We start from the raw sequence: 54,993 nt of genomic DNA, 5'->3' as shown, positions 1-54,993 counted from the left end.
GCCTCAAGGAGGCCGGGGTCGCGTTCGCGATCCCGACGTACCTGTTCATGTTCGCGATGGTCAGCATGCTGCAGTGGGGGCTCGTCCGGCTGGCCGACGCGTGCGGCCAGATCACCGTCTACACGCTGCTGGACGGCCGTGAGGACGCCTTCGACCGGCTCGCCACCGACCTCGTGAAGGCCGCGCTGGCCGCCGAGCCCGACACGGTGATCTTCGCTTGCCACGAGGTGGTGGGCGCCCCGACGCAGCGGATCTTCTACCAGCTCTTCCGCGACGAGCCGGCGTTCGCCGCGCACCGGCAGCAGCCGCACCTGCAGCGGTTCCTGGCGGAGTCCCGCACCCATGTGCTGGCCACCAACGTGATCGAGCTGCGGCTCGGCCCGGCCAAGGTGCCGCTGCCCGCGCCGGAGTTCCCCGGACGGTGACCGCGGTGGACGACGTCACGATCACCCTGCTCGGCAAGCCCGGCTGCCATCTGTGCGACGACGCCCGCGCGGTGATCGAACGGGTCGCCCGCGAGCTGGACGTCCCCTGGGAGGAGCGCGACATCACGAAGTCGGAACGCGACACCGAGCAGTACTGGGAGCAGATCCCCGTCACGCTGATCAACGGCGTCCAGCACGACTTCTGGCGCGTCGACGAGGACCGCCTCCGCGCGGCGATCGGCGCCCTGCGCGGCTCCTGACCCGGTCACGGGGTGTCTGGTCGGTCACATCCGGCTGGCGTCCGGGTGCGCGACCGCGCCGGAAGCCCCTGCTGGACGGCCCTTCGCGGCCGAGGCCCTCCGCGCCGCCCCCAGGGCTACGGAGGGGGTCACTTTGTGCGCGTATTCACAAAGGCATAACCTGGTGGACGGCCCCGAGGCGGTCAGGCCGCGGCCGGGAGGCCGTCTCCTGGCCGTGCGAGCCGGGGCCGGGGGGCCTCGCGGTCCCGTTCCCAGCACCGAGCCGAAGAGCAGGCCGTGACACCTCGACAGAACCGCCAACGCGACCGCGCAGGACGCGGCATCCCCGAAGCCACCGTGGCGCGGCTGCCGGTGTACCTGCGGGCCCTCACCGGGCTGCAGGAGCGCGGCGTCGCGACCGTGTCGTCGGAGGAGCTCGCCGCGGCGGCCGGCGTCAACTCGGCCAAGCTCCGCAAGGACCTCTCCCACCTGGGCTCGTATGGCACGCGCGGCGTGGGGTACGAGGTCGAATACCTCGTCTACCAGATCTCCCGGGAACTCGGGCTGACGCAAGACTGGGTCGTGGCGATCATCGGTGTGGGTAACCTGGGCCGTGCGTTGGCCGGCTACGGGGGCTTCGCGTCCCGCGGTTTCCGCGTGGCGGGCCTGCTCGACGCGGACGAGTCCATCGTCGGCCAGGAGATCGCCGGCATGACGGTGCAGCACATCGACCGGCTGGAGGACATCATCGCGGGCCACGGCGTCTCCATCGCCGTCATCGCGACCCCCGCGGGAGCGGCCCAGGGGGTGTGCGATCGCGTCGTGGCGGCCGGTGTGACGAGCGTCCTGAACTTCGCGCCGGTCGTGCTCTCGGTGCCCGACGGCGTCGACGTCCGCAAGGTCGACCTGTCCATCGAGCTGCAGATCCTCGCGTTCCACGAGCAGCGCAAGGCCGGCGGACCCGACGGCCTCGCCTCCCTGGCCGCAGGCGACGCGCCGCCGGGCGCGAAGCAGTACGTGGAGACGGTCGAAGCATGAGCGAAGCGAACCGGGGGGTGTGGGGGGTCGTCCCCCCACCGGATGAGCGCATGAGCGAAGCGAGCCGGGGGGTGTGGGGGGTCGTCCCCCCACACGATGAGCGCATGAGGCGAGCGGGAGACACGGGAGGCAGAGCGTGAGCGTTCTGGTCGTGGGGCTCAGTCACCGGAGCGCTCCAGTCGCGGTGCTGGAGCGGGCGGCGGTGGCCGGGGACGACCTGGTGAAGCTGCTGCACGCCGTGCACGGCTCCGCGAACGTGGCCGAAGCGGCGATCGTGTCGACGTGCAACCGGGTCGAGATCTACACCGTGGTCGACAAGTTCCACGGCGGCGTCACCGCGGTCTCCGAGCTCCTGGCCCAGCGGTCCGGCGTCCCGCTGGACGAGCTGTCGCGGCATCTGTACGTCCATTACGAGGAGCGGGCCGTCCAGCACGTGTTCGCGGTGGCGTGCGGGCTGGAGTCGATGGTCGTCGGCGAGGGGCAGATCCTCGGGCAGATCCGGCAGGCGTTCCGCGTCGCGCAGGACGAGGGCACGCTCGGCCGCGAGCTGCACGACGTCCTGCAGCAGTCGCTGCGCGTCGGCAAGCGCGCCCACCACGAGACGGGCATCGACCAGGCTGGCGCCTCGCTGGTCAGCGTCGGGCTGGACGTCGCGGCCCGGCATCTCGGCCCGCTGCAGGGCGTCCGCGCGCTGGTCGTCGGCGCCGGATCGATGAGCTCGCTCGCCGCGGCGACGCTGAGCCGCGCCGGGGCGCGCGAGGTCGTGGTCGCGAACCGTACCCACGAGCGGGCGGTGCGGCTGGCCGAGTCGCTGGACGCGCCGTCCCGCGCGATCGAGCTGTCGGAGCTCGACTCCGCGGTCGCCGCCGCCGACCTGGTGGTGTCCTGCACGGGGGCGACCGGGCTGGTCCTGACGGCGGCGGAGCTGCGGGCGCAGGGCGTCGGCTCCGACGGGCGGAACCGGTTCTTCCTCGACCTGGCGCTGCCGCACGACGTCGAGCGGTCCGTCCGCGACCTGCCGGGCGTCGGGCTCGCCGGGCTGGACGACCTGCGCACGGCCGAGGAGGCCGCGCACGCCATCGGCCCGAAGGCGGTCGAGGCCGTCCGGCTCATCGTCTGCGACGAGGTGGAGGCGTTCCTCAGCGCCGCCCGCGCCGCCGCCGTCGCCCCGACGGTCGTCGCGCTGCGCAGCAAGGCCGCGGACGTCGTCGAGGCCGAGCTGTCCCGGCTGACAGGACGCGTGCCCGGGATCGACGACCGGGCCCGCAAGGAGATCGAGCAGACCGTCCGGCGCGTGGTGGACAAGCTGCTCCACGCGCCGACCGTCCGGGTCAAGGAGCTGGCGTCGGCGCCGGGCGGCGACTCCTACGCCGACGCGCTGCGCGAGCTGTTCGACCTCGACCCGAAGGCCCCGGAGGCGGTGGCCCGCGCCGACCTGCGCGACACCGAGGCGGGCGACGGGCACCATGAGTGGACGGGCCCCGCCCCTGCGGTGGCCCCGGAGTGCGCCGAGGCCGACTGCGTCAGCCCCGGGCCCGCGCTGGACGGGCTGGGCGCGCACGCCGTCCAGGACTTGAACGACCAGGGCCCGAAAGAGCAGGATCTGCGCGCGGAGACGGTGAACGCGCAGGCCGCGAACGTCCGGGCGGTGAGCGCCCGCGACACCGTGCCAGGGCGCGGAGGAGACGAGAGATGAACGGGGAAGCAGGCGGGGGAGCGACCGGGGAGACGAGCCTGCCGGGCGGGCGCCCGCTGCGGCTCGGCACCCGCAAGAGCCTGATGGCGACGACCCAGTCGCAGCAGGTCGCGGACGCGCTGACGCGCCTGACCGGGCATGCCGTGGAGCTGGTCGGGGTAACCACGCAAGGTGATGTCTCCAAGGCCCTGCTCGCTCAGATCGGCGGGACGGGGGTCTTCGTCAACGCGCTCCGCGACAAGATCCTCTCCGGCGAGGTGGACTTCGCCGTGCACTCGCTGAAGGACCTGCCGACGTCCGCGACGCCGGGGATCGCCCTCGCCGCGACCCCGCACCGCGACGACCCCCGCGACGCGTTGTGCGGCCCGGCGAAGCTCGCCGACCTGCGGCGCGGGGCGCGCATCGGCACCGGCTCGCCGCGCCGGGTGGCGCAGCTGCGCGCGATGCGTCCCGACCTGGAGATCGTCCCGATCCGCGGCAACGCCGACACCCGGCTCCGCAAGGTCACCGACGGCGAGCTGGACGCCGTCGTCCTCGCGCACGCGGGCCTGAAGCGGATCGGCCGCCTGGACGCGGTCGCCGAGGTCTTCGACCCGAGCCTGATGCTGCCCGCCCCCGGGCAGGGCGCGCTCGCGCTCGAATGCGGCGCCGACCGGGCCGACCTCCGTGCCCTGCTTGGAACGGTCGATGACGCCCCGACCAGGCGCGCCGTCACCGCCGAGCGGACGGTGCTCGCCGTGCTCGAGGCGGGTTGCTCCGCGCCCGTGGGCACGTACGCTGCCGAAGTAGATGAAAAGCTCCATCTGACGGCGACCGTCGTGGCCTACGACGGCACCCGGCAGGTGAGGCTGTCCACCAGCGGCCACCCGGACGACGCGGAACGGCTGGGGCGCGATCTCGCCAACCGGCTGCTCGCGCAGGGGGCCGACCAGTTGATGGGGGAGCGCGATTGAGCCCCGCCGCGAAGAGCAGCACCGCAGAGACCGCACCGAGGACGGCGCCCGAGGGCGCGGCCGAGGAGGGCGTGCCGATCGAGGACGGTGCCGCCGACCGGGCGGCCAGGCCCGGCGGCGTCGTGATCGTCGGGACGGGGCCGGGCGACCCCGGCCTGCTGACCCTCCGCGCCGCCGCCGAGCTGGAGCGCGCCGACATGGTCATCGTGAGCCGCGCGCACTGCCCGCCGGAGATCCTGTCCCACTGCCGCCCGGACGCTGAGATCATCGACTCCGCGGACGGCGATCCCGTGAAGACCGCCGCACGGGCGGCGAAGGCCGGGCGCCGCGTCGTCCGGCTGCTGCAGGGCGACCCCGGGCTGGCGTGCGGGCTGGCCGCCGAGGGCGGCGCGCTGGCGAAGGCCGGGGTCCCGTTCGAGGTGGTCCCGGGCGTGTCCGCCGTGACCGGAGTACCGGGCTACGCCGGCATCCCGCTGACCGACGCCAAGCACCGCGAGGTCAGGGTCATCGACGCGTCCGAGGGCGGCGTCGACTGGGAGCGCTTCTCCGACCCCGGCGCCACCCTCGTGATCATCGGTGCGGAGGGCGCGGTCGCGGAGGTCTGCAAGGGCCTCGTCGCCGCCGGACGCCCCGACTCCACCCCGGCCGCGATGACGAGCCTCGGCACGACGACCGAGCAGGAGACCGTCGTGTCGACGCTGCAGAGGCTGGCGTCCGACGCCAAGGGCATGGAGGCGCCCGCGCTGATCGTCGTCGGGGACGTGGTCGGCTGGCGCGACGAGCTGTCCTGGTTCGAGACGAAGCCGCTGTTCGGCTGGCGCGTCCTGGTGCCGCGGACGAAGGAGCAGGCCGCGTCGCTGTCGGACCAGCTGCGCGGGTACGGGGCCGTCCCGGTCGAGGTCCCGACGATCTCCGTCGAGCCGCCGCGCACCCCGCAGCAGATGGAGCGCGCCGTCAAGGGCCTCGTCACCGGACGCTACGAGTGGGTGGTGTTCACCTCCACCAACGCGGTCAAGGCCGTCCGGGAGAAGTTCGTCGACTACGGGCTCGACGCCCGCGCGTTCGCCGGGCTGAAGGTCGCCGCAGTCGGCGAGCAGACGGCCAGGGCCCTGGTCGAGTTCGGGATCCACCCCGACCTGATGCCGTCCGGCGAGCAGTCGGGCGAGGGCCTGGCGCGGGAGTGGCCGCCCTACGACGAGGACCTCGACCCGATCAACCGGGTGCTGCTGCCGCGCGCCGACATCGCGACCGACGTGCTCATCGCCCGGCTGACGGAGCTCGGCTGGGAGTGCGAGGACGTGACCGCCTACCGGACCGTCCGCGCCGCCCCGCCGCACGAGGACATCCGCAACGCGATCAAGGGCGGCGGGTTCGACGCCGTGCTGTTCACCTCGTCGTCCACGGTGAAGAACCTGATCGGGATCGCCGGCAAGCCGCACAAGGTGACGGTCATCGCCGCGATCGGCCCGCAGACGGCGAAGACGGCCGGCGAGTACGGGCTGCGCGTCGACGTCACGGCGGACAAACCGTCCGTATCGGCCCTCGCGGAGGCCCTCGCCGAGTACGGTGCGAGGTGGCGGACGTCCCGGGCCGAGGCGGGGGAGCCGCCCCGCAAGCCCAGCCAGATGCGCCGCGGCGCGCGCCGCCGCAAGTGACGGGGAGTTCACACCACATGTCTGCTCAGTTTCCGGTGGCGCGGCCGCGCCGGCTGCGGCGCACGCCCGCGCTGCGCCGGATGGTGGCCGAGACGCGGCTCAGCCCCGCCGACCTGGTGCTGCCGATGTTCGTCAAGGAGGGCATCGCCGAGCCGCAGCCGGTCACGTCCATGCCGGGGGTCGTCCAGCACACCCGCGACAGCCTCCGCAAGGCCGCGCACGAGGCGGTCGAGGCCGGCGTCGGCGGCCTCATCCTGTTCGGCATCCCGGCGGTCAAGGACGGCACCGGCTCCGCCGCCGACGACCCCGACGGGATCGTCCAGCTCGCACTGCGCGACCTCAGTTCCGACCTCGGCGACTCGACCGTGATCATGACGGACCTGTGCCTGGACGAGTACACCGACCACGGGCACTGCGGCATCGTCACCGCGTCCGGCGAGATCGACAACGACGCGACGCTGGAGCGGTACGCGTCCATCGCGGTCGCGCAGGCGGAGGCGGGCACGGCGGTCGTCGGCCCGAGCGGCATGATGGACGGCCAGGTCGCCGCGATCCGCGCGGCGCTCGACGGCGCCGGGCACCCCGACCTCCCGATCATGGCGTACTCGGTGAAGTACGCGTCCGCGTACTACGGTCCGTTCCGGGAGGCCGCCGAGTGCGCGCCGCAGTTCGGCGACCGGTCCACCCACCAGCAGGACCCGGGGAACGCCGACGAGGCGCTGCGCGAGGTGCTCCTCGACCTCGACGAGGGCGCCGACATGGTCATGGTGAAGCCCGCCGGGGCGTACCTCGACATCGTCCGCCGCGTCCGCGACACCGTGGACGTCCCCGTCGTCGCCTACCAGGTCAGCGGCGAGTACGCGATGATCGAGGCCGCCGCCGAGAAGGGCTGGATCGACCGCGACCGGACGATCCTGGAGTCGCTCCTCTCCATCCGCCGCGCCGGCGCCGACATCGCCCTCACCTACTGGGCCACTGAAGTGGCGCGCCGGCTGGCCTGAATGGTCGGTCTGAGAGGTTGGCCCAGGGTCCCGCCGTCGTGGGACGGGTCCTAGTTACTTAGGGTCGTTTCCGGGGGTTGCCGTGCCCGGGCTTTCGCCCGCCGGGCATCATCGGTAACCAGGAACCCACGTTCGACCTTGGGGTATTGGGGGCGGGAATGCTGGCGGTCTCGGGGAACAGACGGCTGAAGGCGGCACGCGACCGGATGGCCTCGGCGGCGCGGGAGTACGCCGCCCTCGGCTGGTCCTGCTTTCCCGGCGCCCACCCCCCGAACGCGGCCGACCGCAAAGGCGGTGACAGAGCGTGTTCGTGCGACCGGATCGGGTGTCCCGACCCGGGCGCGCATCCGGTATCGGCGGCCTGGGCGCACCAGGCCAGCGTGGACGCCGACGTCATCGGACGCTGGTGGGCCGAACGCCCGCAGGCCAACATCATCCTGCCGACCGGCCGCGTCTTCGACGTGTTCGACGTCCCCGCCGCCGCGGGCACGCTCGCGCTCGACCGGATCTCCCGCGGCGGCCTGCCCGTCGGCCCGGTCGCGTCCGTCGGCGGCGACCGGAGCCTGTTCTTCGTCGCGACCCGCGGCGCGCCCGTCGACGAGGACGAATGGTGGTCCTGCCACCTCGACTGCTCCCCGGAGGACGTCGTCGAGACGCCCGGGATGCGGTGGCACTGCCGCGACAGCTACGTGGTCGCGCCGCCGTCCGTCCTGCCGTCCGGGCGGGAGGTCAGCTGGCTGCGGCCGCCGTCCGGCGACCCGCTGCCCGACCCGCTGCGGCTCCTCGAAGTCCTCTCCGACAGCTGCGACCTCGGCGGATAGCTGTCGGTTAGCTCAGCGGGGCGCCTGGATGGCGGGCTTGCGGCCCCACTTGGTGTAGGAGCCGCGCATGGTCTGGTTGCGGCCCTTCTCCGGCCCGGCGCGCACCCAGAACTTGACCGGTCGGAACCCCGCGTCGAGCTTGATGGCGAACGCGATCCGGTCGACGCCCGTCGCCTCGGCCATCCGCGCGTACATGGGCCCGACCTCGGGCGCCTGCGAGAGGGTCGCCACCGGGGCCTCGCCCTCGTAGATCGCGCCGTTCTTGGCGAGCCTCGTCGCCGACCGCAGCAGCGCCGTCAGGTTCGCGACCGAGCTGCCCTGGCGGACCTGGTCGGCCACCGCGGGGTAGCCGCGCCCGGTAAACGGAGATGATCTCCATTTCTGGCCGACGCGCACGTAGAACCGGTCCTGGACGATGACGGCGCGGACCGGCTTGCGGGCCGCGCCCGCCCCGGACAGCGTCAGCGAGTACGACGGCAGCGCGGCGGACGCCTCCCCGCCCGGGGGCAGGCCGAGCGTGCCCCTCCCGCTGGCGGGGAAGCCGCAGCAGCCCGTCTGCCGGTAGCTGAACAGGGCGCCGGGCGCCCGCGCGACGGCCTGGTCGATCCGCGCGGCGAGCGGTTTCGGGTCGACGCCCCCGGCGGGCGGCGTCGGCTGCGGGGTGCTGCTCTGCGCCGTCGCCGGCGCGGCGGGCTGCTTCCTGTCGCCGTTCAGCAGCGTCGCGGCGCTCGCCCCGGCGCCCGCGACCACGAGGACGGCGACGGCGGCGAGGACCCAGCGCGTCCGGGACCCGCCGCCCGGCTGCTTGGCCGCGACGACGGGGTTGCGGCCGCTGCTGCGGGGCTTGGGCCTCGGCGGTTCCGGCTGGAGGGCGGCCTGCCCGGCCAGCTCGGCGAGGCGTCCGCGGCCCTGCGCCTCCCAGGACGGCCCGTACGCGGACACGGCCGCCTCTTCCAGGCCGGCGAGGAAGTCGACGGCGGAGGCGGGACGCCGGGCCGGGTCCTTCGCGAGGCCCTGGTGGACGAGATCGCGCAGCGGCCCCGGAACCTCGTCGGCGGGGATCGGCGCCTCCCGGTGGAGCCGCGCCATGTTCCGTCCGGCGAAGGGGGGACGCCCGGTGAGGCACTCGTAGAACACCGCGGTGGCGGCGTACAGGTCGGTGGCGGCGGTGGCGGACGCGCCGTCCCACAGCTCGGGCGCCGCGTACGCCGGGCCGGGCTGCACCTCGGCGCCCGGCGGCGTCGTCGCGAAGTCGGTGAGCCGGGCGTTGCCCTCCGCGTCGATCATGATGTTCGCCGGGCGCAGCGCGCCGTGCACGGGCACCCCGTGCTCGTCCGCCGACGCGAGCCCGAGCAGCGTCCCGCCGAGCATGGACAGGGCGGCGAGCGGGCCGGCGGGGCCCTGCGCGGCGAGGACGTGCCGCAGGCTGACGCCCTCCACACACTGCATCACGATCGCGGCGCCGGTGCCGTCCGGGGTTTCCACGAAGTCGTACAGGTCGACCACGTTGGGGTCCTCGAGCTGGGACAGGACGCGCGCGGCCGCGCGGAACCGCGTGCGGAAGACCTCGTCGGCGAGCAGGCCGCCGGCGAGGTACTTGATCGCGACCTTCGTGCTGGTCAGGTCGTCGACCGCCAGCACCACCCGGCCCGCGGCGCCGCCACCCAGTTCCCGTTCGTGGGTGAAGCCCGGGACCGTCCAGCCGTTGACCACAGTGAAAGCCATCCCTCCGATGCGCATGTCCCGGTGAGCCGGCCGGGGAGTCGAGGGGCGCCGTGGGACCGCAGGCAGCGACCGGGCACCATGTCGTACTTGGTGGAATATCGGCCCGTACCCGGCGAGGTCAAGGCAAGTTCCCGAACTGCAACTGAGAGACTGAATCAATGACAGGTTTCGATCGCTCCCAGGACTTGTTCGATCGTGCTTCCCGGGTGGTGCCCGGCGGCGTGAACTCGCCGGTGCGGGCGTTCGGCGCCGTCGGAGGGACGCCCCGGTTCATGGCGTCGGCGCGCGGCCCGTACCTGACGGACGCCGACGGCAACGAGTACGTCGACCTGGTGTGCTCGTGGGGCCCGATGATCCTCGGGCACGCCCACCCGGCCGTCGTCGAGGCGGTGCGGGACGCGGCGGGGCGCGGCACCTCCTACGGCGCGCCGACGCCCGGCGAGGTCGAGCTGGCCGAGGAGATCGTGTCCCGGACGCCCGCGGAGAAGGTCCGGCTCGTCAACTCGGGCACCGAGGCGACGATGTCGGCGATCCGGCTGGCCCGCGGCTTCACCGGACGCTCCAAGATCGTGAAGTTCGCGGGCTGCTACCACGGGCACGTCGACGCGCTGCTCGCCGCGGCGGGGTCCGGCGTCGCGACGTTCGGCCTGCCCGACACCCCCGGCGTGACCGGCGCGACCACCGGCGACACGCTGATCCTGACCTACAACGACGTCCCGGCCCTGGAGACGGTGTTCGACGAGCACGGCACCGACATCGCCTGCGTGATCACCGAGGCCGTGCCGTGCAACATGGGCGTGGTGCCGCCGCTGCCGGGCTTCAACGCGCTGCTGAAGCGGCTCTGCGAGCGGTACGGGGCGCTGCTGGTGATGGACGAGGTGCTCACCGGGTTCCGCGCGTCCCCGTCCGGCTGGTACGGGATCGAGGGCGTTCCGGGCGACCTGATGACGTTCGGGAAGGTCATGGGCGGCGGGCTGCCCGCCGCCGCGTTCGGCGGGCGCGCCGACATCATGGACCAGCTCGCCCCCGCCGGCCCCGTCTACCAGGCGGGCACCCTGTCGGGGAACCCGCTCGCCACCGCCGCCGGGCTCGCCACCCTCCGGCACGCGACCGCCGAGGTGTACGCGGCGGTCGACCGCGCGGCGGAGACCGTGTCGAAGGCCGCGTCGGAGGAACTGGCGCGGGCGGGCGTCCCGCATTCGATGCAGAACGCCGGGAACCTCTTCTCGGTCTTCTTCACCGGCGACAAGGTCGGCGATTTCGCCGCCGCGCAGCGCCAGGACGCGAAAACGTACGCCGCGTTTTTCCACGCCGCGCTGGAACGCGGCGTGTACCTGCCGCCGTCCGCGTACGAGGTGTGGTTCCTGTCGGCGGCGCACGATGAGGAGGCGCTCGGACGCGTCCTGGACGTCCTCCCGCACGCCGCCCGAGCCGCAGCCCAGGCGTCTGCCTCCTAGAGGGTCCTGAACGCCCTCAGCGCCGCGGCGACCGACTCGGCACGCGGCGCGTGCAGCGGCGCGCGCACCGCGGGTTCGTCGATCAGCCCCTCCTCCACCAGGCACTCCTTCAGGACGCTCGGGGACGGCTCGCCGAACAGCGCCTCCGCCATCGGCAGCAGCGCGTTGTGCAGGGCGAGCCCGCGCGGCGCGTTGCCGTCGCGCGCCGCTGCGGACATCGCGGCGTACGCGGCGGGCGCGAGGCACGCGGACGCGGTGATCCCCCCGGACGCGCCGAGCTGGAGCATCGGATAGAGGTACGCGTCGTCCCCGCACAGGACCGCCTTGCCCGTGTTGGCGGCGAGCACGGCAAGGGTGTCGTGGTCGACGGCGCCCGCGCACTGCTTGATCCCGGCGACGCAGTCGAGCGCGAGGATCCGCAGGAGCGTCTCGGCGGACAGCGGCTTCCCCGTCCGGTACGGGACGTTGTACGCGACGAGCGGCACGTCCACGGCGGCGCCGATGGCCGCGAAATGGTCGACGACGCCCTCGTCCGACGGCCGCAGGTAGTACGGGACGACGACGAGCAGCGCGTCGGCCAGCGGCGCCCGTTCGCGGGCCTGCCGGATCGAGTCCTCGGTGCCGATCGTCCCGGCGCCGACGGTCAGCGGCGTCCCGTGCTCGATCGAGACGGCGCGGCACACCTCCAGGACCGTCCGCTGCTCGGCGGGGCTCAGCATGGCGGCCTCGCCGGTGGTGCCCAGCGCGACCAGGCCGGCCGCCCCGTGGTCCAGGCAGTGGACGGCGAGCCGTTCGAGCGACTTGGCGTCCACCTCGCCGGAGCGGGTGAACGGTGTCACGAGCGACGCGTGGGTTCCGCGCACGGCTCTCACCTCGTTTCGACGGGTTCGGGTTCGGGAGCGGGCGGGGCGGGCGCGACCCCGGGCCGCGACCGCGGGCGGACGCTGCCCGCGGCGACGCCCGCGATGATCAGGGCGGCGGCGGTGAGCCGGACCGCGTCCACGTGCTCGCCGAGCAGCAGGCCCGCCGAGACGAGCCCGAACGGCGGGACGAGCAGCGAGTACATGGCGACCGTGCTGGCCTCGTACCGGCGCATCAGCCATCCCCACACGCCGAATCCGAACAGCGTGGAGATGTAGGCGATGTACACCATCGAGCCGAGCCCGGCCAGGGACAGCTCGCGCGCCGCGTCCGGCACGGCGCCCGGCCCCTCGAAGACCAGCGACAGGGCGAGGAGCGGGAGCGGTGGCACCAGCGACACCCACACCATGAAGCCCAGCGGCTCCACGGGGCCGGTCGCGACCTGGTTCATCTTCCGCATGGCGATGTTCGCCAGCCCCCAGCTCGCGGCGGCGAGGAGGCAGACGAGGAACGCGCCGACCGGGCTGCCGCCCTCGGACTGCGCCGCGCCGAGCAGCGTGACCCCGCCGAACGCGACGCCCATGCCCGCGACCTGCCGGGCGCTCAGCCGTTCGCGCAGCAGCAGCCGCGCGAACAGCGCCGTGAAGATCGCCTGGACCTGCAGCACGACGGACGCCAGGCCGGCGGGCATGCCCATGTCCATGCCGATGAACAGCAGGCCGAACTGCCCCACGCCCAGCGGAAGCCCGACCAGGATCAGCCAGCGCACCGGAACCGGCGGCCGCCGGACGAAGAACACCGCCGGTACCGCCGCGAGGACGAACCGCAGCGACGCCATCAGCAACGGCGAGATGTCGTCAAGGGCCAAGTGGATGGGTACGAAGTTGAAGCCCCACAGTGCGGCGACCAGCGTGGCCAGCAGGACGTGGCGCGATCTCATGCCCCGATCGTCGAGCAGAAACTCGCTTTAGGACAAGCGAGAAATTCTTGACACATCGCTTTAGTATTACTTACATGCTTGATCTGGAGCGGCTGCGCGCCCTGCACTCCGTCGCGACGTACGGCTCGGTCAGCGCCGCCGCCGACGTCCTGCACGTGACCACCTCGGCGGTCTCCCAGCAGCTCGCCAAGCTGGAGCGGGAGACCGGCCAGAAGCTCCTCGAACGCAACGGCCGCGGCGTCCGGCTCACCGACGCCGCCGAACTGCTCGTCGCCCACGCCGAGCGGATCCTGTCGCTCGTCGAGCAGGCGCAGGCCGACCTGGAGGCCCACCGCGGCTCCGTCGTCGGGCAGCTCACGGTCGCCTCGTTCCCCACCGCGATCCGCGGGCTGATGCCCGCCGCGCTGCGCGCCCTCCGCGCCGACCATCCCGGCCTGCGCGTCCAGCTCCTCGAAGAGGACCCGATGCGCAGCATGCCGCTCGTGTCGCGCGGCGACTTCGACATGGCCGTCGTCCAGGACTGGAACAACGAGCCGCTGCCGATGCCCGAGGGCCTGCACAAGGGCGTCATCTGCGACGACGTCGCCGACGTCGCGCTCCCGTCCACCCATCCGCTCGCCGGGCGCGACTCCATCGACCTGAAGGAGCTGGCGGGCGACCCGTGGATCAGCTCGTCGCCCGACAGCATCTGCTGCGACTGGCTCCTGCGGACGCTCCGCGCCGTCGACAGCGAACCCAGCATCGACCACATGGCCTACGAGTTCGCCACGCAGCTCTCCCTCGTCTCCGCCGGGCTCGGCAACGCGATCCTGCCGCGGCTCGGGCGCTGCGACGTTCCGCCGGGCGTGGCGATCGTCCCGCTGTCGGACCCGCTGTCCCGCCGCGTGTACGCGGTCTGGCGCGAGGAGGCCGCCCGCCGTCCCGCCATCCGCGCCGCGCTCGGGGCCCTGCGCGCCGCCGTCCCCTCAGACCTTCCTGCCGTCGCCGCCATCTCCCACTGACCTCGCGGGCAAAGGCCATGGCCGGTGGATGGAAGCGCAAATGGGCCTAGGTAATCTTGCTGGCGATGACCGAGAAAACGACCGTTCACCTGTTGCGGCACGGTGAGGTGCACAATCCCGACGGGGTCCTGTACGGGCGGCTGCCCGGCTACCGTCTCAGCGAGGACGGCGTCCTCATGGCGAAGGCCGTCGCCAAGTGGTTCGCCGACCGGGACGTGACCGCCATCCTCTCGTCGCCGATGCAGCGGGCGCTGGAGACGGCCGCGCCGCTGGCCGACGCGTTCGACCTGCCCGTCACGGTGGACGACCGTCTCATCGAGGCCGGCAACCACTTCGAGGGGCTGACGTTCGGGGCCGGGGCCGGTTCGCTGCGCCGTCCCGAGCACTGGCGGCACCTGGTCAACCCGTTCAAGCCGTCCTGGGGCGAGCCCTACAAGGAGCTCGCCGCCCGGATGCGCGCGGCCGTGATCAGGTCGCGGGAGGCGGCGAAGGGCCACGAGGCCGTGTGCGTCAGCCACCAGCTGCCGATCTGGGTGCTGCGCCTGCACGCCGAGCGCCGCCGCCTCTGGCACCACCCCAAGCGGCGCGAATGCGGGCTGGCCAGCCTGACGAGCCTGACGTTCGCGGGCAGCCGGCTGGTCGAGGTCGCCTACTGCGAGCCCGCCGCCGGGATCGCGAAAGGCCCCAGTGTCGCGGGTGCCTGACCGCACCGCTAAGTTGTGTACTACGTCTTGTAGTAGCTCGCCCTGAATTGGAGGGTCAGTTGAGCCCCCGAGTCTCCCCGTTGCGCGCCGCCGCCGCGGCCGCCGCGCTCTGCGGGCTGCTGGCCGGGTGCGCCGGGACGGGCGCCGCGGAGAACGGGCAGGGCGGCGACGACACGCGGTTCGTCTCCGGCGACGGGAAAGTGACCGAGTACAAGCCCGCCGACCGCAAAAGCGTCCAGGACGTCGGCGGCGACCGCCTCGACGGCAGGCAGTTCAGGCTCGCCGAGTTCAAGGGCAAGGTCGTCGTCGTCAACTTCTGGGCGTCGTGGTGCGCGCCGTGCCGCGGCGAGGCGCCGTCCCTCCAGCAGGTGTACGACGCGAACAAGGCCAAGGGCGTCGAGTTCCTCGGCGTCAACTTCAAGGACTCCAAGGCCAACGCGCAGGCGTTCGAGCGCAAGTTCAAGGTCACCTACCCGAGCCTGTACGACGACGGCGGGCAGGTCACGCTGGCGTTCCGGGAGGTCCCGCCGAGCGCGATCCCGAGCACGCTCGTCCTCGACCGGCAGGGCCGCGTCGCCGCCCGGATCATCGGAGCGACGACGTACTCCAAGCTGAACCCGCTGGTCGCCAAGGTCCTCGCGGGGACGTGAGCGGATGAGCCCCAGGAGATGAGCACCGTCAGCGAGACCGTCGTCAGCGGGTCGTTGGTGGCGGCGGCCCCGCTGGCGGCCCTGGCGGGGCTCGTGTCGTTCGCCTCGCCGTGCGTCCTGCCGCTCGTCCCGGGCTACCTGTCGTACGTGACGGGCATGACCGGCGCCGACCTGGCCGACCAGCGGCGCGGACGGCTCCTCGCGGGCGCCGTGCTGTTCATCGCCGGGTTCAGCGTCGTGTTCGTCAGCTACGGCGTGATCTTCGGGGGGCTCGGACGGTGGCTGCTGGAGTACCAGGACCCGATCACCCGCGTCCTCGGCGTCATCACGATCGCGTTCGGCCTGGCCTTCATGGGCTTCATCCCCGGGCTGCAGCGGACGATGAAGTCGGGACGGCTGCCCGCCGCCGGCCTCGCGGGCGCGCCGCTGCTCGGCGTCCTGTTCGGGCTCGGCTGGACGCCCTGCATCGGCCCCACGCTCGGCGCGGTGCAGGGCCTCGCCATCACCGAGGCGAGCGCCGGACGGGGCGCGCTGCTGTCGCTGGCGTACTGTGTGGGCCTTGGCCTGCCGTTCGTGGCCACCGCGGTCGCCTACCGCCGGGCGCTCGGCGCGTTCGGTGCCGTGAAACGCCACTACCCCCTGGTCATGCGCGTCGGCGGGGGCATGCTCGTCCTCATCGGGGTGCTGCTCGTGAGCGGCCTGTGGGGCCACCTGACCATCGAGCTGAGGTCGTGGATCAGCGGCTTCGAACCGGTTGTTTGAGATGACTGACACCAAGGACGACGTCAAGGACTCAGGCCCCGAGTCGGGCACGCAGGCGCCCGCCGCGCGCCAGGCGCCGGAGGAGGTGCCGCGCCCGAGGGGCCTCGGCCCGGCCGGCTGGCTGCGCTGGGGCTGGCGGCAGCTCACCACGATGCGCACCGCGCTGATCCTGCTGTTCCTGGTCGCGCTCGGCGCGGTGCCGGGATCGATCCTGCCGCAGCGGGGCCAGGCGCCCGAGAAGGTCGCCGCCTACCTGGACGAGCACAGGACGCTCGGCCCGTGGCTCGACCGGTTCTCCATGTTCGACGTGTTCGCCGCGCCCTGGTTCGCGGCGATCTACATCCTGCTGTTCGTCTCGCTGGCCGGGTGCGTCATCCCGCGCGCGGTGAAGCACTACCGGTCGATGCGGGCCCGCCCGCCCGCGGCGCCCCGGAACCTGGCACGGCTGCCGCAGTCCGCGACGTTCGAGACGGACGCGTCCCCGGAGGACGTCCTCGCCGAGGCCCGCAAGGCCCTGCGCGGGCGGCGGTTCCGGGTGGACGTGTCCAGCGGCGCCGCGTCCGCCGAGAAGGGCTACCTCGGGGAGACGGGCAACCTGCTGTTCCACCTGGCGCTGCTGGCGCTGCTGTTCGCGCTCGGCATCGGGAACCTGTTCGGCTACCGCGGCGACGTGCTGCTCATGGAGGGCAGGACGTTCGCGAACTCGCTGAACCAGTACGACCAGTTCACGCCGGGACGCGCCTTCGACGACGGCGAGCTCGCCCCCTTCACCGTCAGCCTGGACGACTTCAAGGCCGAGTACGAGACCGGCGGCGACAAGCGCGGCCAGGCCACCGAGTTCAACGCCAAGATCCGCTACCGCGAGACGCCGGACGGCGGGCAGAAGACGCACGACCTGCAGATCAACCATCCGCTGAAGGTCGGCGGCGCGAAGGTGTACCTCCTCGGCCACGGGTACGCGCCGACGTTCACCGTCCGCGACGCCAAGGGCAACGTCGCGTTCCAGGACTCGGTGCCGTTCCTGGAGATGGAGCCGCGGAACCTGACGTCCGAGGGCGTGATCAAGGCCCCCGACGCCGAGCCGGACCAGCTCGCCTTCTACGCGATCCTGTGGCCCACCGCCATGGCCAGCGAGGACGGCAAGCAGATCGTCTCCGCGTTCCCGGCGCCGCTCCGCCCGGTCATCACGATCACCTCGTTCAAGGGCGACATCGGCCTGGACTCCGGCTCCCCGCAGTCGGTCTACAAGCTGGAGGGCATCGGCACGACGCTCCAGCCGGTCAAGGACGGCCAGAAGCTGCTGGAGCCGGGCGAGACGTTCCAGCTCCCCGGCGGCGCCGGCTCGGTCACGTTCGACGGCCTCAAGGAGTACGCGACCCTGTCGGTCAACCACGACCCGGGACGCATCCCCGCGCTGGTCGCGGCCATCCTGGCGGTGCTGGGCGTGGCGACGTCGTTCATGGTGCGGCGGCGCAGGGTGTGGGTCCGTGCGGGCGCCGGAGAGGGCGGGCGTACGGTGGTCGAGGTCGGCGGCCTCACGCTGGGGAGCCCGACCTCGGAGTTCGACGACATCGTGACCGCCCTGCGCGGTCCCGAGCGGGAGCCCGGTCCCGGGGAACCGGACGAGCCCCGCGAGCCGGATGGCCCGGCGACCGAATCGAAGGAGTGACGAGGTGAGCACCAGGTGAGCAACGCCGACCTCGCGAACCTGAGCGACAAGCTCATGTTGACCACGGTGGTGATGTACATCATCGCGCTGGTCGCGTACGCCGCCGACATGGGCTTCGGCCGCCGCGGCGCCGCCACGGCCGCGGAGGCCAGGGCGTCGGTGCAGGAGAAGGCCGAGGCCAAGATCCTGGTCGGGCCAGGCGGCGCCACGGATGCCGACGGCACCGACGCCACCGAGGCCACCGAGGCCGCCGCCACCGCCGCAGGCGAGGACGACGCGGACCGCCCCCAGGTCGACTGGGCGCGCCTCGCGATCTTCCTGAGCGTGCTGGGCGTGGGCGCGCACCTCGGCGTCCTGGTGTCGCGCGGGCTGTCCGCGAGCCGGTGGCCGTGGGGCAACATGTACGAGTTCCTCACCGCCATCTCGTTCGCCGCCGTCACCGCGTTCATGGTCGTGATGTTCCGGTACCGGGCGCGCTTCCTCGGCGTGCCCGTCATGTTCGCGGCCGTCATCGCGCTGGGCGTGGCGAACATCTGGCTGTACGACTCGGTGGGCCCGGTCACTCCGGCGCTCAACTCGTACTGGATCGCCATCCACGTGTCCGCCGCGATCATCGCGACCGGGGCGTTCACCGTCGCGGGCGCGGCCACGATCCTCTACTTCCTGAAGTCGCGCGAGGAGGCCCGCGCGAGCGCCGGCACCGGCGTCGCCACCGGCGTCAAGGTCCCGGGCGGAGTGCTGGCGCGCGTCCCGTCCGCGGAGAGCCTCGACCGGCTCGCGATGCGCGTCACGATGTTCGCGTTCCCGATCTGGACGGCCGCGATCATCATGGGCGCGATCTGGGCCGACCAGGCGTGGGGCCGCTACTGGGGCTGGGACCCGAAGGAGATCTGGTCGTTCGTCACCTGGATCATCTACGCGGCCTACCTGCACGCCCGCTCGACCGCGGGCTGGAAGGGCCGCAAGGCGGCGTTCCTGTCGCTCCTCGCGTTCGCCGCGCTGCTGTTCAACTTCTTCGGCGTGAACTACATGTTCTCCGGTTTGCACTCCTACGCCTGACGATATTGCGGGATGCGTGACTCCTGGGGATGACGGAGTGTCGGGTTCCGGCTTACCCTTCCTCAGGGACCCGATCGTGCGGCGGACGCCGCGCGCTACCCCCGCGGGTCCGTTGACAGAGGAGCCCGATGCGCTTCAAAGGCGTCCATCGCAAGCCCCGCCCTCGCGACCTGTGGCATCGCGATTCGTTCCGCGGCGGGCGCATGCGCGGGGACGGCGCGGCCCAGGACCGCACGCTCCGGCGCGACGACGCGGCCTACTCCCCGTCGCCGCCCGACTCGGGGCAGGTGCGGCCGCGCAGCAACCAGCCGCGCGACCGGTTCGGCCGGTTCCGCAAGGCGGGCCGCGACGACGACTTCGCGCTGGGCCCCGGCGGCGTCGAGGACGGCGGGGACGCCGGTCGCGACACCCCCGAGAGCGGCGACGCGGCGGGCCTGCTCGCCGGACGGTTCGGGCGCCGCAGGCGGGGCCGTCCGCGGGCGGGCGACTACTCGTGGAGCGACTTCGAGCTCGACGACGACCGGCTGCGCGTGGAGCCGTACCCGCCGGGCATGCCGCACGTCTCCGACGGCCGCCGCCACTGCGGCGTGCTGGAGAACGTCCTGTACCGGCAGTGGGACGTCCGGGACGGGCCTCCGGGCCCCGAGGTGATCGGGGCGGTGGACAGCCTGGCGGCGCTGCCGGACGCGCTCAAGGAGAAGCTCGCGGCCGGGCTCGACGGCATCTACGTGGGCCCGGGCGGCGTCCCGCAGCTGGACGACATGGGCCATCTGCGCGACCGCCCGCTGCCGTCGGGCCGCGCCACCTGGGACATCTGCGCCGGCGCGTACGGCGACCACAAGATCGTCGTCGGGGACCGGCCGTCGCCGACGCCGGACGTGATGCTGCACGAGGTCGGGCACGCGCTCGACGACATCGACGGCGACGACGGCGAGTGGACGTCCGACAGCCCCGCCTTCCAGCGGCTGTACGAGGAGTGCCGGCCGCATCTCGCGAGCGACTTCCACCGCCAGCCGAACGCGCTCGGCCGCCGCGAGTTCTTCGCGGACGCGTTCGCCGCGATCTCCTCCCGGCAGCGCCCGGCCCTCGTCGATATGCTCGCCGGCAACATCCGGATGGCGCTGGAGGTCATGCTCTTCTTCAACCGCAGGTACGGGATCTAGGACATCCTGATGGCAGGCCGCGCAATGGTGAATCGCGAGGGTGGACGACGATGTTTGTGATCCGGCTCCCGGACGGCACGCTCCGGGTTCCGCACAGCGTTCTCGCCGACGGCGGCGCGGACGGGACCGGGCCCGAGCCGCGCGAGGGACGGATCATCGCCGACGCCTACGTCGAGATCGGGCCCGGCGATCCCGACTACGACCGGCTCCTCCGCGAGTCGCTGACGGAGGACGAGCTGGAGGACCGGCGCCGCCGCTGGCGGGAGGAGGACGCGGACCTGCTCCGCCGGTTCGAGGAATGGAAGTCGGACGCCCAGGGAATGCCGGACGTTCCGGGAGAACCGGGCGCCCAGGGAAAGCCGGACGGCCCGGTCGAGAACGGGGATTGACCCGGGAACGGCCCGGGAAATGCGAAAAAGCCTCGGAACGAAACGGCTTCGGGAAACGGCACGGCCCCGGCCGCCCGGGCGGGAGTCTCCCCCGGGGGACTACCACGACGCGGCGGTCCGGGCGGCTGAGGCCGGTGGCGGGCCCAGATCGGCGGGGCGGGCCCTGATATCAGCGAGGTTCGGGCAGGTCAGCGGGCCGAATGCTCGGCGATGGGCTCGTCGCCGCGCAGCAGCGCGTGCACCTCGGACTCGCGGAAGCGCCGGTGGCCCCCGGGAGTGCGGATGCTGCTGATCCGCCCCGCGGCGGCCCACCGGGTGACCGTCTTCGGGTCGACCCGGAAGAGGGCGGCGACCTCTCCTGGGGTCAGCAGGCGCTCGCTCGTGCTCTCCACGTTTTCTCTCCCCCTTTGTCCCGCTCTCGGCGCGGGTGGACTGTTTAACAGTGTGGCGGGTCAAGACCGATTTCTCCCTTGTTTTCGGAAAAGATCACGGACCGTAGTTTTCCGAGCAGGACCGATCACCCTCGGTATGGACGGCCTTTCGGGCATGCCTTCCGCCGACCTCGTTTGACCTGCCAAGTCACCCCCTGAACGGGGACGCGAAGGCGTCCCGTCCGACACGCCGGGGCCTTCGCTCGCGGGCCGCCGCGCCAGGCCCGCGCCAGGCCCGCGCCAGGCCCCGCGCCCGGCCTCGTGGAAGTAGTCTCCGGTCCATGTCCGATCTTGTTTCGCTCCCGGAGATCGAACGCGCCGCCGAACGCATCGCGGGCGTCGCCGTCCGGACGCCGCTCGTCCCGTTCCCGCCCGGCCTCGCCGCCGCGTCCGGGGCCGATGCCGCCGGTGAGCCGTCGCTGCTGGTCAAGGCCGAGTCGCTGCAGCCGGTCGGCGCCTTCAAGGTGCGCGGCGCCTACTTCGCCATCGCCTCCCTCCCGCCGGAGCAGCGGGCGCGCGGCGTCGTGACGCACTCCAGCGGCAACCACGCGCAGGCCGTCGCGTACGCGGCCCGCGTGCTCGGGATCAAGGCCGTCCTGGTCATGCCGCACACCACGCCGGGCGTGAAAGTGGACGCGTGCATCGCGCTCGGAGCCGAGGTCGTGTACGTGGAGCCGACCTCCCAGGCCCGCGCCGAGACCGCCGAAAAGCTTGCCGCCGCCCACGGTTTCACGATGATCCCGCCCTACGACGACGCGCGGGTGATCGCGGGACAGGGCACCGTGGGGCTGGAGATCGTCCGGGACCGTCCGGACGTGGACGTCGTGCTCGTCCCGATCAGCGGCGGCGGCCTCATCGCGGGCGTCTCCGCCGCCGTCAAGGCGCTGCGGCCCGAGGCCCGGATCGTCGGCGTGGAACCGGAGCTCGCCGCCGACGCCCGCGACTCGATGGCCGCGGGACGCCCGGTCGCGTGGGAGGCGGAGGAGACCGGCCGCACCATCGCCGACGGGCTCCGCGTCCAGCGGGTCGGCGACCTGCCGTTCGCGCACATGCGCGCGCACGTGGACGGCGTCGTCACGGTCACCGAGGACGAGATCCGCCTGACGATGCGCCGCCTCGCCCGCGAGGCGCGCCTGATCGCCGAGCCCAGCGGCGCCGTCGCCACCGCCGCCTACCTCTACCGCCGCCCAGAACTCCCCAAGGCGCGCACCTATGTCTCCGTCCTGTCCGGAGGCAACGTGGACCCGGCCCTCTTCCTCGACGTCCTGAGGTAGCCGTTAGGCTCGAAGGGTCATGCGTTCCGTCATCCTCTACTCCGTCGCCCGGCTCGCGATCTTCGCGGTGACCGCGGGCGTGCTGGCGCTGTTCGGGGCCCGCGGGTTCCTGCTCCTGCTGCTGGCGCTGCTGATCAGCGGCGTCGTCAGCTACGTCCTGCTGTCCGGGCAGCGCGACCGGATGTCGGCCGCCGTCGCGCGCGGCGCCCGCGCGCAGCGGGAGAAGTTCGAGAAGTCCGTCACCCGCGAGGACGCCTGACGCACCCGGGGTGCGGAGGCGGTGAACACGGCTTTTAGGGTGGGGGCATGAGCCGCGCCTCTCTGGAGAAAAAGCCCGCCGACGTCGCGGCGATGTTCGACGGCACCGCCGAGCGGTACGACCTGCTGAACACGCTGATGACCGGCGGGCGCGACCGGCGGTGGCGGCGCGAGGTCGTGCGGGCGCTGGCGGCGCGTCCGGGCGAGCGGGTCCTTGACCTCGCGGCCGGGACGGGCACGTCGTCGGTGCCGTTCGCCGAGGCGGGGGCCGAGACGGTGGCGTGCGACTTCTCGCTCGGCATGCTCCGCGTCGGGGCGCGCAGGCAGGCGGGCGTCCGGGGGCTGAGCTTCGTCGCCGGCGACGCGCTGCGGCTGCCCTTCGCGGGCGGCTCGTTCGACGCGGTGACGATTTCGTTCGGCCTCCGTAACGTCGCCGATACCGGGAAGGCACTGCGGGAGCTGCGGCGGGTCGCGAAGCCCGGCGGGCGGCTGGTGGTCTGCGAGGTGAGCCATCCGCCGAACGCGCTGCTGGCGTTCGGGCACCGGACGCATCTGCGGTACGGGCTGCCGCTGCTGGCGCGGGTCAGCTCCAACCCCGACTCCTACCACTACCTCGCCGAGTCGACGCTGGCCTGGCCCGGCCAGGCGGCCCTCGCCCGGCTGATCCAGGACGCGGGCTGGACGAACGTGCGCTGGCGCGACCTGACGTTCGGGGTCGCCGCGCTGCACCACGCCGTCAAACCGGGGTGATCCCGGGCGGGATCCACGGTGATCCCGGGCTGGTGGACGGGAGCGGTCCACGCTGGACCGCCCCCGAAGTACCCACCAGTCGTGATAAAGGAATAGACTCCCCACCGGACCCTTGTGAAGTGCTTCACAAGCGAACGAGCTGAATGAGGAACGCCGTGACCGACTCCGCCCGGCACGCAGACGTCCGACACGCAGATGTGGTCGTCGTCGGGGCAGGCCCCGCCGGTTCGTCGACCGCCTACTGGTTGGCGCAGGCCGGCCTGGACGTGTTCCTGCTGGAGAAGTCCACCTTCCCGCGCGACAAGATCTGCGGCGACGGTCTCACCCCGCGCGCCGTCCGCGCGCTCATCGGCATGGGCGTCGACGTCAACGACCCCGGCTGGGGACGCAACCGGGGCCTGCGCATCTACGGCGGCGGCGTCAAGGTGGAGCTGCCGTGGCCGGAGCTCGCGAGCTTCCCCGACTTCGGGCTCGTCCGCAAGCGCACCGACTTCGACCAGTTCCTCGCCGAGCACGCCGCGAAGGCCGGCGCCCAGCTGTTGCAGGGCTGCAACGTCACCGGCCCGATCCTGGACGAGCGCACCGACCGCATCACCGGCGTCACCGCCCGGTACGAGGGCGAGGACGTCGCGTTCCACGCGCCGCTGGTCGTCGCGGCCGACGGGAACTCGACCCGGCTGTCCCTCGCGATGGGGCTGCGGCGCCGCGAGGACCGTCCGATGGGCGTCGCCGTCCGCCGCTACTTCCAGACCCCGCGGCACGACGACGACTTCATGGAGGCGTGGCTGGAGCTGTGGGACGGCGAGCGCCTCCTGCCCGGCTACGGCTGGGTCTTCGGCGTCGGGGACGGGACGTCCAACGTCGGGCTCGGGCTCCTCAACACCAGCAAGGCGTTCCAGAGCGTCGACTACCGCGGCATGCTGAAGCGCTGGTGCGCGCAGATGCCCGAGGACTGGCAGTTCGACGAGGACCACGCCACCTCCAAGATCCGCGGCGCGGCGCTGCCGATGGGCTTCAACCGGCAGCCGCACTACACCCGCGGGATGCTGCTCGTCGGCGACGCGGGCGGCATGATCAACCCGTTCAACGGGGAGGGCATCGACTACGCGCTGGAGTCCGGGCGGCTGGCCGCCGACATCATGGTGCAGGCCCTCGCGCGCCGCACCCCCGCGCAGCGCGAGCGGACGCTCTACGAGTACCCCCGCATCCTGAAGGACGAGCACGGCGGCTACTTCACCCTGGCGCGGCTGTTCGTCCAGGCCATCGGCGACCCGCGGATCATGAAGTTCCTCACCGCGCACGGCCTGCCGCACCCGACGCTCATGCGGTTCACGCTCAAGCTTCTCGCCAACCTGACCGACCCCAAGGGCGGGGACGCCATGGACCGCGTCATCAACGCTATGCAGAAGGTGGCTCCCGCGGCATGAGGCACTCCTGGAGAACCAAGCTTCCGCAGGTGAGCGGACTAGTGTGCATTACACGACCCCCTGGAGGGGAGTGCTATTGATCGCCTTGGCTAGGGTGGCGGCGGCTCGCGGAGGGCCTGACGCGTACAACCCTGTCCCGTACAACGCCGTACGTCGCGAGGAGAGGCTGTAGAGACATGGATCTCTATATTCCGGTCATCGTGCTGGGGGTGCTCGCCTTCGGCTTCGCCGCGTTCTCCGTGGCCATGGCCTCGCTCACCGGGCCGAAGCGGTGGAACCGGGCCCGGCTCGACGCCTACGAATGCGGAATCGAGCCGACCCCGCAGCCGGTCGGCGGCGGGCGCTTTCCGGTCAAGTACTACCTGACGGCGATGCTGTTCATCGTCTTCGACATTGAGATCATCTTCCTTTACCCCTGGGCGGTCGCATTCGACCGGATGGGCATTTTCGGTCTTGTGGAGATGGTCCTTTTCATCGTCACCGTCCTCGTGGCGTACGCCTACATCTGGCGGCGCGGCGGTCTGGAGTGGGACTGACATGGGTCTTGAGGAGAAACTTCCCAGCGGCTTCCTGCTGACCACGGTCGAGCAGGTCGCGGGGTGGGCGCGGAAGAGCTCGGTGTGGCCGGCGACGTTCGGCCTTGCGTGTTGCGCGATCGAGATGATGGCGACCGGCGACCCCCGGCACGACTTCTCCCGGTGGGGCATGGAGCGCGCCTCGGCGACGCCGCGGCAGGCCGACCTGATGATCGTCGCGGGCCGGGTGAGCCAGAAGATGGCGCCGGTGCTGCGGCAGATCTACGACCAGATGACCGAGCCGAAGTGGGTCATCGCGATGGGCGTGTGCGCGTCGTCCGGCGGGATGTTCAACAACTACGCGATCGTGCAGGGCGTCGACCACATCGTCCCGGTGGACATCTACCTGCCCGGCTGCCCGCCGCGGCCGGAGATGCTGCTGGACTCGATCCTGAAGCTGCACGACAAGATCCAGAACACCAAGCTCGGCCCGCAGCGCGCGAAGCAGATCACGGAGCTGGAAGAGGCCAAGCGCCGCCGGCTCCCGCTGCTCGGACAGGGGGCCTGAGATGAGTTCCGAACACCCTGAGCAGCAGGCCGAGCAGGGCGCCGACAAGCTCCCGGCGCGCACCGAGGAGGAGCGCCGGGAGCAGCCGGTCGTCCGGAAGGGCATGTTCGGCGCGGGGACGACCGGCGACACGTCCGGGTACGGCGGGCTGATCGTCCGGCAGAGCCCGAAGGTGTCGGCCGCCCGCCCCTACGGCGGGCCCGGCGGCGCCGCCGAACCCGGCGAGTACGACGAGATCGCCGACGAGCTGGAGCGCGCCTACCCCGACTTCGGCGACGCGATCGAGCGGGTCGTGGTCGACCGCGGCGAGCTGACGTTCTTCGTCAAGCGCGAGCACCTGCGCGAGGTCGCCAGGACCATGCGGGACGAGCCGTCCCTGCGGTTCGAGCTGTGCTCCGGCGTGTCCGGCGTGCACTACCTGAAGGACGAGGGCGCCGAGCTGCACTCCGTCACGCACCTGCTGTCGATCACACACAACCGGCGCGTCCGGCTGGAGACGACCTGCCCGGACGCCGACCCGCACATCCCGTCGCTGGTGCCCGTCTACCCGACGAGTGACTGGCACGAGCGGGAGACCTACGACTTCTTCGGGATCGTCTACGACGGCCATCCCGCGCTCACGCGCATCGAGATGCCCGACGACTGGGTCGGCCATCCGCAGCGCAAGGACTACCCTCTCGGCGGCATCCCCGTCGAGTACCGGGGAGCGGAGATCCCGCCGCCCGACGAGCGGAGGTCGTACACATGAGCTCGGCCAAGTACACCGAGTACGACGCCTACGCGGCCGACGAGGCCGCCGAGGGCAAGGTGTTTGACGTCGGCGGGCAGGACTGGGACAAGGTCGTCGCCGGCGCGGAGGACCTCGGTGACGAGCGGCTCGTCGTCAACATGGGGCCGCAGCACCCGTCCACGCACGGGGTGCTCCGGCTGATCCTCACGCTCGACGGCGAGACGGTGAACGAGGCCCGGGTGGGCATCGGATACCTGCACACCGGCATCGAGAAGAACATGGAGTTCCGCACCTGGACGCAGGGCACCACGTTCTGCACCCGGATGGACTACCTCGCGCCGATCTTCAACGAGACGGCGTACTGCATGAGCGTGGAGAAGCTGCTCGGCGTCACCGACCAGATCCCCGAGCGCGCCCAGATCATCCGCGTGATGATGATGGAGCTGAACCGGATCTCCTCGCACCTCGTCGCGATCGCCACGTTCGGCCTCGAACTCGGCGCGACGACCGTGATGCTCAACGGGTTCATCGAGCGCGAGTACACCCTCGACCTGTTCGAGGAGATCACGGGCCTGCGGATGAACATGGCCTACGTCCGTCCGGGCGGGGTCGCGCAGGACCTGCCGAGCGGCGCGACCAGCAAGATCCGCGACTATCTGGACCGGATGCCGAAGCGCATCCAGGCGCTGCGGAAGCTGATGGACGACAACCCGGTCTTCAAGGCGCGGACGCAGAACGTCGCGTACCTGGACCTGACCGGCTGCATGGCGCTCGGCATCACCGGCCCCGTCCTGCGCTCGACCGGCCTGCCGTGGGACCTGCGCAAGTCGCAGCCCTACTGCGGTTACGAGACCTACGACTTCGAGGTCGCGACGCAGGACACCTGCGACGTGTACGGCCGCTACCTCGTCCGGATGGACGAGATGGAGGAGTCGCTGAAGATCGTCGAGCAGTGCCTGGACCGGCTGCAGGCCGCCAAGGGCCCGGTGATGATCGAGGACAAGAAGATCGGCTGGCCGGCGCAGCTCGCGATCGGCGCGGACGGCATGGGCAACTCGCCCCGGCACATCGCGCACATCATGGGCACGTCGATGGAGGCGCTGATCCACCACTTCAAGCTGGTGACCGAGGGCTTCCGGGTCCCGGCGGGGCAGGCGTACGCGCCGATCGAGTCGCCGCGCGGCGAGCTCGGCGCGCACGTGGTCAGCGACGGCGGCACCCGCCCGTACCGCGTGCACTTCCGCGAGCCGTCCTTCGTCAACCTGCAGGCCGCGCCGGCGATGTCGGAGGGCGGCATGGTCGCCGACATCATCGCCGCCGTCGCCAGTTTGGACCCGGTCATGGGGGGAGTGGACCGATGACGTACGAACCCGACGTTCGCGAACGCCTGGAGCGGGACGCGAAGGAGATCATCGGCCGGTATCCCCGGCCGAGGTCGGCGCTGCTGCCGCTGCTGCACCTGGTGCAGTCGGTGGAGGGGCACGTCACGCAGGACGGCATCGACTTCTGCGCGGAGCAGCTCGGGATCACGGCGGCGCAGGTGGTCGGCGTGGTGACGTTCTACACGCAGTACAAGCAGAAGCCGGTCGGCGAGTACCACGTCGGCGTGTGCATCAACACGCTGTGCGCGGTGATGGGCGGCGACCAGATCTGGGACGAGCTGAGCGAGCACACCGGGCTCGGCCACGACGAGGCCACCCCGGACGGCAAGGTCAGCCTGGAGCGGATCGAGTGCAACGCCGCCTGCGACTTCGCGCCGGTGATGATGGTCAACTGGGAGTTCTTCGACAACATGACTCCCGAGAAGGCGAAGCGGCTCGTCGACGACCTGCGCTCGGGCGAGCGCGTGCTTCCGACGCGCGGGCCGGAGAGCCTGGCCACGTGGAAGGAGGCGTCCCGCGTCCTCGCCGGGTTCCCGGACGGGCGCGCGGGCGAGGGCGTCCAGGCCGGTCCGGAGTCGCTGCGCGGCCTGAAGCTGGCGCAGGAGCGCGGCTGGGCCGCACCGTCCACCGAGGTGGACCGGGAGCGCCCGGACGAGCCGGTGCGGCCCGGGCAGATCAGCGAGCCGCCGCACGAGCCGGGCAAGCCCATCCCCGGCGACGCGAAGCCCGGCAGCCAGGAGGGCCGGAACAAGTGACCACGCTCACCCCGATCCTCACCAAGAACTGGGACCAGGCCGACTCGTTCACCCGCGCGGGCTACGAGCGCGACGGCGGCTACAAGGCGCTGCGCAAGGCGTTCCGGATGGAGCCGGACGAGATCGTCCAGGCGGTCAAGGACTCCGGCCTCCGCGGCCGCGGCGGCGCGGGCTTCCCCACCGGCATGAAGTGGGGCTTCCTGCCGCCGACCAGCCCGAACCCGCGCTACCTCGTCGTCAACGCGGACGAGTCCGAGCCGGGCACGTGCAAGGACATCCCGCTGATGATGGCCAACCCGCACGTTCTCATCGAGGGCGTCGTCATCAGCTCGTACGCGATCAGGTCGAACGTCGCGTTCATCTACGTGCGCGGCGAGGTGCTGCACGTGATCCGCCGGCTGCACCAGGCGGTCGCGGAGGCGTACGAGGCCGGCTACCTCGGCAAGGACATCCTCGGCTCCGGCTACGACCTGGACGTCGTCGTCCACAGCGGCGCCGGCGCCTACATCTGCGGCGAGGAGACCGCGCTGCTGGACTCCCTCGAAGGGTTCCGCGGCCAGCCCCGGCTGAAGCCCCCCTTCCCCGCCGTGGCGGGCCTGTACGGCGGGCCCACTGTCATCAACAACGTCGAGTCGATCGCGTCGGTTCCCTCGATCGTCGGGAACGGGCCGGACTGGTTCGCCTCGATGGGCACCGAGAAGTCGCAGGGCTTCGGGATCTTCTCGCTGTCCGGGCACGTGACGCGTCCCGGCCAGTACGAGGCGCCGCTCGGCATCACGCTGCGGGAGCTGCTCGACATGGCGGGCGGCATCCGCGAGGGGCACCGGCTGAAGTTCTGGACGCCCGGCGGCTCGTCCACGCCGATCTTCACCGAGGAGCACCTGGACGTCCCGCTGGACTTCGAGTCCGTCGGCGCCGCCGGGTCGATGCTCGGCACCCGGGCACTGCAGATCTTCGACGAGACGACGTGTGTCGTCCGGGCGGTGCTGCGCTGGTCGGAGTTCTACGCGCACGAGTCGTGCGGCAAGTGCACGCCGTGCCGCGAGGGCACCTACTGGTACAAGCTCATGCTGAAGCGGCTGGAGTCCGGGCAGGGCACCGAGGAGGACCTGGAGACGCTCCTCGACATTTCCGACAACATCCTCGGCCGCGCGTTCTGCGCCCTCGGCGACGGCGCGACGAGCCCGGTCGTCTCGTCCATCAAGCTGTTCCGGGACGAGTACGTACGGCACTTCGAGCAGGGCAGCTGCCCGTTCGACGCGGCCGAGTCCACCCTCTGGGGAGGTGCCAAGTGACCGTCACCGACGACAAGTCGGCGGTGGAGAAGGTCGAGATGGTCTCGTGCACCATCGACGGCTTCGAGATCGAGGTGCCGAAGGGCACGCTGATCATCCGGGCCGCCGAGCTGCTCGGCATCCAGATCCCCCGGTTCTGCGACCATCCGCTGCTCGACCCGGTCGGGGCGTGCCGGCAGTGCCTGGTGGAGATCCCCGACGCCGGGAACGGCCGCGGGATGCCGAAGCCGCAGGCGTCGTGCACCACCGCCGTGATGCCGGGCATGGTCGTCAAGACCCAGCTCACCTCGCCGGTGGCCGACAAGGCCCAGCACGGCATCATGGAGTTCCTGCTCATCAACCACCCGCTGGACTGCCCGATCTGCGACAAGGGCGGCGAGTGCCCGCTGCAGAACCAGGCGATGTCCAACGGGCGCGGCGAGACCAGGTTCGTCGAGGTGAAGCGGACGTTCCCGAAGCCGATCCCGCTGTCCAGCCAGGTGCTGCTCGACCGGGAGCGCTGCATCCAGTGCGCCCGCTGCACCCGCTTCTCCGACCAGATCGCCGGGGACGCGTTCATCGACCTGTTCGAGCGCGGCGCGAAGGAGCAGGTCGGCGCGGCGGACGGAAAGCCGTTCCAGTCGTACTTCTCCGGCAACACCGTGCAGATCTGCCCGGTCGGCGCGCTGACCGGGTCCGCGTACCGGTTCCGGTCGCGGCCGTTCGACCTGGTGTCGGCGCCGAGCGTGTGCGAGCACTGCGCGTCCGGCTGCGCGATGCGGACCGACCACCGGCGCGGGAAGATCACTCGGCGGCTCGCCGGGGACGACCCGCAGGTCAACGAGGAATGGAACTGCGACAAGGGCCGCTGGGCGTTCACCTACGGGACGCAGCCGGAGCGGCTGACGCACCCGCTCGTCCGCAACGAGGACGGCGTGCTGGAACCGGCGTCGTGGCCGGAGGCGCTGACCATCGCGGCCGAGGGCCTCGCGGCGGCGCGCGGCTCGGCCGGGGTGCTGACCGGTGGCCGCGTCACGCTTGAGGACGCCTACGCCTACGCCAAGTTCGCCCGCATCGCGCTCGGCACCAACGACGTCGACTTCCGGGCCCGCCCGGCGTCGGACGAGGAGGCGCGGTTCCTGGCCTCGTCCGTCGCGGGACGCTCCATCGAGGTGTCGTACTCCGACCTGGAGAACGCGCCCGCCGTGCTCCTCGCCGGTTTCGAGCCGGAGGAGGAGTCGCCGATCGTGTTCCTGCGGCTCCGCAAGGCCCACCGCAAGAGCCGGCTGAAGGTGTACGGCGTCGCGCCGTTCGCGACGCGCGGGCTGAGCAAGGTCGGCGGGACGCTGCTGCGGGCGGTGCCCGGCGCGGAGGCCGAGGTGCTCGGCTCCGTGATCGGGGACGCGGCCCGCTCCGACGTCCGGACGCTGCTGGAGACGCCCGGCGCCGTGATCCTCGTCGGCGAGCGGCTCGCCGCGAGCGCGGGCGCGCTGACGGCGGCGGTGCGGCTGGCGCAGGTGACCGGCGCGAAGCTGGCGTGGGTGCCGCGCCGGGCCGGGGAGCGCGGCGCGATCGAGGCCGGGGCGCTGCCCGGGCTGCTGCCGATCGGCCGCCCGGTGACCGACCCGGAGGCGCGGGCCGAGGTCGCCCGCCGGTGGGGCGTCGCTGACCTGCCCGCCGCGCCCGGCCTGGACGCCGACGGCATCATCGCCGCCGCGGCGGACGGACGGCGCGGCGCGCTGCTCGTCGGCGGCGTCGACCCCTACGACCTCGCCGACCCGGACGCGATGCTCCGCGCCCTGGACGCCACCGATTTCGTGGTGAGCCTGGAGCAGCGGCCGAGCGCGGTCACCGACCGCGCCGACGTGGTTTTCCCGGTCGCGGCCGTCGCGGAGAAGTCCGGGACGTTCGTCGACTGGGAGGGCCGCGGCCGCCAGTTCGACATCGTGCTGAAGGCGGCCGGGAAGATGTCCGACCTGCGGGTCCTGGACGCGCTGGCCGACGAGATGGACGTCCACCTGGGCCTGCCCGGCCCGGACGCGGCGCGCCGCGAGCTGGCCGAGCTCGGCGCCTACCGGGGCGACCGCCCGGACGCGCCGAACGTCGCGCAGCCGCTGCCGCCGCACCCGGAGGCCGGTGCGGCGGTGCTCGCGACCTGGCGGCAGCTGCTCGACCGGGGCCGCCTGCAGGACGGTGAGCCGTTCCTCGCGGGCACCGCCAAGGCCGCGGTCGCCCGGCTGTCGCCCGCGACGGCCGCCGAGATCGGCGCGACCGGCGCGGTGAAGGTGACGGGGCCGCGCGGCGAGGTCACGCTCCCGCTGGAGATCACCGCCGACCTGCCCGACCGGGTGGTGTGGCTGCCGACGAACTCGGCCGGCTGCGCGGTGCACCGGGACCTCGGCGCGGCCGCCGGAGGCGTCGTGAAGATCGCGAGCGGTACCCTCCGGGGCGCGACCGCCGCGACCGCCGCGACGGAGAATGCCGGAGGCGTGAAATGAACCCGACCCCGTCGGCCCCCGCTCAGGCGCCGCTGGAGGGCTTCGGCAACGATCCGTGGTGGCTCATCGGCGGCAAGGTCGTCGTCGTCTTCGCGTTCCTGGTCGTGACCGTCCTGCTGACGATGTGGATCGAGCGGCGCGTCATCGGCCGGATGCAGCTGCGCGTCGGCCCGAACCGCGCCGGGCCCTTCGGCCTGCTGCAAGGCCTCGCGGACGGCGTGAAGCTCGCCCTGAAGGAGGACATCGTCCCCCGCCAGGTCGACAAGGTCGTGTTCGTGCTGGCGCCGGTCATGTCGGCGGTGCCCGCGTTCATCTCGTTCGCGATCATCCCGTTCGGCCCGAACGTGTCGATCTTCGGGCACGAGACGGCGCTGCAGCTCACCGACCTTCCGGTGGCGGTGCTGCTCGTCCTCGCGATGTCCTCGCTCGGGATCTACGGGGTCGTGCTGGCGGGCTGGTCCTCGATGTCGCCGTACTCGCTGCTCGGCGGGCTCCGCTCGTCCGCGCAGATGATCTCCTACGAGATCGCGATGGGGCTGTCGTTCGTCGCGGTGTTCATGTTCGCGGGCTCGATGTCCACCTCGGAGATCGTCGCGGCGCAGCACGACAAGTGGTTCGTGCTCCTGCTGCTGCCGTCCTTCATCGTCTACGTGATCACGATGATGGGCGAGTCGAACCGCATCCCGTTCGACCTGCCCGAGGGCGAGGGCGAGCTCGTCGGCGGCTTCCACACCGAGTACTCGTCGCTGAAGTTCGCGATGTTCTTCCTCGCGGAGTACATCAACCTCACGACGCTGTCCGCGCTCGCCACCACGCTGTTCCTCGGCGGCTGGCGCGCCCCCTTCCCGATCTCCACGGTGTGGGCGGGCGCCAACTCCGGCTGGTGGCCGATCCTGTGGTTCCTGGCCAAGGTCTTCCTGTTCATCTTCTTCTTCATCTGGCTGCGCGGCACGCTCCCGCGCGTCCGCTACGACCAGCTGATGAAGCTCGGCTGGAAGGTGCTGATGCCCTTCTCGCTCGGCTGGATCCTGCTGGTCGCCACCATCCGCGCGCTGCGCAACGACGGCTACGACATGCGGCAGATCGTGATCTACGCCGCGGTGGCCGCCGCGGTGGTGCTGCTCGCGACGGTGGTCTGGGAGATGCTCCGCGGCGGCGAGGACGAGAAGGAGATCGTGCCGGATGCGGCGGAGCAGGGCGGCACGCCCGATCCGTCCGCCGGCGGGTTCCCGGTGCCGCCCATGGACGCTCCCCACTACCACGGACGGGGCGGGAAGCCGGCCGGGGCATCCATCGAAACCCCTCCTGAGGAGGTCACCAGTGGGACTCACTGATTTCCTGAACCCGGTCAAAGGGTTCGGGGTCTCGTTCCACCAGATGTTCATGAAGAGCGAGACCGTTCAGTACCCCGAGGTGAAGAAGCCGACCGCCCCGCGCTTCCACGGGCGGCACCAGCTCAACCGGTGGCCGGACGGTCTGGAGAAGTGCATCGGCTGCGAGCTGTGCGCCTGGGCGTGCCCCGCCGACGCGATCTTCGTCGAGGGCGCCGACAACGACCCGGACGAGCGGTACTCGCCCGGCGAGCGGTACGGCCGCACCTACCAGATCAACTATCTGCGCTGCATCCTCTGCGGGCTGTGCATCGAGGCGTGCCCGACGCGGGCGCTCACGATGACCAACGAGTACGAGCTCGCCGACGACAGCCGCGAGAGCCTGATCTACACCAAGGAGATGCTGCTGGCGCCGCTGCGCGAGGGCATGGAGGCGCCGCCGCACGAGATGCGGCTCGGCGACACCGAGGAGGACTACTACCGCCTCGGCCTCCAGCCGTCCGACGACGCCCCCACCGTCCCATCCGAGGGCGGCGGCCGGGCGAGTGCCGACCAGGCGGCCAAAGCCGCGAAGCGCGGCAGGTCCCGCAAGGGCGGTGAGGGCAAATGACCTCCGCCCACGTGCTCGCCGCGGAGGTCGCGGACAAGCAGTCGGGTGAGCCGTTCTTCTTCTGGCTGCTGGCCGTCGTCTCGGTGTGCGCCGCGCTCGGCATGATCCTCGTGCGGAAGGCCGTCCACTCGGCGCTGCTGCTGGCGACCGTGATGCTGTCGCTGGCCGCGCTGTACGCGATCCAGAACGCGCCGTTCCTGGCGTTCGTCCAGGTCATCGTGTACACCGGCGCGGTGCTGATGCTGTTCCTGTTCGTGCTGATGCTCGTCGGGGTCAGCTCCACCGACTCGCTGGTGGAGACGATCCGGGGGCAGCGCTTCTGGGCGGTGATCGCCGCGGTCGGGTTCATCGTCCTGCTGACGGTCGGGCTCGGGAACGCCGCGCTGAGCAACGCGGCGGGCCTGGACCAGGCCAACGCGGAGGGCAACCTCGTCGGCCTCGCCCGGCTGCTGTTCTCCAAGTACGTGTTCGCGTTCGAGGTGACCAGCGCGCTGCTGATCACCGCGGCGCTGGGCGCGATGGTGCTGGCGCACCGGGAGCGCACCGAGCCGAAGCCGACGCAGAAGGACCTGTCCAAGGGACGGTTCCTGTCCGGCGACCACCCGGGCCCGCTGCCCGGTCCCGGCACCTACGCCCGGCACAACGCCGTCGACATGCCGGCGCTGCTGCCCGACGGGACGCCGTCCGAGCTGTCGCTCAACCCGGTCATCGCCGCCCGCACCGACACCGCGGAGCGGCATCCCGACCTGTACGGCGGGACCGAGGTGGAGGCCCTCGAGCGGGACGTCCGCGCGGTGAAGGCCGCCACGGAGGAGGCGAAGGACGCCGACGCCGAGGGCCGCGCCGTCAAGTCCGCGTCGCCCGCCTCGGGCAGTGAGCGTCAAGGGGAGGCTGGTCAATGAGTCCGGGGCACTACCTGGCGCTCTCGGCGATCCTGTTCACCATCGGTGCGCTCGGCGTCCTCGTACGCCGCAACGCGATCGTGGTGTTCATGTGCGTCGAGCTCATGCTGAACGCGACGAACCTTGCGTTCGTGTCGTTCTCCCGCATGCACGGCAACCTGGACGGCCAGATCATCGCCTTCTTCGTGATGGTGGTGGCCGCGGCGGAGGTCGTGGTCGGCCTGGCGATCATCATGACCGTCTTCCGGACCCGCAGGTCGTCGTCGGTGGACGACGTGAACCTGCTGAAGTACTGAGAGGCCGGAAATGAAAGCGGAAGGCATCCAGGCCGCGTCCTGGCTCCTCATCGCGCTCCCGCTCGCGGGCGCCGCGGTCCTCCTGCTCGGGGGCCGGCGCACCGACAGGTGGGGGCATCTGCTCGGCGTCACCATGTCGGTGGCGTCGTTCGCGGTGGGCGCGGCGATGTTCGTCCAGATGCTCGGGTATGAGGCGGAGGAACGGCGCCGCACCCGGCACCTATGGGACTTCATCGACGTCGGCGCGTTCAAGATCGGCATGGACCTGCTGGTGGACCCGCTGTCCATCAGCTTCGTCCTGCTGATCACCGGCGTCGGGTCGCTGATCCACATCTACTCCATCGGCTACATGGCCGAAGATCCTGAGCGCCGCAAGTTCTTCGCGTACCTGAACCTGTTCGTCGCGGCGATGCTGCTGCTGGTGCTCGGCGACAACTTCATCGTCATGTTCCTCGGCTGGGAGGGCGTGGGCCTCGCCTCGTACCTGCTGATCGGGTTCTGGCAGTACAAGCCGACCGCCGCGACCGCGGCGAAGAAGGCGTTCGTCGTCAACCGCGTCGGCGACATGGGGCTGATCATCGCGATCGCGCTGATGTTCGCCACGTTCGGGACGGTCGGCTACGGCCCGATCCTCGGCACCGGCGCCGAGCACGTGGGCCTCGCGTCCGAGCTCGGCACCGGCACCGCCACCGCGATCGGGCTGCTGCTCCTGCTCGGCGCGTGCGGCAAGTCGGCGCAGCTCCCGCTCCAGTCCTGGCTGCTGGACGCGATGGAGGGCCCGACCCCCGTGTCGGCCCTCATCCACGCCGCGACGATGGTGACCGCCGGCGTGTACCTGATCGTCCGGGCCGGGCCGATCTTCGAGATGTCCGACACCGCGCAGCTCGTCGTGACGATCGTCGGCGCGGCCACGCTGCTGTTCGGTGCGATCATCGGGTGCGGCAAGGACGACATCAAGAAGGCCCTCGCCGGGTCGACGATGTCGCAGATCGGCTACATGCACCTCGCCGCGGGCCTCGGCAAGGCCGGTTACGTCTTCGCCATCGCGCACCTCATCGCGCACGGCTTCTTCAAGGCGGGCCTGTTCCTCGGCGCCGGATCCGTCATGCACGGCATGAAGGACGACGTGAACATGCGCCACTACGGCGCGCTCCGCTCGGTGATGATCATCACCTACGCCACGTTCGGGCTCGGCTACCTCGCCATCATCGGCTTCCCGGGCCTGTCCGGCTGGTTCACCAAGGACGGCATCATCGAGGTCGCGTTCGACAAGGGCGGCACGTCCGGGATGATCCTCGGCTCCTGCGCGCTGGTCGGCGCCGGGATCACCGCGTACTACATGTCGCGGGTCATGTTCATGACGTTCTTCGGCGAGAAGCGCTGGGCGGACGACGCGCACCCGCACGAGTCCCCGGCCGTCATGACCTGGCCGCTGATCCTGCTGGCGGTCGGCTCGGTCGGCGCGGGCGGGTTCCTCGTCCTCGGCGGGTTCGCCGACTTCCTCGAACCGGTCGTCGGAGCGCCCGAGCACGCGCACGAGTTCAAGCCGCTCGCCCCGGCCGGCATCGCCACCTTCGTCCTGATGGTCATCGGCGCGGCGATCGCGTGGCGGCAGTACGGCAGCCGGAAGGTGCCGCGCGAGGCGCCGAAGGGCTCGTTCGTCACCGTCGCCGCCCGCAAGGACCTGTACGGCGACGCGCTGAACGAGTCGCTGCTGATGCGTCCCGGCCAGTGGCTGACCCGGCTCGCGGTCTGGTTCGACGGCCGCGGCGTCGACGGCGCCGTCAACGGCACCGCCGCCGGGATCGGCGGGACGTCCGGCCGGTTCCGCCGCGTCCAGACCGGCTTCGCCCGTTCGTACGCCCTATCCATGTTCTGCGGCGCCGCCCTCGTGGTGGCCGCCCTGCTGGCGGTGAATGTCTCGTGAACGACTTTCCCTGGCTGAGCGTCCTCATCGCGCTGCCACTGGTGGGCGCGGTGCTGCTCAGCGTCATCCCGCGCGAGCGGGAGACGCTGGTCAAGCAGTTCGCGCTCGGCGTCTCCCTCGTCGTCGCGGTCCTCGCCGGTGTCATGGCGGCCGGGTTCGACGCCGACGGCGCCCGCTTCCAGTACGACGAGAAGTACTGGTGGATCAAGGAGTTCGGCGTCCACTGGGCGGTCGGCGTCGACGGCGTCGCGCTCGTGCTGATCCTGCTGTCGGTGATCCTCGTCCCGCTGGTCATGCTGGCGTCCTGGACGGAGGCCGACCGGTCCGGCGGCGTGGACGTCCCCGCCAAGCGCTCGGTGAAGACGTACTTCGCGCTGCTGCTGTCCCTCGAAGCGGCCATGATCGGCGTGTTCGCCGCGACCGACGTGTTCCTCTTCTACGTCTTCTTCGAGGCGATGCTCATCCCGGTGTACTTCATCATCGGGTACTACGGCGGCGCGCAGCGCTCCTACGCCGCGGTGAAGTTCCTGCTGTACTCGCTGCTCGGCGGGCTGCTGATGCTCGTCGCGGTGATCTGGCTGTACCCGCTGTCGAGCAAGCCGGCATCCGAGGGCGGCCTCGGGCACGGCACGTTCATGTTCGACGAGCTGTCGAAGATGAACATCGACCCGACGACCGCGAAATGGCTGTTCCTCGGCTTCTTCGTCGCGTTCGCGATCAAGGCGCCGATGGTCCCGGTGCACACCTGGCTCCCGGACGCGGCGCAGCAGTCCCCGCCCGGCGCGCTGGTGCTGATCGTCGGCGTCCTCGACAAGGTCGGTACGTACGGGATGCTGCGGTTCTGCCTGGAGCTGTTCCCCGGCGCGGCCAAGTGGGCGACCCCGGTCGTGCTCGGGCTCGCGGTGCTCAGCATCATCTACGGCGCGGTCCTCGCGATCGGGCAGGTCGACCTGAAGCGGCTCATCGCCTACACGTCGGTGTCGCACTTCGGGTTCATCGTGCTCGGCATCTTCGCGATGACGTCGCAGGGCCAGTCCGGCGCGACGCTTTACATGGTGAACCACGGGTTCTCCACCGGCGCGCTGTTCCTGGTCATCGGCTTCATGATCGTCCGGCGGCGGTCGGCGCGGATCTCCGACTACGGCGGCGTGCAGAAGGCGGCGCCCGTCCTCGCCGGGACGTTCCTCGTCGCGGGCCTGTCCGGCCTCTCGCTGCCCGGCCTGTCCACGTTCGTCTCGGAGTTCCTGGTCATCGTCGGGACGTTCGACCGCTACAAGTGGGCCGGTGCGCTCGCCGTCAGCGGCGTCGTCCTCGCGGCGATCTACATCCTCTGGATGTACCAGCGGACCATGGGCGGCCCGAAGGCCCCGGCCGTCGAGGGCATGAAGGACCTGAACGCCCGCGAGAAGTGGGCCGTCGCCCCGATCATCGCGATCATCGTGGCGATGGGCGTCTTCCCCCAGCCGGTGCTGAACGTGATCAACCCTTCGGTGAAGGAGACGCTGGTGCGGGTCGACAAGCACGACCCGGCGCCGGACATCACCGGTAACGTCGCCGAGAACGGAGTCCGTCCATGAACACCGGCGGTCAAGGGACTGCGCTGGATCAAGCAAGCGTGATCCTGGCCCAGGGGGGTGACATCCCCGCGCCGCACATCGAGTACGGGCAGCTCGCCCCGATGCTGCTGGTCTTCGGCGTGGCCGTGGCGGGGGTGCTGGTCGAGGCGTTCGTCGGCCGCACGTGGCGCTACTACCTGCAGGTGCCGCTCGCGTTCCTCGGCCTCGCCGGAGGCTTCGCGTTGACGGCGGCGCTGGCGTGGCGCGACGACCCGCACCACGTCGCCGCGGAGGGCGCGCTCGGCGTCGACGGCCCGACCCTGTTCCTGCAGGGGACCATCCTGGTGCTGGCGCTCGTCAGCCTTCTGCTGATCGCCGAGCGCGGCGACGGACGGGCCGGAGCGGTCGGCGGGCATTTCGCCGCGCAGGCGTCCGCGCTGCCGGGCAGCGAGGCCGAGCAGCGCGTGACCCAGGCGGGCGTCATCCAGACCGAGGTCTTCCCGCTGATGATGTTCGCCGTCGGCGGCATGCTGATGTTCCCGGCGGCGAACGACCTGCTCACGATGTTCGTCGCGCTGGAGGTGCTGTCGCTGCCGCTGTACCTGCTGTGCGGGCTCGCCCGCCGGCGGCGGCTGCTGTCGCAGGAGGCGGCGGTCAAGTACTTCCTGCTCGGCGCGTTCTCCTCGGCGTTCTTCCTGTACGGCGCCGCGCTGCTGTACGGCTACGCCGGGTCGGTGCGGCTGTCGGACATCTCCGCGCAGATCGGCAAGGACGCCGGCAACGAGACGCTGCTCCTCGCCGGGGTCGCGCTGCTGTCGGTGGGGCTGCTGTTCAAGCTCGGCGGCGTCCCGTTCCACATGTGGAAGCCGGACGTGTACCAGGGCGCCCCGACGCCGATCACCGCGCTGATGGCGTCCTGCACGGTCGTGTCCGCGTTCGGCGCGATCCTGCGCGTCTACTACGTCGTGTTCGAGACCCTCGAATGGGACTGGCGCCCGTTCATGTGGGGTGTGGCCATTCTCACCATGGCCATCGGGTCGATCATCGCGATCACGCAGACCGACATCAAGCGGATGCTGGCGTACTCGTCCATCGCGCACGCGGGCTTCCTGCTCTTGGGCGTGATCGCGTCCTCGGCCGACGGCCTGTCCAGCACCCTGTTCTACCTGCTCGCCTACGGGTTCACGTCCGTCGGCGCGTTCGCCGTCGTCACGATGGTGCGGGACGCGGGCGGCGAGGCGGGCCACCTGTCGCGGTGGGCGGGGCTCGGGAAGCGGTCCCCGGTCGTCGCGGGCGTGTTCGCCTTCTTCCTGCTGGCGTTCGCGGGCATCCCGCTGACCAGCGGGTTCACCGGGAAGTTCGCGGTGTTCAAGGCGGCCGTGGAGGAGGGCGCGACGCCGCTGGTCGTCGTCGCGGTCATCTCGTCCGCCGTGGCCGCGTTCTTCTACGTCCGTGTGATCGTCGTCATGTTCTTCAGCGAACCGGACGCGGACGGGCCGGTGGTGATCGCCGGGCCGGCGACCGCGGTCGCGGTCGCGCTCGGCGCGACGGCTACTGTGGTACTCGGCGTGCTCCCACAGCCCATTCTGGACCTTGCGGGACAAGCCACGACCCACATGTTCGTCCGGTAGGGAGTCCTGGGTGAGCAACCCTTCCACCGAGAAACCCGGCGGGCCGGCCACCGAGTCCGGCCCGTTCGGGCTTTCCATCGACGCGGCTCTCGCGGCCGACGCCAAGGAGCGCCTCGCCGCCGTCGAGGCCCTCCTCCTCGACTGCGTCCGCGGCGAGGACCCGCTGCTCTCCGACGCCTCCAAGCACCTCGTCGAGGCGGGCGGCAAGCGGTTCCGGCCGATGCTGGTGCTGCTCGCCTCCCACTTTGGCGACCCGTCCGCGCCGGGCGTCATCCCCGCCGCGGTCGTGGTGGAGCTGACGCACCTCGGCACCCTTTACCACGACGACGTGATGGACGAGGCGACCGTCCGCCGCGGCCAGCAGTCCGCCAACTCCCGCTGGACGAACACCGTCGCGATCCTCACCGGCGACTACCTGTTCGCCCGCGCGTCCGACCTGCTCGCCGACCTCGGTCCGGACGCCGTCCGGATCCAGGCCCGCGCGTTCGGACGGCTCGTCCGCGGCCAGATCCAGGAGACCGTCGGCCCGCGTCCCGGGGCCGACCAGCTGGAGCACTACCTCCAGGTCGTGGCCGACAAGACCGGCTCCCTGATCGCCGTGTCCGGCCATTTCGGTGCCCTGCTCGCGGGCGCCGCGCCGCACGTCGTGCGGACGGTCACGTCCGCGTGCGAGAAGATCGGCGTGGCGTTCCAGCTGTCCGACGACATCCTGGACATCGCGTCCGAGACGGAGGAGTCGGGCAAGACTCCCGGCACCGACCTCCGCGAGGGCATCCGGACCCTGCCGATGCACCACGTCCTCGCCGGGATCGGCTCGGGCCCGGACGACGAACGCCTCCGCGCGCTCCTCGTCCAGGACCTCTCCGACGACGCGCTCCACGCCGAGGCCCTCGTGCTGCTGCGCGCCCACCCCGCCATGGACCGCGCCCGCGCCGACCTCCGCCGCTGGGCCGGGGACGCCCGCGCCGAGCTCCTCACCCTCCCGGACATCCCCGCCCGCGACGCCCTCGTCCACCTCTGCGACTACGTCGTCTCAAGGACGGGCTGACGCCGCCTAGGCGTTCTGCGGCTGGGCTTCCTCGCTGAGGCCGCGGTACTTCATGGCGTGCAGGACGAGGTCGATGAGGACCTCCTTGCACGAGTCGAGCCGGCGGGCGTCGCAGAGCATCACCGGAACCCTGGGCCCCAGGTTCAGGGCCATCTGGATCTCCGCGAGGTCGTAACGCTTGGCGCCCTCGAAGCAGTTGACGGCGACGACGAACGGCGTCTTGCGGCGCTCGAAGTAGTCGACCGACGGGAAGCAGTCCGACAGGCGCCGCGTGTCGGCGAGGACGACGGCGCCGAGGGCGCCGAGCGCGACCTCGTCCCACATGAACCAGAAGCGCTTCTGGCCGGGGGTGCCGAAGAGGTAGAGGACGTACTCGTCCCGCATGGTGATGCGGCCGAAGTCCATCGCGACCGTGGTGGTGTCCTTGCGTTCGACGCCCTCGACGTCGTCCACGCCGACGCCGCGGTCGGTGAGGAGTTCCTCGGTGCGCAGTGGCTGGGTCTCGGAGACCGTGCCCACCATGGTGGTCTTGCCGACCCCGAAGCCGCCCGCGATAACGATCTTGACCGCGGTGGGGAGCCGGCGAGCGCGAACACCCCCTGCCGGGGTGTTGCGCCTAGAGGGCCCGGAGACCATCGATCACCGCCTTGTAGATCCTGATGTCGTGCATGTCCGCCTCCGGTTCGGGTTCCTGCAGGGAGACGAACCCCTTGTCGAGCAGATCGCCGAGCATCACCCGCACCGTCGCGACGGGAAGGTCGAGGTGGCCGGTGATCTCGGCGACCGACATCACGGTCTGGCAGAGCCGGATGATGGCCAGATGCTCGGGCCCGAGCCCGATCGTGGTGTCGGGTTCCACGCCGACCGCGACCACCAGCGTGATCAGGTCGAACGTCCCCCGGGACGGCTCGGTGCGGCCGCTCGTCATCACGTACGGGCGCACCATCGGGCCGGCGCCCTCGTCGAGCCAGCGCTCCGCGGCGTCCGGCTCGGGCGGCGCGGGCGGGCGCGGTGGGTCCTCCGCCCAGAAATCGGGCGAGGGGCCGTCGGGGGGCATCATGCGGGACGCCCCTCCGCGCCCTCGGTACGGGCCGGGGACGTGAGATGGTGGCCCATCGCCGTCACGAGCATGGCCATCTCGTAGGCGGTGAGGCCCACGTCGGCGTCCTCCTCGGCCAGGACCGCGAGGCAGGCGCCCTTGCCGGCCACCGTGACCAGCAGGTACGCCGACTGCATCTCGACGATCGTCTGCCGGACGGGCCCGCCGCCGAACCGGGTGCCGGCGCCCTTGGCGAGGCTCTGGATCCCGGCGGCGACGGCGGCGAGATGCTCGCCGTCGTCCTGTGTCACGCCCTCGGAGGAGGCCATGAGCAGGCCGTCCGCCGACAGGACGACCGCGCTCCGGGCGTGCGGCAGCCGGTGGACGAGGTCGTCCAGCAACCAGCCCAGATCGGATGAGGAACCGGTCTTCTGCGTCACTGATCTTCCTCGCCTTCCGCTGCGTTGGTGCCGAGGATCTTGTCGCGCTGTTCGGTCGGGGCGGCCTGTCCGGCCGGGACGGCCTGTTCGGTCTGGGCGGCGTCCGTGCGGCCCTGCTGGGTGCCGCGCTGGTAGGCGCCCATGATCCGCTGGATCTCTTCGGGGGAGCGGCCGGGGTCGTCGTGCTCGTCCGGCTCGTCGGCGGCGACCGGTTCGTCGCCGCGGAGGGGCTCGGCGAGGTTCGCCTGCGGAACCCGGACGGGCAGGCCGGACGGTGTGAGGGAGATGTCGGGCACGGGTGGCTGGTCCTCTGGCCGGGGATGGGAGTCCTCCGCCTCGGGCCGCGGGCCGGCGTCGTCGTGCCGGGCGGGCCGGTCCGCCAGGGGCTCACCGGCGGTGGCCTGCCCGTCCGGTTCGCGCGCGCCATCGGGGCTCTCCCCGCCGGACGGCAGCGGAGCCGGCTCGCGCCGGGGCGGCGGCACCGCCATCAGCGCGGGCTGCGGGCCCGTGCCGGAGGCGGCGCCGATCGCGGCGGGCCGGCGCACTTCCAGGCCGTTCTTGGTGGTGGCCGCCCCGACGGGCGCCGGGCTCTGCTCGACGACGAGGTCCCGGGGGATGACGACGACGGCGGTGGTGCCGCCGTAGGCGGAGCGCTTGAGCGAGACCTGCACGTTGTACCGCTCGGCGAGCCGGCTCACCACGAACAGGCCGAGCTGGACGGAGCTCTGCAGGTTGAAGTCGGGCGGGTCGGCGATCCGCTCGTTGATCTCGGTGAGCTTGTCGTCGGTCATGCCGAGCCCGCGGTCCTCGATGTCGATGGCGTAGCCGCTGGCCACGAGATGCCCGCCGACCTGCACGACGGTCTCGGGCGGGGAGAACGACACGGCGTTCTCGATCAGCTCGGCGAGCAGGTGGGTGAGGTCGCCGACGGCGCGTCCGGCCAGCTCGACCGGCCCGAACGGCAGCACGGTGACGCGGGTGTAGTCCTCGACCTCGCCGACCGCGGCGCGCACGACGTCCACCATCGGGACCGAGTTGCGCCATCCGCGGGCGGGCAGCGCGCCGGACAGCACGATGAGGTTCTCGGCGTTGCGCCGCATGCGGGTCGCGAGGTGGTCGAGCTTGAACAGCTCCTCCAGCTCCTTGACCTCGATGTCGCGGCGGCGCTCCATGGTGTCGAGCATGGTCAGCTGCCGGTGCACGAGCGTCTGGGTGCGGCGGGCCAGGCTGAGCAGGACGTCCCGGACGCCGCGCCGCAGCTCGGCCTGCTCGACGGCGGTGCGGATCGCGGTCTCCTGGACGGCGTTGAACGCGTGCCCCACCTGCCCGATCTCGTCGCCGCCGAACTCCAGCGGCGGCGCCTCGACCGCGACGTCCACCGTCTCCCCGTGCCCGAGCCGTTCGACGACCCCGGGCAGCCGCTGCTCCGCCAGCTCCCACGCCGCGCTCCGCAGCCGCTCCAGCTGCCGCACCAGCGCACGCGCGGTGGTGATCGACACGACGACGGACGCGATGACCGCCAGCAACCCGAGCCCCCCGGCCAGCAGCAACCGCACGATCACCCCGATCGCCACCGGCTTGGCGCGTTCGACCACGTGGTCGCCGCCCGCCTGGACCAGCTCATCGTGCTGCGCCAGGACGGGTTCCACGGCGGCCCGCCACTCGCCCGCGCTGATCGGAACTCTCGTGGTGGCCCGCGACTTGTTCAGGACCCGCTCTTCGAGCAACTGGAGGCGTCGGTTCTCGTTCCCGGCGCGGAAGCGCTCGTAGGCTCCCCGGTCGGTGTCGGGCAACTCGGCCACCGCCTCGTCGAAGAAGAAGCGCTGGGCGCCGACGAGCCTGCCGAACTCGATCGCCTCGGGACCGGTGAGGTGGCCGGTGGCCATGGCGCCGGCGAGGAGGGCGTCCTCGCGGGAGAGCACCTCGCGGGCCCTGGTCAGGTCGATGAGGGTGCGGCTGTCACGGGCGATGTTCTCGTCGTCCAAGCTCGCGCTGGAGCGGAAGATGCGGAACGTGGAGTCGATGATGGCGTTGAAGTTCTGCGATGCCCGGGCGCGGTCCGTGTCGGCGTCGATCGTGCGCCGACTCGCCGGGAGGGTGTCCAGCCGGTTCAGGGTGTCCTTGATCCGTTTCCAGCCGAGATCGCTCGCCGCGGACTTCACGTCGTCGCCGCTCGCAAGCCGGCGGAAACGGTCCACCACCTGGTCGGTGCGCGCGCGTTGCCCGTCCAGCGCGGCCCGCTGCTGCCCGCTCGGACGCCCAAGGAACACCAGGCTGGCGCGCCGCTCGTTCTGCAGGGCGGTGATCAGATCGGAGCCGGGGCGGCCCGTGTTCGTGTCGAGCGTGCTGAGGGTGAGCAGGTTGAGCCCGTCGCGCAGGGTGACCCACGCGGCGAAGCCCCAGAGCGCCGCCAGCGACAGCAGCAGCGCTGTGATCTTGATTCGCACACGTGAATTGCGCAAGCGCATATGACCTGCCCAGGAGAATAGAAAGCCTCCCGGACTTTCCAGGGGGGCTGGAGTCCAGGGCGCCCGACTTGTGAAGGGCATGCCGGAAACGGGCTACGTTTCCGGCCAGAGTAGAACTTTAGCAACGCTGCCATATCCACTCAAGGTGAATCCTGACGACAAATCGGACTAGATGTCCGATTTGACCGCTTCACGCGGTTCGATGCTGAACGGAATCACCGGTTCCGGTGGAGAGCCGGCGCTCGGGCAGGTGGAGGGCCGCGAGGATGACGGCTTCGACCACCGCCGCGGGCAGGTAGAGATCCTTGTCATGCCACAGCGCCGGATGCCGCGCCGCCTCTGCGGACTGGAGCAGTCTGCGGTTTCCAGCCGTCAACGCGCGTTTCGTCGCGTCATCGGCCGGGGTCCCGGCGAGCGACAATATCTGGATGGCGTAGGCGGTCTCTTCGGCGGTGCCGCTCCAGGTGCCCCACGAGCCGTCCGGACGCTGAGTGGCCAGCACCCAGCGGACCGCACGGGCCACCGCCTCCCGTGCGATGTCGCCGCCGAAGTCGGAAAGCGCCAGCGCGCAGCATGCCGTCGCGTAGTAAGGCGAGGCGTGCCATCTGTCGCGCCAACTGCCGTCCATGTGTTGTCGATCACAAAGCCAGGACGAAATCTTTCGCACGGACATGGCCGCGCGTTGAACAGTCCGGGGATTGGCGGTGGACGCCCCCTGGGAAACGTCCTCGAGATATTGCCCGAAAGCGTCGAGGATGTGAGCGTTCACGCTGGTCGAATGACCGTCTTCTCCGGGCCATGTACAAAAATGGCTCTCGGTCTCGTACCGCCATAGCGCGTCCGGCGTCCGCTTGACGCCGAGCAGGGAAAGCGTGTACAAGGCCACGGCCGTGGTGTCGGCGTCGGCGGGCAGCCCGGCGGCCGCCGGGCTGCCGTCCGGGCCCACGGCGGCCGCCAGCTCGGCTGCCAGTCCGGCGGGCACCACCGGGGAGAGCCCCGCCCGAAGCAGGCTGCTGATCACCCAGGTGCGCTCGAAGAGCGTGATGGGGATTCCGCACGGAACCGGACCGCCGTGGCGTTCCACGACCGTCTCCAGGAAGCGGCGGGCAGGATGACCGGGGTCGATCGGGCCGCGTTCGCCGAGCCATGCGGCGGTGGCGGCCGGCGCCGCGCCGATCGCGCCGGTCGGGGCGGGCGTGGCACCGGGCGCGCCGGACGCGGCCGGACCCGCCACCTCCAGTGCGTGGAAGAGCTTCACCTGCAGGGGCAGGCCCGCGTTCAGCGCGGCCAGCATGGCGTCCAGCCGCCTGCGGTCGATTCCGGCGGGCAGGGGAGGCGGCGCCCAGTGGGCCGCCGGTTCGACGTCCGCGGACGGCGCGTCCCGCAGCGCATCCAAGCGCTTTCCGATCGAGCCGACGAGCGAGGCCGTGATCAGGTCCACCGCGGGCGTGTCCGGGACGTCGCTCGCGTCGAGGTCGGCGACCAGCCGGGCCAGCGCGCCCAGCGCACGGTCGGCCGAGCGCGCCAGAACCGCGAGGCTGACGCCGTCCGGCCGACGCTCCAGTGCGCTGAGGACCGCGTCGGTCGCGCTCAACGTGGGGACGAGCCCGTATCCGCCGGGCCTGCACCATCCGCCGTCCGTCCGCTGGTTGGCGAGGAGGTAGGCGACGCGGCCCACATGCCCGGTGAGCCATGGCGCGACGGCCACCAGCCGCGCGGTCTCGTAGACCGACGGCGAGACCCGTCCCCAGGGCTCGCGGACGAGTCCGTCGATCAGTTCGTTGGCTTTGGTCTCGTAGCGGCAGGGCGTGGTACCCGATGACGGAACGTGCACGGTCACAGCGCACCCCAGTAGTCGGTGATTCCGTAGAAGCCGGTGCTGTATCCGATCTGCCGTTCTAAGTAGTCGACCTGGGTGGGGCACACATCTCGCAGCGGCCGGAGGGACTCGCGGCAGTCGTCGACGATCGAGGTGATGCGAGCGGCCACTGTGGACCGGTCCACACCGAGCATCAGGCAGTTGAGGTCACCCCAGGAGACGTCTCGCTCGTAGGTGGCCAGATCGTTGAGGAGCCGCAGGACGCACTGCACCTTTTCGCTGATCTTCCACAGCGCGCCGAGATGGGCGAGTGTGGGATCGTCGCCGGTGAAGATCCAGTGGGCGATGTTGACCAGCGAAGACCCGAAATTGTCGGCATTGGCCACGTACTGCTCGAACGTGAGCCGGGCGGCGCCGCCGCTCCCGCGGTGGGCCCCGTCCGCCTTCCAATCCCACTCCAGGGCCATCGCGGTCAGATAGCGCCGGAGCTGGTCCCGCCACGCCCACCGGTGGGCGTCGAACGCCGGCACGGTCGCGAGGTCGGCCTGAATGTCGGCGAGGCAGCGCGCGAGCTCGGCGCCCGGCGTGCCGGGCTCCGCCGCCTTCCGGACGCGGCCGTCGGCGTCCGCCACCGCGAGGCAGTCGCGCGTCACCGCGTCTATCTCGTCGCGCGTCTTCGCGACGTAGTCCACGATCCAGTCGGCGGCGAACACCCAGAGCGAGGCGCGGACGGCGATCCGGAGCCGGTCCGCCGACTCCCATGGCGCGCCGAACGCGTTGGCGAGCGCCACCGTGCCGTACAGCCGGGCGTCGAAGGGACGGGCGGAGAAGAGGACGGGATAGGACTCCGCCCATTCCTGCAGGTCGCGCTGGCAGTCCGCCGCGAGCGCGGCGGTCCTCCCGGCCTCCAGCGCGCGCTGGATCTCGTCCTCGACTGAGGACGTCTTCGGACCGTTCACCGGTGGCTCGCCGGATTCAGGACGATGTCGACCCGCTCCCTCGGGATCAGCGTCAGCCTCACCTGCGGCCGGACCGGGCTCTCGTTCTGCACGACCGGACGGAATCCCTGCAGCAGCGTCGACGCGATCAGGTGGGCCTCGACGGTGAAGAAGAGCGTCCCCACGCACTGGTGGGGACCGGCGCCGAACGCCATGTACGCGAACCGGTGGCGGCCCTTCGACCGGGTGGGGGAGAACCGGTCGGGATCGAAGACCTCGGGGTCCGGCCACACGTCCGCGACCCGGTGGGTCAGGTAAGGGCTGATCACGATCGTGCTGCCGCCCTTGATCCTGACCCCGTCGATCACGTCGTCGTCGACGGACGTGCGGGGGATGATCCAGCCGACGGAGTACATCCGGAGCAGTTCCTGGATGACCATCTTGGTGTACTGGAGGCGCGGCAGGTGCGTCCGGTCCGGCCTGTCCTGCCCCAGCACGGCGTCGATCTCGGCGTAGACCTTGTCCGCGACCGCAGGGTGCTCCTTCAGCACCACCCAGAGCCAGGTGAGGGCCGTCGCCGTGGTCTCCGTCCCCGCGGTGAACATCGCCACGACGCCGTCGCGCACCTGCTGGTCGTTCAGCCGGCGGCCCTGTTCGTCCCTGGTCTCGATCAACATGGAGACGATGTCGCGCTCGGCGAGCTCGCCCCGGCGCGCCTCTTCGACCAACGGGAAGATGACCTCGTCGACCGACCGGACCGCGGCCTGGAACGCCCGGTCGCCCGGAAGCGGGACGGAGAGCGGGACGAACGGCATCAGCATCCGGAAGCCGATCGACCTCGTCGCCGTCCTGATCGCGTCGGCCAGGTGGTCCGCCTCGTCGAGAGAGATCCGGTTGCCGAAGAAGACGCGGATGATGGCGCGCTGCACGATGCGGGTCATCTCGGCCTGGGAATCCCCCGGCCGTCCGGCGAGCCGCCCGGTCAGCTCGTCGACGGCCTCCGCGATCGTCCGGGCCATCTCGCCGGTGACCGAGGCGATGTTGGGGCCTGACATCAGGCGCTGGAAGATGCCCCGGTTGAGCGCCCATTCCGGGCCCTCGCCCGCGATGCCGCCCACCAGACGGGTGAGCGGTTTCCACATCATGCCTTCGCGGGGGTAGTTCTCCGCGTTGTCCCGCAAGACTCGTTGGACGTGCTCGGGGCGCGTCACGAGATAGGGCCGGGAGACACCGAGGTTCACCCTGACGATCTCGCCGCTCGCCTCACTTCCCAGCCTCTCGAATGTCTCCAGCGGCTCCCGCATCAGGCCTGGTAGGTGGCGGAGCGACAGCGTCCGTGCCCGGCGGGCGGACCTGGCGTCGACCTCGGCAGTCATTCTCGACCCCTTGTGCCGGTTGACGAGCTCTCGTCGTTCTTTGGGGGAAGCGGGGGGCGCGAAGGATCGAATGTGCGGTTTGTTCGGCGATGGGCTATCTGGGCGTTTTAGGGGGAGTATCACATGATCAATTAACGGATACAAGTGTCATGGGGGTAGGAAATACCCTTTTGTCAGTGACCTGGCTCACTTTGCAAGCAGAATGACATATTGGTCAGAGCTCTCTGACAATTCCAATGGCTCGCCGGGCCTCCGGGAACGCCGCTGCCGCCGCCTCGTCAGCGGACGTGCTTCGCGGCCGGAAGCAGACCGGGCCAGGGCCGCCGTTCGGCCACCGTGAACTGGCCCTTCATCGTGTCGCCTCCGCACCGCGCGACGACCGTGTACGTGCGGGGCTCCGTGTCTCTCTCGACGGTCGCCGTGCCGTCCTTGGCCGGCTCGGTGAACGCCTCGGACGTCACCTCGTGCCCGGGCTCCGCGCAGCGGGGGACCGAGACGTCGACCCGCTGACCTGGACGCACCACATCAGGGTCGACCAGGACCGCCTCGCCGTCCGTCACATCACCGGTGGCCGGGGCGAGCATGCCCGCGGCGATGAGGGCCGTCCCCAGGAAGATGACGCTGACCAGCCGCAACGGGAGCTCCCTCAGATCCGGGCGCGTATGACGTCCGGCACTTTAGCCTCCCTAGGCGGTCTCGGGGAGCGGTTCGCGGCGGGCGGCGTGCAGACCGTCCAAAGTCAGCATCACCAGCGCGAGCCACACCAGCAGGAAGCCCGCCCAGCGGCTGGACGGCATCTCCTCGTGCTGGACGAACACCCCGATGGCGAACTGCAGCAAAGGGGCCAGATACTGCAGCATGCCGATGACGGTCAGCGGCAGCCTGATCGCCGCCGCGTTGAAGAACATCATCGGAACCGCGGTCACGACGCCCGCCGCGGCCAGCAGAACGGCCTGCCCGATGCCGTGATGCCCGAACGTCCCCTCGCCCTGCCCCTCCAGCATGATCAGGAACCCCAGGGCGGGCAGGAACAGCACGGCCGTCTCGACCGCGAGGCTCTCCGCCGACGGCATGTCGACGTACTTCTTGATCAGCCCGTACGTCCCGAACGCGAACGCCAGCACCAGCGCGATCCACGGAGGACGCCCGTAGTCGACGGTCAGCACGACCACAGCCAGCGCGCCCACCCCGACCGCGCACCACTGCCACATCCGCAGCCGCTCCCGGAAAATGACGACACCGAACAGCACACTGATCAGCGGGTTGATGAAGTACCCCAGGGCGGCCTCGATCGTCTGCCCGCTGTTGACGGCGTAGATATAGGTGCCCCAGTTGGCGGTGACCACCACCGCCGCCAGCGCCAGCAGCGCGCACTGCCGGACGGTCAGCGTCCTGACCCACCGCAGGCTCCGCCGCGCGGCGAGCACCACGCCGACCGCGACCAGCGACCACATGATCCGATGCGCGAGGATCTCGACCGCACCGGCGGGCTTCAGCAGCGGCCAGTACAGCGGGAACAATCCCCACATCACATACGCCGCGGCCCCGAAGCCGATCCCCCGCTTCACCACGAAAGCAACCTACCAGGACGTAATTAGTCAAGAAGTTCGACGCTCATGACTCCGGCGGCGAGCTAACCTGAGGGCATGTTCGGCTTCGCGAAGACCCAGATGGTCACTCCGGAGAAGGCGCTCCCCGGCAGGGACGAGCCCATCCCGGTCCCGCCGCGCCACGAGGTCCTCAACGCCCCGCTCGCACCGCCCTTCCCGGACGGCGCCGAGATCGCCGAGTTCGCCCTCGGCTGCTTCTGGGGCGCCGAACGCAAGTTCTGGCAGACCCCCGGCGTCCTCTCCACCGCCGCCGGCTACGAGGGCGGCTACACCCCGAACCCCACCTACGAAGAGGTCTGCAGCGGCCACACCGGCCACGCCGAGGCCGTCCGCGTCGTCTACGACCCCGCCAAGGTCACCTACGACGACCTGCTCCGCGTCTTCTGGGAGTCCCACGACCCCACCCAGGGCATGCGCCAGGGCAACGACGTCGGCACCCAGTACCGCTCGGCCATCTTCTACCGCACCGCCGACCAGCAAAAGGCCGCCGAGGCGTCCCGAGACGCCTACCAGCCCGTCCTCACCAAGGCCGGCTACGGCCAGATCACCACCGAGGTAACCCCCGCCACCGACTTCTACTACGCCGAGGACTACCACCAGCAGTATCTTTCAAGCAATAAAAACCCGAACGGCTACTGCGGCCTCGGCGGCACTGGCTTGAGTTGCCCTGTGGGCGTCGCTCGGGCTGAATAGAGGCTGACTGACCTGCTGGAACGGCCGTCAGGCCGCGTGCGTGTCGAGCACTTCGCGTACTTCGGGATGTCTCGGTGCGGCTCCAGCCGGTAGGTAAGGGACGGGCAGCCTTCAAACTCTGACCTGCTTGACTCGGTCTGGCACACCGACTGAGCGACGCGGCGTTGCCTCCCGGTGAGGACGCGCGGCGGACTGCCCGGGGGGTCTGTAGTCCGTCATCGTGTGCCCCCTTCGCGCGGGCCTACCTCCCGCGCGGTCCTCCCCCTACCTGGACGGCTCCGGCGGGGAACTCGGCTCTACCTCGTCGAGCACGGCCGAGAGCTTGAGGTAGGCGGCGATGCTGATCGCGTCTACCGTCCCCGGAAGCATGCCGTGGTCCCTCATCGCCTCGCGGAATGCGGCGGACACGAGTTCGACCAGTCCCGCGCGCTCGTTAGCGGGGTTCGGGGTCTCTGTCACGCTGCCGTCCTTCTCTGATGTGGTTGGCCCGGTCACCACTGCTCTGGACCGAACCTGGGGCGAACGTGGCTGGGAACGCCGTGAATCACGTTGCGGGGCTGCTCCGTACGTTGGCGAGGTTGCGGACGGCGCTCGCGGGCGCTTCCGTGTCCTCCTCCTCTGGTGGGCGGCTGCCCGGCGGCGTGCCGACCGCGCTGGGGGTGCTCTACGCCGTGTGGCCCACAGGGCTCCCATGAGGAGGCCGAAAACCAAGAACGCGACGGCGACGACTCCGAACGCGGCCGTCATGCGAACCAGTTCGCCCGGGTCACCCGACGTCGTGAACGTGCTGGTGGCGATCACGGCCGACATATCTGTCCCCGCATCACCAGCTCGTGACGGATCACGGCGAGCGTCCCGGCGACGTCCTCAATCGCAATGATCGGGCGGTGGTCGGTCGTCCGTGCGAAGTACGGGAACCCACCGTGGAGGATCACCGTCACGTCGGTCGCGTGGCCCGAACGGGCATGGCCGATCCTGGCGGACATCTCGCCGTCAGGGCGGAGGATGTCGCCCGTGAGGTCGCCGGTGTCGTTCGCGGCTGCGGCGAGTTTGATGACGTGCTCTCGCCTCACCTCCGGATGGATCGCAGGTCGGGCGCTTTCTCCGGTCTCGGGGCACATGGCCCTCCTCACCTCACAGGGCAGATTTCTGTTTGGCGCTGCAAGTCTGCGCCGTGAAGGGTTAACGTTTCTACGTTCGCGGAACGTCGGAAACGTACGGAGCGGAACATGGCAGAACCCGAAGGTCTCGACCCGGACAGATCGTTATGGGACTACATCGCCATTGAAGTGCGCAGACTGCGTCAGGTGCGCGGGCTGTCCGGGAACAAGCTCGCCGAGCAACTCGGATGCGATCGTTCGTACGTTTCCCGGGTTGAAAACGGACGTCTGCACCTCTCCCGGGGCTACGCCGAAAGGCTGGATGCCCTCTGGGACACGACCTTTGCCCGGCTCGTCCGATTGGCGGAGACGAGCGACGACGGCGACTGGTTCACAGGGCTCACGGACCACGAAGCTCGTGCCACACGGCATCGCATGTGGGCCGCGCTGCTGGTCCCCGGCCTGCTCCAGACTCCGGAGTACACGCGGGCCCTCTTGTCCGCAGGAGTGGACCGAAATGTGGAGGCGGACCTAGAGGCGCGGCGAGCCCGGCAGGCCGTGGTGTGGGAACGTCCCGAACCACCGCTAGTGAGCGTCATCTTCAGTTGGGCTGTCCTTGCGCAACCCGTGGGCGGCTCGGACGTGATGCGGGCACAGATTTCGCACCTGCTGGAGCTGGCGGAAGCGCCGCACATCTCCATCCGTGTCCTGGAGGCGTCCAACGGAGCGCACAACGGGCTGGACGGATCGTTCCGGCTCCTGACCGTGGGAGACAGGGAAGTAGCGTTCACAGACGCCCCCGAACGGGGACGACTCGTGACCACCCCTACGGACGTCATGAAGTACGCAGTACGCTACGACCGACTTAGCGACATAGCGGCACCTGTCGGCACGTCGCGAACCATCCTCAACGGGAGCATGGAGACCTATCAATGACCGAGTGGCGCAAGTCGTCCCGCAGCGGCACGGGCTCGCAGTCCGACTGTGTGGAGATGGCGACCCTCCCCGGCGCGGTCGGCATACGCGACAGCAAGAACCCGGATGGGCCGAGGTTCGCTCTCTCCGCATCCGCCGCACATGCGTTCCTGACCCGCATCAAGCGCGGGGACCTGCCCAAGGCGTAACCCGCACATCATGGCCCCGTTCCGGCTCTGTCCTGGGACGGGGCCTAGCTACGTCTGCCGGATCGTGAATGGTCGTCCCCGTGATGGCGTGAGGGCCGCGGCTTCCCCTTCGCGCTGGCCTGGGCGGGCCGGGCGATGGCCGTAGGCCACCCCTTGGGGCGACCGGAGGGAGTCAGCCGAACAACGAAGCGGGCGATGAGGACCAAGTGGAAGAACAGGCCTCCGGCCTAGTCGCCATCACGTTGCGAACCCTCGTAGGGGCGATGGGGACCCGCCGACCCGTCCGCGCTCTATGACCTCGGGGTGGTCAAGTTGCGAACCCTTGTAGGGGCGATGAGGACGTGGAGGTTGGCGACGTCGTCCGTTTGTAGGGGGTCAGGCTGCTGTCGTGACCGAGACTAGGACCATCGCAATGGTCACGGCCAATACGACGCTGGCGATCGCGAACGCGATCCGGTAGGGATGCCGTTCGATCCACGACACCAGGCCCGGATACGTCTTGGTGAATTCCTTGGCGCTGCCGAAGTAATCGGGTCCGCTGCACGGCACGTCGAGCATCTGGACCAGTCGGTCAACTTCCTCGCGCTTGTAGTAGTCGACGCCCACTCTGATGAGCAGCTTGCCGTGTGCATCGAGTAGGAACAGGCTTTCGTTGGCCCCCTCGGCACCTGGATGGTTGCGCGCACCGCCTTTGCGACGCGCGAGCGTGACCGGCGCTGCCGGATGAACGGCCCCCGCACGACGATCTCGTGCGAGGTCAGGGTGATGCGGGAGGTAAGGAAGGCCATTGCCCCCAGGACGATCAAAAACGGCCCAGAAGGCGGCCACGATCGGGGCGAACACGGTCGGGGCGCCGCCGATCAGGATCGCGGCGACCGTGGCCGCGCCGCCCAATCCCAGGGCGGCCAGCACGATCAGTCCTGTCCTGAGACCTGGCCGCAGTTCGAGGGTCGCCTGAGCATCACGCACGCGGACTTCGCCAGGCCGTCGAGAGGGCGCCGCATCGCTGGCAGGC

General features: G+C 71.0%; 55 protein-coding genes. 39 read left to right on the top strand and 16 right to left on the bottom strand.

Annotation, left to right across the window (positions count from 1 at the left end; genetic code table 11):
- From ETD83_RS05425 to ETD83_RS05390, 8 genes are all read left to right on the top strand, one after another.
- The coding region (locus ETD83_RS05425) for a putative quinol monooxygenase (RefSeq protein ID WP_171064026.1) at positions 1–425 on the top strand (425 nt) is incomplete at its 5' end.
- 5 nt (positions 426–430) lie between these two features.
- The gene (locus ETD83_RS05420) at positions 431–685 is read left to right on the top strand and encodes a glutaredoxin family protein (RefSeq protein ID WP_138643933.1); all 255 of its coding nucleotides are present in this window, start codon (positions 431–433) and stop codon (positions 683–685) included.
- A 276-nt stretch (positions 686–961) separates the two neighbouring features.
- Complete coding sequence (locus ETD83_RS05415; RefSeq protein WP_138643932.1) at positions 962–1,702, top strand: redox-sensing transcriptional repressor Rex; 741 nt, start codon at positions 962–964, stop codon at positions 1,700–1,702.
- Between the two features lie 136 nt (positions 1,703–1,838).
- Positions 1,839–3,398, top strand: a complete 1,560-nt coding sequence (locus ETD83_RS05410) for a glutamyl-tRNA reductase (protein ID WP_138643931.1) — start codon at positions 1,839–1,841, stop codon at positions 3,396–3,398.
- Positions 3,395–4,351, top strand: a complete 957-nt coding sequence (gene hemC, locus ETD83_RS05405) for a hydroxymethylbilane synthase (RefSeq protein WP_138643930.1) — start codon at positions 3,395–3,397, stop codon at positions 4,349–4,351. Before ETD83_RS05410 ends, hemC begins: the two co-directional genes overlap by 4 nt.
- Positions 4,352–4,422: 71 nt before the next feature.
- The gene (locus tag ETD83_RS05400) at positions 4,423–6,006 is read left to right on the top strand and encodes a bifunctional uroporphyrinogen-III C-methyltransferase/uroporphyrinogen-III synthase (protein ID WP_230420704.1); all 1,584 of its coding nucleotides are present in this window, start codon (positions 4,423–4,425) and stop codon (positions 6,004–6,006) included.
- Positions 6,007–6,023: 17 nt separating this feature from the next.
- Positions 6,024–7,007, top strand: a complete 984-nt coding sequence (gene hemB / locus ETD83_RS05395; protein WP_138643928.1) for a porphobilinogen synthase — start codon at positions 6,024–6,026, stop codon at positions 7,005–7,007.
- Positions 7,008–7,165: 158 nt separating this feature from the next.
- Positions 7,166–7,828: a bifunctional DNA primase/polymerase gene (locus ETD83_RS05390; RefSeq protein ID WP_138643927.1), complete on the top strand. Its 663-nt coding sequence runs from the start codon at positions 7,166–7,168 to the stop codon at positions 7,826–7,828.
- Between the two features lie 12 nt (positions 7,829–7,840).
- Here ETD83_RS05390 and ETD83_RS05385 read toward each other — a convergent pair whose 3' ends face one another.
- Positions 7,841–9,553, bottom strand: a complete 1,713-nt coding sequence (locus tag ETD83_RS05385) for a serine/threonine-protein kinase (RefSeq protein WP_171064025.1) — start codon at positions 9,551–9,553, stop codon at positions 7,841–7,843.
- 158 nt (positions 9,554–9,711) lie between these two features.
- On the opposite strand from ETD83_RS05385, the gene hemL reads away from it, so the two are divergent.
- A complete protein-coding gene (hemL, locus tag ETD83_RS05380; protein ID WP_138643925.1) occupies positions 9,712–11,010 on the top strand; it encodes a glutamate-1-semialdehyde 2,1-aminomutase in 1,299 nt (432 codons plus the stop codon).
- Here hemL and ETD83_RS05375 read toward each other — a convergent pair.
- Together ETD83_RS05375 and ETD83_RS05370 are read right to left on the bottom strand one after the other, a co-directional pair.
- Positions 11,007–11,873, bottom strand: a complete 867-nt coding sequence (locus ETD83_RS05375; protein ID WP_138643924.1) for a dihydrodipicolinate synthase family protein — start codon at positions 11,871–11,873, stop codon at positions 11,007–11,009. The genes hemL and ETD83_RS05375 overlap by 4 nt on opposite strands.
- Positions 11,874–11,878: 5 nt before the next feature.
- Positions 11,879–12,811 carry an EamA family transporter gene (locus ETD83_RS05370; RefSeq protein WP_138643923.1) on the bottom strand — a complete coding sequence of 311 codons (933 nt, stop codon included), beginning with the start codon at positions 12,809–12,811 and terminating at the stop codon, positions 11,879–11,881.
- A 74-nt stretch (positions 12,812–12,885) separates the two neighbouring features.
- On the opposite strand from ETD83_RS05370, the gene ETD83_RS05365 reads away from it, so the two are divergent.
- The 8 genes from ETD83_RS05365 (at position 12,886) to ETD83_RS05330 (ending at position 20,208) form a co-directional block, all read left to right on the top strand.
- Positions 12,886–13,812 (top strand): LysR family transcriptional regulator, encoded by a 927-nt coding sequence (locus tag ETD83_RS05365; RefSeq protein ID WP_138643922.1) that lies wholly within the window; start codon positions 12,886–12,888, stop codon positions 13,810–13,812.
- Between the two features lie 65 nt (positions 13,813–13,877).
- Complete coding sequence (locus ETD83_RS05360) at positions 13,878–14,516, top strand: histidine phosphatase family protein (protein ID WP_138643921.1); 639 nt, start codon at positions 13,878–13,880, stop codon at positions 14,514–14,516.
- Between the two features lie 59 nt (positions 14,517–14,575).
- The gene (locus tag ETD83_RS05355; protein ID WP_230420699.1) at positions 14,576–15,166 is read left to right on the top strand and encodes a TlpA family protein disulfide reductase; all 591 of its coding nucleotides are present in this window, start codon (positions 14,576–14,578) and stop codon (positions 15,164–15,166) included.
- 18 nt (positions 15,167–15,184) lie between these two features.
- Positions 15,185–15,928: a cytochrome c biogenesis CcdA family protein gene (locus ETD83_RS05350; protein ID WP_138643919.1), complete on the top strand. Its 744-nt coding sequence runs from the start codon at positions 15,185–15,187 to the stop codon at positions 15,926–15,928.
- A 1-nt stretch (position 15,929) separates the two neighbouring features.
- Positions 15,930–17,597, top strand: coding sequence for a cytochrome c biogenesis protein ResB (gene resB, locus ETD83_RS05345; RefSeq protein WP_138643918.1), 1,668 nt, complete (start codon positions 15,930–15,932; stop codon positions 17,595–17,597).
- A 15-nt stretch (positions 17,598–17,612) separates the two neighbouring features.
- Positions 17,613–18,656 carry a c-type cytochrome biogenesis protein CcsB gene (gene ccsB / locus ETD83_RS05340; protein WP_230420698.1) on the top strand — a complete coding sequence of 348 codons (1,044 nt, stop codon included), beginning with the start codon at positions 17,613–17,615 and terminating at the stop codon, positions 18,654–18,656.
- Between the two features lie 128 nt (positions 18,657–18,784).
- Complete coding sequence (locus ETD83_RS05335) at positions 18,785–19,819, top strand: hypothetical protein (RefSeq protein ID WP_138643917.1); 1,035 nt, start codon at positions 18,785–18,787, stop codon at positions 19,817–19,819.
- Positions 19,820–19,869: 50 nt separating this feature from the next.
- Positions 19,870–20,208 carry a hypothetical protein gene (locus tag ETD83_RS05330; RefSeq protein WP_230420697.1) on the top strand — a complete coding sequence of 113 codons (339 nt, stop codon included), beginning with the start codon at positions 19,870–19,872 and terminating at the stop codon, positions 20,206–20,208.
- A 188-nt stretch (positions 20,209–20,396) separates the two neighbouring features.
- Here the strand turns inward: ETD83_RS05330 and ETD83_RS05325 are convergent, their stop codons facing one another.
- Positions 20,397–20,600, bottom strand: a complete 204-nt coding sequence (locus ETD83_RS05325) for a BldC family transcriptional regulator (protein WP_131964461.1) — start codon at positions 20,598–20,600, stop codon at positions 20,397–20,399.
- 320 nt (positions 20,601–20,920) lie between these two features.
- On the opposite strand from ETD83_RS05325, the gene ETD83_RS05320 reads away from it, so the two are divergent.
- The 19 genes from ETD83_RS05320 to ETD83_RS05230 all read left to right on the top strand — a co-directional run bounded on the left by ETD83_RS05320 (position 20,921) and on the right by ETD83_RS05230 (position 41,371).
- Positions 20,921–21,913 carry a threonine ammonia-lyase gene (locus ETD83_RS05320; protein ID WP_138643916.1) on the top strand — a complete coding sequence of 331 codons (993 nt, stop codon included), beginning with the start codon at positions 20,921–20,923 and terminating at the stop codon, positions 21,911–21,913.
- Between the two features lie 19 nt (positions 21,914–21,932).
- Complete coding sequence (locus ETD83_RS05315; protein WP_138643915.1) at positions 21,933–22,172, top strand: DUF4229 domain-containing protein; 240 nt, start codon at positions 21,933–21,935, stop codon at positions 22,170–22,172.
- 47 nt (positions 22,173–22,219) lie between these two features.
- Entirely contained in the window at positions 22,220–22,921 is a 702-nt protein-coding gene (locus ETD83_RS05310) for a demethylmenaquinone methyltransferase (protein WP_138643914.1), read from the top strand.
- A gap of 155 nt (positions 22,922–23,076) precedes the next feature.
- On the top strand, positions 23,077–24,348 hold the full coding sequence (locus ETD83_RS05305) for a geranylgeranyl reductase family protein (protein ID WP_230420696.1): 1,272 nt from the start codon (positions 23,077–23,079) through the stop codon (positions 24,346–24,348).
- 176 nt (positions 24,349–24,524) lie between these two features.
- Positions 24,525–24,884, top strand: a complete 360-nt coding sequence (locus ETD83_RS05300) for an NADH-quinone oxidoreductase subunit A (RefSeq protein ID WP_138643912.1) — start codon at positions 24,525–24,527, stop codon at positions 24,882–24,884.
- A gap of 1 nt (position 24,885) precedes the next feature.
- Positions 24,886–25,431 carry a NuoB/complex I 20 kDa subunit family protein gene (locus ETD83_RS05295; RefSeq protein ID WP_131964455.1) on the top strand — a complete coding sequence of 182 codons (546 nt, stop codon included), beginning with the start codon at positions 24,886–24,888 and terminating at the stop codon, positions 25,429–25,431.
- Position 25,432: 1 nt separating this feature from the next.
- Complete coding sequence (locus ETD83_RS05290) at positions 25,433–26,179, top strand: NADH-quinone oxidoreductase subunit C (protein ID WP_138643911.1); 747 nt, start codon at positions 25,433–25,435, stop codon at positions 26,177–26,179.
- On the top strand, positions 26,176–27,522 hold the full coding sequence (locus ETD83_RS05285) for an NADH-quinone oxidoreductase subunit D (RefSeq protein WP_138643910.1): 1,347 nt from the start codon (positions 26,176–26,178) through the stop codon (positions 27,520–27,522). Before ETD83_RS05290 ends, ETD83_RS05285 begins: the two co-directional genes overlap by 4 nt.
- Entirely contained in the window at positions 27,519–28,298 is a 780-nt protein-coding gene (gene nuoE, locus ETD83_RS05280) for an NADH-quinone oxidoreductase subunit NuoE (protein WP_138643909.1), read from the top strand. The genes ETD83_RS05285 and nuoE overlap by 4 nt, the downstream gene beginning before the upstream one ends.
- On the top strand, positions 28,295–29,593 hold the full coding sequence (gene nuoF / locus ETD83_RS05275) for an NADH-quinone oxidoreductase subunit NuoF (protein ID WP_138643908.1): 1,299 nt from the start codon (positions 28,295–28,297) through the stop codon (positions 29,591–29,593). Before nuoE ends, nuoF begins: the two co-directional genes overlap by 4 nt.
- The gene (locus tag ETD83_RS05270) at positions 29,590–32,070 is read left to right on the top strand and encodes an NADH-quinone oxidoreductase subunit G (protein WP_138643907.1); all 2,481 of its coding nucleotides are present in this window, start codon (positions 29,590–29,592) and stop codon (positions 32,068–32,070) included. Before nuoF ends, ETD83_RS05270 begins: the two co-directional genes overlap by 4 nt.
- Positions 32,067–33,404: an NADH-quinone oxidoreductase subunit NuoH gene (nuoH, locus tag ETD83_RS05265; protein WP_138643906.1), complete on the top strand. Its 1,338-nt coding sequence runs from the start codon at positions 32,067–32,069 to the stop codon at positions 33,402–33,404. The genes ETD83_RS05270 and nuoH overlap by 4 nt, the downstream gene beginning before the upstream one ends.
- Positions 33,405–33,447: 43 nt before the next feature.
- The gene (gene nuoI, locus ETD83_RS05260; protein ID WP_230420702.1) at positions 33,448–34,011 is read left to right on the top strand and encodes an NADH-quinone oxidoreductase subunit NuoI; all 564 of its coding nucleotides are present in this window, start codon (positions 33,448–33,450) and stop codon (positions 34,009–34,011) included.
- Complete coding sequence (locus ETD83_RS05255; RefSeq protein WP_138643904.1) at positions 34,008–34,913, top strand: NADH-quinone oxidoreductase subunit J; 906 nt, start codon at positions 34,008–34,010, stop codon at positions 34,911–34,913. The genes nuoI and ETD83_RS05255 overlap by 4 nt, the downstream gene beginning before the upstream one ends.
- A complete protein-coding gene (gene nuoK, locus ETD83_RS05250; protein ID WP_117401203.1) occupies positions 34,910–35,209 on the top strand; it encodes an NADH-quinone oxidoreductase subunit NuoK in 300 nt (99 codons plus the stop codon). Before ETD83_RS05255 ends, nuoK begins: the two co-directional genes overlap by 4 nt.
- A gap of 10 nt (positions 35,210–35,219) precedes the next feature.
- Complete coding sequence (gene nuoL, locus ETD83_RS05245) at positions 35,220–37,136, top strand: NADH-quinone oxidoreductase subunit L (protein WP_138643903.1); 1,917 nt, start codon at positions 35,220–35,222, stop codon at positions 37,134–37,136.
- On the top strand, positions 37,133–38,713 hold the full coding sequence (locus ETD83_RS05240) for an NADH-quinone oxidoreductase subunit M (protein ID WP_138643902.1): 1,581 nt from the start codon (positions 37,133–37,135) through the stop codon (positions 38,711–38,713). The genes nuoL and ETD83_RS05240 overlap by 4 nt, the downstream gene beginning before the upstream one ends.
- Positions 38,710–40,323 (top strand): NADH-quinone oxidoreductase subunit NuoN, encoded by a 1,614-nt coding sequence (nuoN, locus tag ETD83_RS05235; RefSeq protein ID WP_138643901.1) that lies wholly within the window; start codon positions 38,710–38,712, stop codon positions 40,321–40,323. Before ETD83_RS05240 ends, nuoN begins: the two co-directional genes overlap by 4 nt.
- A gap of 76 nt (positions 40,324–40,399) precedes the next feature.
- Positions 40,400–41,371: a polyprenyl synthetase family protein gene (locus ETD83_RS05230; RefSeq protein ID WP_230420700.1), complete on the top strand. Its 972-nt coding sequence runs from the start codon at positions 40,400–40,402 to the stop codon at positions 41,369–41,371.
- 6 nt (positions 41,372–41,377) lie between these two features.
- On the opposite strand, the gene ETD83_RS05225 is transcribed toward ETD83_RS05230, so the two are convergent.
- From ETD83_RS05225 to rarD, 9 genes are all read right to left on the bottom strand, one after another.
- Complete coding sequence (locus tag ETD83_RS05225; protein ID WP_138643899.1) at positions 41,378–42,007, bottom strand: GTP-binding protein; 630 nt, start codon at positions 42,005–42,007, stop codon at positions 41,378–41,380.
- Complete coding sequence (locus tag ETD83_RS05220; RefSeq protein WP_138643898.1) at positions 41,988–42,431, bottom strand: DUF742 domain-containing protein; 444 nt, start codon at positions 42,429–42,431, stop codon at positions 41,988–41,990. Before ETD83_RS05220 ends, ETD83_RS05225 begins: the two co-directional genes overlap by 20 nt.
- The gene (locus ETD83_RS05215; RefSeq protein WP_138643897.1) at positions 42,428–42,850 is read right to left on the bottom strand and encodes a roadblock/LC7 domain-containing protein; all 423 of its coding nucleotides are present in this window, start codon (positions 42,848–42,850) and stop codon (positions 42,428–42,430) included. Before ETD83_RS05215 ends, ETD83_RS05220 begins: the two co-directional genes overlap by 4 nt.
- Positions 42,847–45,297: a sensor histidine kinase gene (locus ETD83_RS05210; protein ID WP_230420695.1), complete on the bottom strand. Its 2,451-nt coding sequence runs from the start codon at positions 45,295–45,297 to the stop codon at positions 42,847–42,849. Before ETD83_RS05210 ends, ETD83_RS05215 begins: the two co-directional genes overlap by 4 nt.
- Positions 45,298–45,508: 211 nt before the next feature.
- Entirely contained in the window at positions 45,509–46,912 is a 1,404-nt protein-coding gene (locus ETD83_RS05205; RefSeq protein WP_205717505.1) for a prenyltransferase/squalene oxidase repeat-containing protein, read from the bottom strand.
- A 242-nt stretch (positions 46,913–47,154) separates the two neighbouring features.
- Entirely contained in the window at positions 47,155–48,096 is a 942-nt protein-coding gene (locus ETD83_RS05200) for a terpene synthase family protein (RefSeq protein WP_138643894.1), read from the bottom strand.
- Positions 48,093–49,451, bottom strand: coding sequence for a cytochrome P450 (locus ETD83_RS05195; protein WP_138643893.1), 1,359 nt, complete (start codon positions 49,449–49,451; stop codon positions 48,093–48,095). The genes ETD83_RS05200 and ETD83_RS05195 overlap by 4 nt, the downstream gene beginning before the upstream one ends.
- 278 nt (positions 49,452–49,729) lie before the next feature.
- Positions 49,730–50,086, bottom strand: coding sequence for a hypothetical protein (locus ETD83_RS05185; RefSeq protein ID WP_138643892.1), 357 nt, complete (start codon positions 50,084–50,086; stop codon positions 49,730–49,732).
- A 51-nt stretch (positions 50,087–50,137) separates the two neighbouring features.
- A complete protein-coding gene (rarD, locus tag ETD83_RS05180) occupies positions 50,138–51,022 on the bottom strand; it encodes an EamA family transporter RarD (protein ID WP_268920414.1) in 885 nt (294 codons plus the stop codon).
- 75 nt (positions 51,023–51,097) lie between these two features.
- Between rarD and msrA the strand changes: the two genes are divergently transcribed.
- Positions 51,098–51,754, top strand: a complete 657-nt coding sequence (gene msrA / locus ETD83_RS05175; RefSeq protein ID WP_138643891.1) for a peptide-methionine (S)-S-oxide reductase MsrA — start codon at positions 51,098–51,100, stop codon at positions 51,752–51,754.
- Positions 51,755–52,018: 264 nt separating this feature from the next.
- Here msrA and ETD83_RS05170 read toward each other — a convergent pair whose 3' ends face one another.
- Entirely contained in the window at positions 52,019–52,213 is a 195-nt protein-coding gene (locus tag ETD83_RS05170) for a hypothetical protein (RefSeq protein WP_138643890.1), read from the bottom strand.
- A gap of 338 nt (positions 52,214–52,551) precedes the next feature.
- The gene (locus ETD83_RS05165; protein WP_138643889.1) at positions 52,552–52,827 is read right to left on the bottom strand and encodes a hypothetical protein; all 276 of its coding nucleotides are present in this window, start codon (positions 52,825–52,827) and stop codon (positions 52,552–52,554) included.
- A 156-nt stretch (positions 52,828–52,983) separates the two neighbouring features.
- Between ETD83_RS05165 and ETD83_RS05160 the strand changes: the two genes are divergently transcribed.
- Entirely contained in the window at positions 52,984–53,790 is an 807-nt protein-coding gene (locus ETD83_RS05160) for a helix-turn-helix domain-containing protein (RefSeq protein WP_138643888.1), read from the top strand.
- On the top strand, positions 53,787–53,978 hold the full coding sequence (locus ETD83_RS05155) for a DUF397 domain-containing protein (RefSeq protein ID WP_138643887.1): 192 nt from the start codon (positions 53,787–53,789) through the stop codon (positions 53,976–53,978). The genes ETD83_RS05160 and ETD83_RS05155 overlap by 4 nt, the downstream gene beginning before the upstream one ends.
- A 375-nt stretch (positions 53,979–54,353) precedes the next feature.
- On the opposite strand, the gene ETD83_RS05150 is transcribed toward ETD83_RS05155, so the two are convergent.
- On the bottom strand, positions 54,354–54,993 hold a 640-nt coding region (locus tag ETD83_RS05150), incomplete at its 5' end, for a hypothetical protein (protein ID WP_205717504.1).

This window comes from Actinomadura soli, assembly GCF_005889715.1.
Lineage (GTDB): Bacteria > Actinomycetota > Actinomycetes > Streptosporangiales > Streptosporangiaceae > Spirillospora > Spirillospora soli.
This window is presented reverse-complemented; position numbering and strand designations above follow the sequence as displayed.

Coding starts and splice junctions, on each gene's coding strand:
- hemC (WP_138643930.1), top strand. CDS start 3,395: ATGAACGGGGAAGCAGGCGGGGGAGCGACCGGGGAGACGAGCCTGCCG.
- ETD83_RS05195 (WP_138643893.1), bottom strand. CDS start 49,451: ATGACTGCCGAGGTCGACGCCAGGTCCGCCCGCCGGGCACGGACGCTG.
- ETD83_RS05390 (WP_138643927.1), top strand. CDS start 7,166: ATGCTGGCGGTCTCGGGGAACAGACGGCTGAAGGCGGCACGCGACCGG.
- ETD83_RS05300 (WP_138643912.1), top strand. CDS start 24,525: ATGGATCTCTATATTCCGGTCATCGTGCTGGGGGTGCTCGCCTTCGGC.
- ETD83_RS05370 (WP_138643923.1), bottom strand. CDS start 12,811: ATGAGATCGCGCCACGTCCTGCTGGCCACGCTGGTCGCCGCACTGTGG.
- ETD83_RS05310 (WP_138643914.1), top strand. CDS start 22,220: ATGAGCCGCGCCTCTCTGGAGAAAAAGCCCGCCGACGTCGCGGCGATG.
- ETD83_RS05360 (WP_138643921.1), top strand. CDS start 13,878: ATGACCGAGAAAACGACCGTTCACCTGTTGCGGCACGGTGAGGTGCAC.
- nuoK (WP_117401203.1), top strand. CDS start 34,910: ATGAGTCCGGGGCACTACCTGGCGCTCTCGGCGATCCTGTTCACCATC.
- nuoN (WP_138643901.1), top strand. CDS start 38,710: ATGAACACCGGCGGTCAAGGGACTGCGCTGGATCAAGCAAGCGTGATC.
- ETD83_RS05295 (WP_131964455.1), top strand. CDS start 24,886: ATGGGTCTTGAGGAGAAACTTCCCAGCGGCTTCCTGCTGACCACGGTC.
- ETD83_RS05335 (WP_138643917.1), top strand. CDS start 18,785: ATGCGCTTCAAAGGCGTCCATCGCAAGCCCCGCCCTCGCGACCTGTGG.
- ETD83_RS05385 (WP_171064025.1), bottom strand. CDS start 9,553: ATGGCTTTCACTGTGGTCAACGGCTGGACGGTCCCGGGCTTCACCCAC.
- hemL (WP_138643925.1), top strand. CDS start 9,712: ATGACAGGTTTCGATCGCTCCCAGGACTTGTTCGATCGTGCTTCCCGG.
- ETD83_RS05285 (WP_138643910.1), top strand. CDS start 26,176: ATGAGCTCGGCCAAGTACACCGAGTACGACGCCTACGCGGCCGACGAG.
- ETD83_RS05350 (WP_138643919.1), top strand. CDS start 15,185: ATGAGCACCGTCAGCGAGACCGTCGTCAGCGGGTCGTTGGTGGCGGCG.
- nuoE (WP_138643909.1), top strand. CDS start 27,519: ATGACGTACGAACCCGACGTTCGCGAACGCCTGGAGCGGGACGCGAAG.
- ETD83_RS05255 (WP_138643904.1), top strand. CDS start 34,008: ATGACCTCCGCCCACGTGCTCGCCGCGGAGGTCGCGGACAAGCAGTCG.
- hemB (WP_138643928.1), top strand. CDS start 6,024: ATGTCTGCTCAGTTTCCGGTGGCGCGGCCGCGCCGGCTGCGGCGCACG.
- ETD83_RS05330 (WP_230420697.1), top strand. CDS start 19,870: ATGTTTGTGATCCGGCTCCCGGACGGCACGCTCCGGGTTCCGCACAGC.
- ETD83_RS05155 (WP_138643887.1), top strand. CDS start 53,787: ATGACCGAGTGGCGCAAGTCGTCCCGCAGCGGCACGGGCTCGCAGTCC.
- nuoH (WP_138643906.1), top strand. CDS start 32,067: ATGAACCCGACCCCGTCGGCCCCCGCTCAGGCGCCGCTGGAGGGCTTC.
- msrA (WP_138643891.1), top strand. CDS start 51,098: ATGTTCGGCTTCGCGAAGACCCAGATGGTCACTCCGGAGAAGGCGCTC.
- ETD83_RS05290 (WP_138643911.1), top strand. CDS start 25,433: ATGAGTTCCGAACACCCTGAGCAGCAGGCCGAGCAGGGCGCCGACAAG.
- ETD83_RS05225 (WP_138643899.1), bottom strand. CDS start 42,007: ATGGTCTCCGGGCCCTCTAGGCGCAACACCCCGGCAGGGGGTGTTCGC.
- ETD83_RS05320 (WP_138643916.1), top strand. CDS start 20,921: ATGTCCGATCTTGTTTCGCTCCCGGAGATCGAACGCGCCGCCGAACGC.
- nuoL (WP_138643903.1), top strand. CDS start 35,220: ATGAAAGCGGAAGGCATCCAGGCCGCGTCCTGGCTCCTCATCGCGCTC.
- resB (WP_138643918.1), top strand. CDS start 15,930: ATGACTGACACCAAGGACGACGTCAAGGACTCAGGCCCCGAGTCGGGC.
- ETD83_RS05315 (WP_138643915.1), top strand. CDS start 21,933: ATGCGTTCCGTCATCCTCTACTCCGTCGCCCGGCTCGCGATCTTCGCG.
- ETD83_RS05160 (WP_138643888.1), top strand. CDS start 52,984: ATGGCAGAACCCGAAGGTCTCGACCCGGACAGATCGTTATGGGACTAC.
- nuoI (WP_230420702.1), top strand. CDS start 33,448: ATGTTCATGAAGAGCGAGACCGTTCAGTACCCCGAGGTGAAGAAGCCG.
- ETD83_RS05220 (WP_138643898.1), bottom strand. CDS start 42,431: ATGATGCCCCCCGACGGCCCCTCGCCCGATTTCTGGGCGGAGGACCCA.
- ETD83_RS05365 (WP_138643922.1), top strand. CDS start 12,886: ATGCTTGATCTGGAGCGGCTGCGCGCCCTGCACTCCGTCGCGACGTAC.